The sequence below is a fragment of the uncultured Veillonella sp. genome (assembly GCF_900545795.1).
Classification (GTDB): domain Bacteria; phylum Bacillota; class Negativicutes; order Veillonellales; family Veillonellaceae; genus Veillonella_A.
On the sequence record NZ_URAR01000016.1, the window covers coordinates 1 to 43,246 of the forward strand.

General features: G+C 37.2%; 36 protein-coding genes. 31 read left to right on the plus strand and 5 right to left on the minus strand.

Annotated features, from left to right (window positions below; genetic code table 11):
* From QZR90_RS07595 to QZR90_RS07630, 8 genes are all read left to right on the plus strand, one after another.
* The coding region (locus QZR90_RS07595; protein ID WP_295790423.1) for a WecB/TagA/CpsF family glycosyltransferase at positions 1 to 280 on the plus strand (280 nt) is incomplete at its 5' end.
* Positions 281 to 294: 14 nt separating this feature from the next.
* Positions 295 to 939: a phosphatidylserine decarboxylase family protein gene (locus QZR90_RS07600; protein WP_295790425.1), complete on the plus strand. Its 645-nt coding sequence runs from the start codon at positions 295 to 297 to the stop codon at positions 937 to 939.
* A complete protein-coding gene (pssA, locus tag QZR90_RS07605; RefSeq protein WP_295790426.1) occupies positions 932 to 1,603 on the plus strand; it encodes a CDP-diacylglycerol--serine O-phosphatidyltransferase in 672 nt (223 codons plus the stop codon). Before QZR90_RS07600 ends, pssA begins: the two co-directional genes overlap by 8 nt.
* A 16-nt stretch (positions 1,604 to 1,619) precedes the next feature.
* A complete protein-coding gene (locus QZR90_RS07610) occupies positions 1,620 to 2,906 on the plus strand; it encodes a glycosyltransferase family 2 protein (protein WP_295790429.1) in 1,287 nt (428 codons plus the stop codon).
* A 415-nt stretch (positions 2,907 to 3,321) separates the two neighbouring features.
* On the plus strand, positions 3,322 to 4,083 hold the full coding sequence (gene surE, locus QZR90_RS07615) for a 5'/3'-nucleotidase SurE (protein WP_295790430.1): 762 nt from the start codon (positions 3,322 to 3,324) through the stop codon (positions 4,081 to 4,083).
* A gap of 67 nt (positions 4,084 to 4,150) precedes the next feature.
* Positions 4,151 to 4,810, plus strand: a complete 660-nt coding sequence (locus tag QZR90_RS07620; protein ID WP_295790432.1) for an MmcQ/YjbR family DNA-binding protein — start codon at positions 4,151 to 4,153, stop codon at positions 4,808 to 4,810.
* Positions 4,811 to 5,634: 824 nt separating this feature from the next.
* A complete protein-coding gene (locus QZR90_RS07625) occupies positions 5,635 to 7,155 on the plus strand; it encodes a YadA-like family protein (protein ID WP_295790434.1) in 1,521 nt (506 codons plus the stop codon).
* Between the two features lie 352 nt (positions 7,156 to 7,507).
* Positions 7,508 to 9,109, plus strand: a complete 1,602-nt coding sequence (locus tag QZR90_RS07630) for a YadA-like family protein (protein WP_295790437.1) — start codon at positions 7,508 to 7,510, stop codon at positions 9,107 to 9,109.
* Between the two features lie 381 nt (positions 9,110 to 9,490).
* Here the strand turns inward: QZR90_RS07630 and QZR90_RS07635 are convergent, their stop codons facing one another.
* Positions 9,491 to 10,540 carry a low specificity L-threonine aldolase gene (locus QZR90_RS07635; RefSeq protein ID WP_295790439.1) on the minus strand — a complete coding sequence of 350 codons (1,050 nt, stop codon included), beginning with the start codon at positions 10,538 to 10,540 and terminating at the stop codon, positions 9,491 to 9,493.
* A 325-nt stretch (positions 10,541 to 10,865) separates the two neighbouring features.
* On the opposite strand from QZR90_RS07635, the gene QZR90_RS07640 reads away from it, so the two are divergent.
* A complete protein-coding gene (locus tag QZR90_RS07640) occupies positions 10,866 to 11,540 on the plus strand; it encodes a hypothetical protein (RefSeq protein ID WP_295790441.1) in 675 nt (224 codons plus the stop codon).
* An 83-nt stretch (positions 11,541 to 11,623) separates the two neighbouring features.
* Here the strand turns inward: QZR90_RS07640 and QZR90_RS07645 are convergent, their stop codons facing one another.
* On the minus strand, positions 11,624 to 12,973 hold the full coding sequence (locus QZR90_RS07645) for an MATE family efflux transporter (RefSeq protein ID WP_295790444.1): 1,350 nt from the start codon (positions 12,971 to 12,973) through the stop codon (positions 11,624 to 11,626).
* A gap of 305 nt (positions 12,974 to 13,278) precedes the next feature.
* Between QZR90_RS07645 and QZR90_RS07650 the strand changes: the two genes are divergently transcribed.
* From QZR90_RS07650 to QZR90_RS07720, 15 genes are all read left to right on the plus strand, one after another.
* Positions 13,279 to 13,950, plus strand: coding sequence for a TerC family protein (locus QZR90_RS07650; protein ID WP_295790446.1), 672 nt, complete (start codon positions 13,279 to 13,281; stop codon positions 13,948 to 13,950).
* 265 nt (positions 13,951 to 14,215) lie between these two features.
* Complete coding sequence (locus QZR90_RS07655) at positions 14,216 to 14,788, plus strand: nitroreductase family protein (RefSeq protein WP_295790448.1); 573 nt, start codon at positions 14,216 to 14,218, stop codon at positions 14,786 to 14,788.
* Between the two features lie 198 nt (positions 14,789 to 14,986).
* Positions 14,987 to 15,373 (plus strand): SgcJ/EcaC family oxidoreductase, encoded by a 387-nt coding sequence (locus QZR90_RS07660; RefSeq protein WP_295790450.1) that lies wholly within the window; start codon positions 14,987 to 14,989, stop codon positions 15,371 to 15,373.
* Positions 15,374 to 15,425: 52 nt separating this feature from the next.
* Positions 15,426 to 16,406, plus strand: coding sequence for an aldo/keto reductase (locus QZR90_RS07665; RefSeq protein ID WP_295790451.1), 981 nt, complete (start codon positions 15,426 to 15,428; stop codon positions 16,404 to 16,406).
* 114 nt (positions 16,407 to 16,520) lie between these two features.
* Positions 16,521 to 17,525: an alpha/beta hydrolase gene (locus QZR90_RS07670; protein ID WP_295790455.1), complete on the plus strand. Its 1,005-nt coding sequence runs from the start codon at positions 16,521 to 16,523 to the stop codon at positions 17,523 to 17,525.
* 71 nt (positions 17,526 to 17,596) lie between these two features.
* Positions 17,597 to 18,112: an NAD(P)H-dependent oxidoreductase gene (locus tag QZR90_RS07675; protein WP_295790457.1), complete on the plus strand. Its 516-nt coding sequence runs from the start codon at positions 17,597 to 17,599 to the stop codon at positions 18,110 to 18,112.
* A 379-nt stretch (positions 18,113 to 18,491) separates the two neighbouring features.
* On the plus strand, positions 18,492 to 20,675 hold the full coding sequence (speC, locus tag QZR90_RS07680; protein WP_295790459.1) for an ornithine decarboxylase: 2,184 nt from the start codon (positions 18,492 to 18,494) through the stop codon (positions 20,673 to 20,675).
* A gap of 24 nt (positions 20,676 to 20,699) precedes the next feature.
* Positions 20,700 to 21,602 (plus strand): LysR family transcriptional regulator, encoded by a 903-nt coding sequence (locus QZR90_RS07685; RefSeq protein ID WP_295790461.1) that lies wholly within the window; start codon positions 20,700 to 20,702, stop codon positions 21,600 to 21,602.
* A gap of 77 nt (positions 21,603 to 21,679) precedes the next feature.
* A complete protein-coding gene (lysS, locus tag QZR90_RS07690; RefSeq protein ID WP_295790488.1) occupies positions 21,680 to 23,149 on the plus strand; it encodes a lysine--tRNA ligase in 1,470 nt (489 codons plus the stop codon).
* Positions 23,150 to 23,504: 355 nt separating this feature from the next.
* Entirely contained in the window at positions 23,505 to 23,810 is a 306-nt protein-coding gene (locus tag QZR90_RS07695) for an NAD(P)-dependent oxidoreductase (RefSeq protein ID WP_295790462.1), read from the plus strand.
* 1 nt (position 23,811) lies between these two features.
* Complete coding sequence (locus QZR90_RS07700) at positions 23,812 to 24,135, plus strand: NAD(P)-dependent oxidoreductase (RefSeq protein ID WP_295790463.1); 324 nt, start codon at positions 23,812 to 23,814, stop codon at positions 24,133 to 24,135.
* Positions 24,136 to 24,311: 176 nt separating this feature from the next.
* Complete coding sequence (locus tag QZR90_RS07705; protein ID WP_295790465.1) at positions 24,312 to 24,725, plus strand: DoxX family protein; 414 nt, start codon at positions 24,312 to 24,314, stop codon at positions 24,723 to 24,725.
* A 233-nt stretch (positions 24,726 to 24,958) separates the two neighbouring features.
* A complete protein-coding gene (locus QZR90_RS07710; protein ID WP_295790466.1) occupies positions 24,959 to 25,573 on the plus strand; it encodes a thiamine diphosphokinase in 615 nt (204 codons plus the stop codon).
* Positions 25,574 to 25,598: 25 nt separating this feature from the next.
* Positions 25,599 to 26,783: a sodium:proton antiporter gene (locus QZR90_RS07715; RefSeq protein ID WP_295790467.1), complete on the plus strand. Its 1,185-nt coding sequence runs from the start codon at positions 25,599 to 25,601 to the stop codon at positions 26,781 to 26,783.
* A 166-nt stretch (positions 26,784 to 26,949) separates the two neighbouring features.
* Positions 26,950 to 27,510, plus strand: coding sequence for a phosphatase PAP2 family protein (locus QZR90_RS07720; RefSeq protein ID WP_295790470.1), 561 nt, complete (start codon positions 26,950 to 26,952; stop codon positions 27,508 to 27,510).
* A 249-nt stretch (positions 27,511 to 27,759) separates the two neighbouring features.
* On the opposite strand, the gene QZR90_RS07725 is transcribed toward QZR90_RS07720, so the two are convergent.
* The 3 genes from QZR90_RS07725 to QZR90_RS09410 are packed head-to-tail and all read right to left on the minus strand — an operon-like array spanning position 27,760 to position 29,932.
* Entirely contained in the window at positions 27,760 to 28,086 is a 327-nt protein-coding gene (locus tag QZR90_RS07725) for a DUF5960 family protein (RefSeq protein ID WP_295790472.1), read from the minus strand.
* The gene (locus tag QZR90_RS07730; RefSeq protein WP_295790473.1) at positions 28,076 to 28,489 is read right to left on the minus strand and encodes a hypothetical protein; all 414 of its coding nucleotides are present in this window, start codon (positions 28,487 to 28,489) and stop codon (positions 28,076 to 28,078) included. The genes QZR90_RS07725 and QZR90_RS07730 overlap by 11 nt, the downstream gene beginning before the upstream one ends.
* Positions 28,490 to 28,522: 33 nt before the next feature.
* Positions 28,523 to 29,932: a Y-family DNA polymerase gene (locus tag QZR90_RS09410; RefSeq protein WP_366208662.1), complete on the minus strand. Its 1,410-nt coding sequence runs from the start codon at positions 29,930 to 29,932 to the stop codon at positions 28,523 to 28,525.
* 323 nt (positions 29,933 to 30,255) lie between these two features.
* Between QZR90_RS09410 and QZR90_RS07745 the strand changes: the two genes are divergently transcribed.
* From QZR90_RS07745 to QZR90_RS07775, 7 genes are all read left to right on the plus strand, one after another.
* Entirely contained in the window at positions 30,256 to 31,314 is a 1,059-nt protein-coding gene (locus tag QZR90_RS07745; protein WP_295790476.1) for a hypothetical protein, read from the plus strand.
* Between the two features lie 59 nt (positions 31,315 to 31,373).
* The gene (locus QZR90_RS07750; RefSeq protein WP_295790478.1) at positions 31,374 to 32,591 is read left to right on the plus strand and encodes a hypothetical protein; all 1,218 of its coding nucleotides are present in this window, start codon (positions 31,374 to 31,376) and stop codon (positions 32,589 to 32,591) included.
* Between the two features lie 401 nt (positions 32,592 to 32,992).
* Positions 32,993 to 34,933 (plus strand): site-specific DNA-methyltransferase, encoded by a 1,941-nt coding sequence (locus tag QZR90_RS07755; protein WP_295790480.1) that lies wholly within the window; start codon positions 32,993 to 32,995, stop codon positions 34,931 to 34,933.
* Positions 34,934 to 34,957: 24 nt separating this feature from the next.
* Positions 34,958 to 36,901 (plus strand): site-specific DNA-methyltransferase, encoded by a 1,944-nt coding sequence (locus QZR90_RS07760; protein WP_295790481.1) that lies wholly within the window; start codon positions 34,958 to 34,960, stop codon positions 36,899 to 36,901.
* A gap of 41 nt (positions 36,902 to 36,942) precedes the next feature.
* Positions 36,943 to 38,943 carry a site-specific DNA-methyltransferase gene (locus QZR90_RS07765; RefSeq protein WP_295790483.1) on the plus strand — a complete coding sequence of 667 codons (2,001 nt, stop codon included), beginning with the start codon at positions 36,943 to 36,945 and terminating at the stop codon, positions 38,941 to 38,943.
* Between the two features lie 12 nt (positions 38,944 to 38,955).
* Positions 38,956 to 41,886 (plus strand): type III restriction-modification system endonuclease, encoded by a 2,931-nt coding sequence (locus QZR90_RS07770; RefSeq protein WP_295790485.1) that lies wholly within the window; start codon positions 38,956 to 38,958, stop codon positions 41,884 to 41,886.
* 70 nt (positions 41,887 to 41,956) lie between these two features.
* Positions 41,957 to 42,796 (plus strand): MerR family transcriptional regulator, encoded by an 840-nt coding sequence (locus QZR90_RS07775; protein ID WP_295790486.1) that lies wholly within the window; start codon positions 41,957 to 41,959, stop codon positions 42,794 to 42,796.
* The last annotated feature ends 450 nt before the right edge of the window (positions 42,797 to 43,246 follow it).

Genomic DNA, 43,246 nt, shown 5'->3' on the forward strand with positions numbered 1-43,246 from the left:
GACCATTGAAGAGGGGGGCGCTAAGTTAGTATTAGTCGCCTTAGGTGTGCCTAAGCAGGAGAAGTGGATTACGACTAAGCTCAATCATTTGAGTGGCGTGGTAGCTATTGGCTTAGGTGGATCGTTTGACGTCATGGCAGGTACAGTAAAACGCGCGCCTGCGTGGATGCAACGGAATCGATTGGAATGGCTGTATCGCTTAGCCAATCAACCGCAGCGCATTGGGCGTATGATGGCCTTACCGAAGTTTATGTGGGCCGTTAAGAAGGCAAAAAAATAGAGAGGTGGTGCGAAATGCCCACAGGGATTATCGTAAAAGATGGGTACCCTTTGATCATTGGTACCTTTCTATTGGCTATTATTGTAGGATATTTTGTGTCGCCCTACATAGCCATCATTCCTCTTATACTCGCTTGCTTTTTCTTGTTCTTTTTTAGAAATCCAGAACGTAAAATCAACACAGATCCTAATTTATTAGTATCTCCAGCGGATGGTACGGTTATGGATGTAAGCGAAGTATATGAAGATTTATTTTTAAATACTGAATGTAAAAAGGTAACAATTTTTCTATCCGTTTTTGATGTGCATGTAAATCGTGCACCAATGGAAGGGAAAATTACGTTCCGACAATATACATGTGGCGGTTTCTTGCCAGCTTATAAAAAAAGTGTAGGCTATGAAAATGAACGCCACTCCATTGGCATTGACAATGGTAAAATTGAAATTTTAGTGACTCAAATCGCAGGACTATTAGCCCGCCGTATTATATCGTGGACTGACCTTGGCAATACCTTAACGAAGGGCCAATTATATGGCATGATTAAATTCGGATCTTGCACAGAATTATTTGTTCCTAAATCAGTAGAAATTACTGTTAAAAAAGGTGACAAAGTGCGAGGCGGAGAAACTATCGTTGGGAGGATTCAAGCTAATGGATAAATCAATATTTCCTAATCTGTTCACAGCAGCTAATTTGTCATTCGGTGTTATTGGCATAACCTTAGCTGCACAGGGGGAATTTACTGGTGCTGCGCTTTGCGTGTTATTTTCTTTAATTGCTGATGGCTTTGATGGCCGTGTGGCTCGTGCCTTAGGTGTATCAGGCCCAATGGGTCGCGAATTGGACTCCTTGGCCGATGTGGTTGGCTTTGGGGTGGCACCGGCATATATGCTATTTATGTATCAATTACAAAATATGGGCTGGGTTGCTTATATTCCATTATTAGCTTTTTCAGTGCTTGGTGCTTTTCGCTTAGCTCGTTTTAATATTATGACTGAAGAAGTACATGGCTATTTTTTAGGTTTACCGATTCCAGCAGCAGGCTGTATGGCAGCTACTTATGTACTATCTGGCATTCAATTGCCACAATGGTTACTTATGGTGCTAATGGTAGTGGTGGGCTATTTAATGGTAAGCCGTGTGCATCATCCAGACTTTAAAGGCAAAGGTGCAGATCGTACCAATGCAGTAGCCCTAGTGATTACTGCTGTACTAGGTGTAGCCGTATTGGTTTGGGATTGGCATGCTTGGCCAGTGTTAGTTTTTGCTTTATACGCCGTATTTGGCATTTGCAATACAATTATTAATACAGTAAGACAGTGAGAGGTGAAGGACGTAAATGGATTATATTCTTGACCTGATCATGATTCCCCTACAGGTAATCATCGTGTTTTACACTTTGTACTACTTTGTACTCGCTGTAGCGGGAATGTGGCGAAGGAAAGAAAAAAAGAATTATACGCCTAAGAACTCATTTGCCATTATTGTTTGTGCTCATAATGAAGAAGCTGTTGTTGGTCAGTTGGTGGAGAATTTAAAGATTTTAGATTATCCAGACGAACTCTATGATATCTTTGTCGTAGCCGATAATTGCACGGATAATACAAAAGCTGTTGCCGAACGGGCAGGAGCCACTGTATATGAGCGAGAGAATCATGAGGAAGTGGGCAAGGGCTATGCCATGGGATGGATGTTTAATCGCATTTATGAGATGGATCGCACTTACGATGCTTTCGTTATTTTTGATGCGGACAATTTAGTACATCCTAACTTTTTGCTTGAAATGAACCACCATTTAGAGCTAGGTGAACCGGTAATTCAGGGCTATTTAAATGCGAAGAACCCAACTGATACTTGGGTAGCAGGCACATTTGCTATTGCTTTCTGGATGGTAAATCACTTGTGGCATTTGGCTAAATATAATATTGGTTTATCCACTGCTTTAGGTGGCACGGGCATGTGCATCCGCACAGATATTATTAAAACTTATGGTTGGGACTGTAATTGCTTGACCGAAGATATGGAATTCTCCATGAAGCTCCTCATTCATGGTGTGCGCACCACTTGGGCGCATGATGCCATTGTGTATGATGAGAAACCATTGGGCTTTATGCAGTCTTGGCGCCAGCGCAAACGTTGGGCGCAAGGCCATTTTGATTGTGGTGAACGCTATATTCCTAAATTGTTTGTTGAAGGAATTAAGCAAGGGAATATCCGCATTTTAGACGGGATTATTCAAATTAGCCAGCCTTACTTCTTACTAGTATCGACGGCGTATTTGATTATGACTTATATCAACGCGTATGTGCCTATTTATACGAATATTATTTATCAAATATTGCCAGTAACGGTGTGGACTATTATTGGTATTGGTCAATACTTGTTCCCATTTATCGTATTAGGCAGTATTAAAGTGCCGAAAAAAGTGTGGCTCTACTACTTGGTGTATCCAATCTTTATGTATAGTTGGGTACCGGTGACTTTCTTGGGTTACCTAAATCGCCATGATAAAGTATGGGCTCATACAGAGCATACCCGTGGCGTTGCCTTAGGTGAAGTGAGTTTAACGCGTATGGGCAATGTGAAAACTGATAAAGTTAAGAAAACAGAGCAAGATGCTGAGTAATTAGTGACAGAAAATATCATATACGATTAACTTAGAAAGTGCCTTTTAAGGCACTTTCTGTGTTTATATAGGATTATATAGGATTTATAGGATTATATAAGCTTATATAAGCTTATATAATCTTTTAGTGCTTGAATATAGGAGTTCTATAGAGAGTGATAGTAATTGAATATAAGGGCTCTATAGGGAGCGCTAGTACCTGAGTATAGGGCTCTTTGCTCGAAGAGTGTAGGAGGTTTTATTCATTAAATATAAGGTGTTTTACTAAAAATTTACGTATAGATTTTCTTCTTAGTATTGCGAAGAAAGCATAGAGTTTGTTATAGTTATAGATATTTAATGTTATTATAGAAGTAGTCTGCTTATATAAATTTTTATTATGTATAGACATGTTCCAAAGAAAGGAAGTTTTGCCATGCATATTTTATTAACTAATGATGATGGATTTCGCGCTAAAGGTCTTCGTGAGCTAGCAGCGGAGTTGGCTAAGCACCACCGCGTTACTATTGTAGCTCCTGATAGAGAGCAAAGCGCAAAATCGCATGCTATTACTATACAGGATCCAGTTCGTACTTGTAAGGTGACGCGCGACCCAGAGGCAAATCCTCAATGTATTGCTGTATCAGGAACGCCTACAGATTGTATGAAATTGGCACTTTATCATTTATTAAAAGATGATATGCCAGATTTAGTTGTATCTGGTGTAAATGATGGATTCAATTTAGGCTCTGATGCTTTATATTCTGGTACTGTGAGTGCAGCTATGGAGGCTATGTTTTATAAAGTGCCAGCCCTCGCTGTATCTATGGAACGCTATAGTTCAGAGCGCAGTGCTGAAATCATGCCGTTCATTGCGGAATTTGTAGACCGCGTATATGGTGAGGAACAATATAAAGGCTTGCTTAATATGAATTTCTCTAAAGAAGGCCCTATCGGCTGGGACCAAGTGGAAATTTTAGATCAAGGCATGCAGCATTATTCTGATATTATTGATGAACGAGAAGACCGTAAAGGTCGTAAATACTACTGGATTGGTGGTCGCTTAGTATTTATTCCGGAAGAAACACGCACTGACGTAATGGCTATTAAAGACCAAAAGATTACAGTGGTAGCGCTAACCTGGAAACAACAAGACGATGCAGGCACGCAGCAGATGCGCGAGTTCTTAGGGAAGTAATAAAATTAGCTAGATAATCGCATAGTTTTGGTAGTTATATGCTTATAGTTAGATTGAAGGCGAGATTGTGTTTTTTAATGAGCAATTAGCAAATTATGAGTTAAATGAAAAGAAAGCCATAGCGCTTGGTTGTGAAGTGCAAACTAGTGGTGCGTTTGCATATTCTCAGCTCATCGCTTCAGGTGCGTTTAGAGCTATTGTGGAGTTTACTTATGCCACAATGGAAGTTCAACTCATAGATACGAGTACTGAGGAAGCTTATACTTTACTGGATATACCGAGCAGTGATGGGCCATTTGTTACAGCTGTACGCCATGAAGTAGAAGTGTTAGTTCAGCATATATTAGACCAGTGCTTTGATTTTAAAAATACAAAGAAATATATCTTAGATTATATGGTGGCGCAGTATGGCACGGAGCCTGAAGCGCCGTGGCAGAAATATCCTCAGTATTTAACATTTAAGACTGAGAAAAGTAAAAAATGGTATGCTGTGTATATGAATATTCCGTTTGCCTCGTTAGGCCTTGAAGGGCGTGGTGAAGCTAATATTATCAATGTAAAGGTCAGTCCTGAGGATGTAGAGGCTTATGTAGATGGGAAGAACTTTTTTCCGGCTTATCATATGAATAAGAAACATTGGTTGACTATTTTACTACATAAAGAGAGTCTCTTAGATATAGTTAAAGCCTTGATCGATAAAAGCTATTCTCTAGTTGAAGATAGTTAAGGCTAGTTAAGGCTAGTTAAGGCTAGTTAAAGATAGTTGAAGCTAGATGAGTTAGCTGAAGATAGTTGACATAATACTATAAGATGAATAGAAGACAGGTTCTTGAAGAGCCTGTCTTTTTTTGTATAGATGAGAGTGCTTTTTTATAGAGTGGAGTCTGTTTTATATAAGTTTATTCTCTGGGAGTTATTATGGAGGGGCTGGAGCCATAGAGTTTGTTGTTGAATAATGTTTTGTGATTGAGGTGTTGAAGAATAAAAATATTTTATGAATATCATCAAACTTGATAAAAACATTCTATTTCATGTTGAACTCATATTTTTAAAAAAATTTTGATGAATTGGTTAGGAAGTGAATTCATTTTGTAGTATAAAAATATATTTAAATTTTAGATGATATACAGCTTATTTTTATTTGTTTAAACTGCTTGGACATAAAACAAAAGGTATATAATCGTTTGTTCATGAATAGTTTTTAACGTATTAATTAAAAACTCATTAAGGCGATTAACGAAGAGTTAAATTTCTTGTTTACGTTATAAAACCTCATTAAAAACTTTGATAAAAATACTTGACGAGATTACGTATGATTCATATAATTTTAAATCATGCATGAAGTTTATTTTATAAAACATATCGGAATTATTGATATCAACAATTTTGAAATAGTGACGAGAAAAATTAAAAGCTAGAGTTTATGGTACTTTATTGATTGTGTTTAGGATTGGAGCTTCATAGGGTGTAAATGGTGTGACTATGAAGCAGTGATAAAGTGTTATGTACTCTTGGTGTAAAAGTAGCATTGTGTTAATGAAGGTGTGACGTATGAAACAGAGTGAGAAGAGACTGTTAAAATCTTTAGTATTGTCGGCTTTGATGGTAGCGAGTGTGGCTACAGGGGTGCAGGCCGAAGACGTTCAATTAGGGTCTACCGCTAATGCCAGCGATAATGGTATTGCTATTGGTAATGATGTATATAATGGAACTCAAAATGACGGAAATAATGTAAGTGCTCATACAGAGAATGTATCCATTGGTAATCGTGTATGGGCTATTTCGCCGGCCAATAAGTATTCCGTTGGTATTGGCAGTGATGTAACATATGGTTCCTATGCCGTAGCTATTGGCAAAGACACTACAGCTGCTAGTATTTATAGTGTAGCAATTGGTTATAATGCGAAAGCTAATGCCACTGCTGGGGATAGCGGTGTAGCAGTGGGTGCTAATTCTGAGAGTGGTTTATTAGGTACATCCTTGGGGACTAATGCAAAAACTACACGTTATGGTGTAGCCTTAGGTTATAATGCAATAGCAAATAATGACTATTCCGTTGCTTTAGGTACTAATTCCATAGTTTCTCGTGGCACCATGTCCACTTCGGTGACTACTGCAAGTACTACTACAGCCTCGACTAAAGTGGTGTATGCAGATGATGCGGCTAGTGATGCTGATAAAAAAGCGATTACAAGCACTGTAAAAGGTTCATTAGGCGCGGTTTCCGTTGGTAACTCTAATGCAACTCGACAAATTACGAATGTAGCCGCTGGTTCAGCGGCTTCTGATGCGGTCAATGTGGCGCAGTTAAAATCGGTGGATAATCGTTTGACTGCTGTTAATACTGAATTATCTGGCCGAATTGATTCCCTAGGAGATCGCGTTGATTCCGTAGAAAATCAAATTCAAGCTATTCAAGTGTCAGGCTCCGGTAATGCAGCTGATATTAGCGACCTTAAAGAGACTGTTGCAAGTCAAGGTGAAACTATAGATGAACATACTGATCAAATCAAAGACTTAGATGATCGCGTAACAGACAATACTAATTCCATCAACGATTTGGATGGTCGTGTAACCAATAATACCAATGATATTATTGACTTAAATGATCGTATGAATAATCAAAATACGGCTATTTCTGGTTTAAATACAAGAGTGGACCATTTAGGAAAACAAATCAATAAAGTTGGTGCTGGTGCAGCGGCCTTAGCTGGCTTACATCCATTGGACTTTGAAGATGATTCTAAACTTACTTTTGCCGCTGGTTTTGGTGCTTATAAAAATGAGCAAGCAGCTGCATTGGGGGCTTTCTATCGTCCAAATGAAAACTTAATGTTTAGCTTCGCTACGGCAGTAGGCAATTCTGATAACATGTACAATGCAGGCTTATCCTTCCGCTTTGGGGATTCCTCTCCTTATCAGGGATTAAGTAAAGCGCAGCTTGTATCAGAACTAGAAAAACAAGGCGAACAGCTTAAAACACAGGCTGCTGAAGTAGCATCTGTGAAGGCTGAAAATGCGGCGTTAAGTGCTCGTTTAGAAAAATTAGAAGCATTAATTTCCGCACGTTAATTAAATATTTAGTACATAGCACAAAAAGGTTTAAAACAATTTAGTTTTAAACCTTTTTTTTGTTCTATGGGACATATTGCTTATACTTGACATAGTTAGTCCTCATTAATATAATTATAAAAGTATAACAATTTTAATTTATAATTATCATCACTAAATGTGATAAAATGTGTTAGTTATCAAGTGAAAAAATTATGATACATCAGGGAAATACTATAACTACGGCTTTTAATGCGTAAATATTGTATGGGGGAAGTACAATAAATTTTTCTTGATTATATATTGATTAAGATAAATAATTTATAAATTAAAATTAGTGATGTTAGTTGTGTTGTGAAAAAGGTGGAAGATTATGAAACGTATTAAAGGTGATGTGTTAAAAAGTTTAGTATTGTCCAGTTTATTGGCAATTAGTGCTGTTACAGCAGTACAAGCAGAAGCTGTTCAATACGGTGAGGGGTCTACGGCTCAAGAGGATTCTGTAGCGGTTGGTAATAATGCTACGGCTCAAGAAGGTTCTGTAGCGATTGGTAATACAGCGGTTGCAGATGATCGTGGTATTGCTATTGGTAATGATGTGTATACAATGCCAAAAGATACTCGATATAGTAATATTCGACTTGAAAATATTTCCATTGGTAATCGCGTACAGGCTATTGAAGGGGCAACTAATCATGGTATTGGTCTTGGCAGTGATGTAACTCATGGCATGAATTCTGTAGGCATTGGCAACACTGTCGATGCAAGAACTATGGATAGTGTTGTTATTGGCCATAATGCGAAAGCAAGCCTTGGTAGAGAAGGTATCGCTATTGGTTTAAATACTAATACTGGTTTACAAAGTATTGCATTAGGTACTGATGCTACAGCTAACTCTAGATCCCTTGCTTTGGGTATGAGTACAGTGGCTAATGAAGTAGCTGATGGCGTGGCATTAGGTAGCTATTCTGTAGTAAAGCGCAATGGCTTAATTTTTGAAGGTACGCCAGCAGTTACTACAAGTGAAGCACCTACTTTAGGGGAATTTGTTGCGTATCATCCTAAAAAAGTCTCCACTCCTGTAACAACACAAGTATATGCATCAGATAAAGCAACTGATGGTGACAAAACTAAGGTAGTAGCAACTGTAAAAGGCTCTTTAAGTGCTATTTCTGTTGGTAATGATGACCAAACTCGTCAAATTGTTAATGTAGCAGCCGGTAGTGTTGATACTGACGCAGTAAACGTAGCACAGCTTAAATCTGTAGACAATCGTTTGACTTTAGTTGATGGGAAAGTAGAGGCATTAGATGGCCGTGTGACTACTATTGAATCAACTATTGGTGGCTTAGTAACTAATGGCAATACTAATACTACAGAAATTAGCAATATTAAAACTGATGTAGAAAATCAAGGTAAAATCATTGAAGAGCATACTAATCAAATTAATGACCTTGACGGCCGCGTAACTGAAAATGCAAATAATATTTCTGACCTAACTGATCGTGTGAATAATCAAGGTTCTGCTATTTCTGGCTTGAGTAATCGCGTGGACAAATTAGGTACTCGTGTAAATAAAATTGGTGCTGGTGCCGCTGCGTTAGCAGGCTTACACCCATTAGATTTTGATGATGATTCCAAATTGACATTCGCTGCTGGCTTTGGTGCGTACAAAAACCAACAAGCGGCTGCTCTTGGTGCATTCTATCGTCCAAATGAAAACTTAATGTTCAGCTTTGCTACGGCAGTAGGCAATTCTGAAAACATGTACAATGCAGGTTTATCCTTCCGCTTTGGCGACTCTTCTCCATATCAAGGCTTATCTAAAGCTGAATTAGTATCTGCTTTAGAAAAACAAGGTGCAGACATTGATGCATTAAAAGCTAAAGCTAACGAAGTAGATGCTGTTAAAGCAGAAAATGTTGCGTTAAACGAACGTTTAGCTAAATTAGAAGCTTTATTAGCAACTCGCTAAGATTAAGAATAAGGCTAAGAGGCCAGGCATACTTTAAAAGTATGTGCAGCGTTAAACGTATACTTTGCGTTGCATGTAAGCTGTGCTATGAGAATGACTTGAGCCAATGTGTGAATTGTGCTAAAAGTACAGGGAAACGCTACTTTAAGATACTCATGAAGCGTAGCCTTATATAACTTCATATAATAAAGAAAACTGCTGTGAAACAAAAGTTTCACAGCAGTTTTTTTATTAGGTCTATTTTATTCTATAACAACATTGTATTAGGTGTAGTTTATTTTAGTGCTCTATTGTATTGTTTATTTTAAGAGTAGATTGGTTTTGTTCTATTTTATTTTAGAATTCTATTGTATTAGATGTATTTTATTCTAAAACTTTATTTTATAAAAGGGCAATTAACTTATCTACATCCTCTATTCTTGTAGCCCAACTAGTGGCAAGGCGGATTATGAGGTGATTTTCATCGACACGCTCCCAGCAGCTTAGAGCACATTGAGCTGATAGGGTTTCGTATTGCTCATTAGTGAGGGTAACAAAAATCTGATTAGTAGGGGATGGAAAGGCTAAGGTGTATCCTTTGGCTTTTAGGGCTGCTTTGATTTTTTCAGCCATAGCAATACCATGGTCACCGATAATTTGATACAAATGATTGGTAAATAAAGTATCAAATTGTAAGCCTAAGAGGCGGCCTTTAGCAAGAAGGGCCCCATTCTGTTTAATAATAGTAAAGAAATGTGGCACCATATTAGGCTTAGTGAAAACGAGGGCTTCCCCAAAGAGCGTGCCACATTTTGTGCCACCAATATAAAAGGCATCACAGAGGCGACCTAAATCTTCTAAACTTACATCATTTTCAGCACAGCCTAAGGCATAGGCTAAGCGAGCTCCATCTATGTAGAGCTTAAGTTTATATGCTTGGCATACTTCGTGGATGGCAGTCAACTCTTCTAAAGAATATAATGTGCCATATTCAGTGGGTTGTGAAATATAAACTAGGCCGGGCTTAACTACATGGTCATGATTCTCGTCTGCCATATATTCGTCCATAGTCTTTTTAATCTGGGCGGAAGAGATTTTACCATATTCGTGAGGTAAAGTTAATACTTTGTGGCCACCTAGCTCAATGGCACCCGCTTCATGGGTGCTAATATGTCCAGTGGTGGCAGCTAGAACACCTTCATAACTGGCTAATAGGCTTTTGATAACTAAGGCATTTGTTTGTGTGCCACCGACGAGGAAAAATACGGCCCCATCAGGCACATTGCAGGCCATTTTAATTTTTTCTTTAGCCGCATCAGAATAAGCATCTAAGCCATAACCAGGGCTTTGCTCAAGATTCGTTGTTACAAGTCTTTCTAAAATAGCAGGATGTGCGCCTTCCATATAATCGGAGGCAAAAGGCAGTTTGCGGGTTGGTTGAGTTGTTGTCATAGCGTCTCCTTATAGGGAAAAATAATTAGCTTGTAGGCAAAAAAGTTGAATTATAGGGGAAATAATTGATTTACAAGGAAAATAATTGGGTTATAAGGAAAAAATTGAATTATAAGAAAGATAATTAGCTAGTAAAGATATATTGTGTATTATTATATACTATCATAGGGAAATGCATAAATATATAGCTTAGATCATAGAAAATAATTATAGAAAACAATCATAGAAAACAAATCATGATTATTTAATTAAAGCTGTAGATTTGTTATATAATATAAAGGTAGAGATATAATTTATTTTTTATTCACCATATAAGGAGTATTCTATGGCTTCATTAGTTACACAACAAGAGTTAGCTAACTATGTAGAAAATTTAAGTTATGATGAGATAAGTGCACAGGAATTTTATAGACATATATTTCCTGAAGGCGTGTTAGGTACTTTAGATGGTACTGATGGAAAGCCTTTGGGGATTTTAGTATTTAAAGATGCCAATGGTAAGGCTGTCAATCATGTAGCTATTGCGGATGACTTAGAGGCGCTGACGAGTCAAGTGGGACAGGCACATAGAGTATTGGCACCGATTGCTTATTTTGGTGACAGTGAATTAGGTGGTAAGGCTAGTTTTTTACGAGCCTTAACTGTTGATATTGAAATCACTAGTATAGATGAATTAAAGAGAGTCCTACTTTTACTTGTTGACACTGTTCCGTTGAATTCTACTTTTTTCGTTTTAACTGGCAATCATATACAGATTTACTACCTGTATAAAGAGGGGCGAGAATTAACAGGTTCAGCTCAAAAAGACCTATTAGAACAGAAAAAGCAATTAATCAATAAATACAATGAATCTCTGCAATTGACTCAGCCTATTAAAGTAACGCCATTGGCGCAGACCTTGCCTATGGTAGGTTCTTTACAGGAATCTGCCCAAGATGAGGTGAAGGCGTATCGATTAGACATTAAGTTTGATCAGCCATTAATACCTGATAAAGGCTAAAAATCCAATAAAAAGCCCCTCATGCTAGTATATACTAGCATGAGGGGCTTTAAGTATAGTAAGATATTAATTGTATTTGGGCATTATATTTTATAGCGGCGGTATTGAATGTACCAAGTGCGCCAGGTGTAGAGAACGCCTGCTGCCGCTACGCTACTTAAGAGGCCCACCCAAATACCATAAGGTCCATAATTAAATACATAGGTGAAGAGGGCCACTACAGGAATGCTCACACCCCAATAGCAGGAGATGGCAATAGCTGATACGATTTTAACGTCCTTATAGCCACGCAATACGCCTTGTAGAGGAGTTCCAAAGGCATCGATAACGGAGAAGAATACCGCATAGGAGAGGAAGCTACCAATCAGCTGAATCATAGATGGGTCCGTTGTGTAGTAACCGGAAATTTCACGCAAATGCGTAAAGGTGTAGGAGCAGATGAGCATGGCAATCATGATTGCCATAATACGTGCTATATAAGCATAGGTTCGCGCATCTTTATAGCGTTTAGCACCTACCTCGTAGGATACGGCAATGGTGCAGGCAATGCTAATGCTTAAAGGAAAACCGTAAAAGAGATTTGTAAAGCTAATAGCCGCTTGGTGGGCAGCAATGATATTGGTTCCATAATAGGCCATCAGTAGTGCTGCTAAGCTAAAAATACTCATTTCACAGAAAATAGCAAAGCCAATAGGTACGCCTAGTTTTATTTGATCTAAAATATAGACGCGAATAGGGCGACCTAGGTTTTTGAAAAATTGATAGCCCTTAAAGGCTTTGGCATTAGTTAAAATAACTGTATAGGCCAGTACATTGTACCAGGAGCAAATAGCTGTAGCGATACCCGCACCGACGCCACCCATGGCAGGGAAGCCGAAGTGGCCGAGAATTAAACCATAGTTTAAGAACACATTGAGCAAGAAGCTAGTGAAGATAACTGTCATGGAATAATGCGTATAGCCATGAGAATCTACGGTATTACGCAAAATACAGCTCCACATGAGAGGCACGATAGCCACGCCGATGAAGGACATGTATTTTATAGATATGTCATAGGCTGCTGGCTCTAAATCTAAGAGACTAAGCACAGGTTTTAAGCCAATTATGCCTAAGGCAACGAGGCCTAGACCTAAGACCGTAGCCAAGTAGAGCCCATTGCCCACGATGGCGGGAATGGTATCCTTCTTTTTAGCGCCTAGCAATTGTCCTAGAATCGGGGAAATACCTAGTAAAACGCCCATGGTACCGTAGAACATGGAAATCCAAATATTATAGCCTACGGAAATACCGGCTAGATGAACGGTGCTATATTGCCCTGTTAATAATATAGAAATAAAGGCCCCTGCCATTAAGGAAAACTGCGTAATGATAATGGGAATACTGAGCCTAATAAAGCGAATAATTTTGCTTGTTAATGTAAATGTAGGTTCCATATACACTCCTTTTTGAACAAACTCTTTATTTATTATACTTAAAATCTGCTTATATTGTTAGTGTCATATTGAATTTAAACGCTATAGTAAAGAATATCACAGAAACTTCATTATACTTGATAGGGCGAAATTTTTCTAATGATAAAGCAAAATATTTTACAAATAATTAATTGATTAGTTAGAAACTTTTAGATATAATAAGTAAGTAGCATAAATTCTCTTCTTCGATAGAGGTTTTGTGCATTTAAGTTAGTTTTTAATAAGTTTATGTGGTTTTTAGTTAAACTTTTGGAGGTTATGCATAATTGGAACTGTTTACAGTAGCAGGTTTGCTTGCATTATTTAAAATCATTGTTATTGACATTTTATTAGCCGGTGATAATGCGATTGTAATTGGTATGGCTGCTAAGAATTTAGAGCCAAATCATAGAAAGCAAGCTATTTTCTGGGGGACTGCTGGGGCCATTGGCTTACGCCTTATCTTGGCATTTTTATTCGTGGAAGCGATTAACAATATACCGGGTCTTCACCTAGTGGGTGGTATATTATTACTCTGGATTGGCTTTAAGCTTATGGCTGATTCTGGTGGAGAGCACAATATCGAGGCTAAGAGTAATCTAAGTGGTGCCATTATGACAATTATCATTGCTGACGGCATCATGAGTATCGATAATGTTATTGGTGTTGTAGGCGCGGCACAAGGTCATATGGGCTTGGTGCTCGTTGGTATTTTAGTAACAGTACCCCTTATTATTTGGGGTAGCCGTATTTTCGTTAGTCTAATCGACAAATATCCTGTTATCCTTTACTTTGGTGGCGGTATTTTAGGTTGGATTGGCGGCGAAATGATTCACGCTGACCATTATGTTAGAGATTACTTTACTGATACAACAACTTTGATCTTTAAGGTTGTATGTGTTGTATTAGTAGTGGGCTTAGCATTATTAAAGAAGAGCTTTAGCAAAAAAGATGCGTAATGCATAGGCTATAAAATAATACAATGAATGAAGAGCTATAGAGAGCGAAGGTGTATACTTCTGGCCCTATAGCTCTTTTTTGTAGCTTACATTTTATAAAAATAGTCTTTAGCTTTACTAGATTGTATTAATTAGATTTTTATATTGAAATATTTCGAAATAGGGCGTATAATATAACTTGTAATAACAATAAAGACAAGTTTAAAGTGATTAAAGATAATCAAATTGATTAAACATAGTATCAGATGTTTTAGGAGGATATAGTATGAAAACTTTAGAAACTTTACAAGCACGCCGCACATATTACAATATTAATAAAGAAATTCCTGTAAGTGTGGAAGACATCGTGAAATTTGTAGAACAAGCAACAGAATTAGTGCCTGATTCTTTTAATATGAAGAGCTCACGCGTAGTTGTTGCATTAGGTGAACAACATGATGCTCTTTGGGATACGATTTATGATGTATTTGAAGGCAAGGTAGCACGTGAAAAAATTGACAGCTTCAAAGCTGGCTATGGTACAGTGCTTTACTTTGTAGATCAACCAACGGTAGAAAAACTACAAGGTCAATTCCCTATTTATGCAGACCGTTTCCCTCATTGGGCAGCGCAATCAGCCGCTATGCTTCAAATCTCCGTATGGGAAGGACTTCGTGAAATGGGTGTAGGCGCTTCATTACAGCATTACAATCCAGTAATTAATGAAGCAGTACAAAAGCTATTTAACCTCCCAAGCAATTGGGTGCTTGATGCACAAATGCCATTTGGTGGTATTGTAGCTGAGCCAGAAGCCAAAGAAAAAGAAGATATTAGCCAACGCGTGGTAGTGAAAAAATAAGAATAGTGTCCGGCCGTGGATTCTGTTTTAAAGTAAATATAAAAGCTGTAGCCTTAGGAGTTGCCTAAGGCTACAGCTTTTTATTTTGATACATTTAGGGATACATATGGTAGAATAAAAATAAGAGTGAAAAAATAAATAAACACTAGAAACGATAATAGGTATTATTCTTTATATGAACTGAAATGAGGTTAAACAATGAATGAAGAAATCAAGCAATTAATTGCCGCCGCAGATGCAGCTATAAAAGAAGAACGTTTTGATGATTTGATGGAGTTTTATACAGATGATGCTGTGTTAGTAGTAAAGCCTGGTTTAGAGGTAAAAGGTAAGGAAGCAATTAAAGCCGCCTTTATTAAAATCGCAGCGTATTTCAATAATAGTATTGTCCCTACACAAGGCAAGATGCAAATGATTGAAGCAGGCGATACTGTGCTCGTTTTATCCCAAACCTTACTAGCAGCGGATAAAAAATCTGATTCGGAATTCTCCATGGATCGAAGAGCTACTTATGTGTATCGAAAGATCGATGGCAAGTGGCTCTGTGCGATAGATAACTCCTATGGCACAAGCTTATTAGATTAATTAGAAATTTCGACTCATAAGAATATCTATATTTTTGTAAAGGAGTCTCAATATGGAATACGTTAAATTAGGTCGCACTGGTCTTGATGTGTCAAAACTAGCCTTAGGCTGCATGAGTTATGGCGACCCATCATTTGAGCAGTTTAAATGGGTATTAGAAGAAGCCGATGCGCGAAAGGTAATGAAGCATGCTATTGACTTAGGCATTAATTTCTTTGACACTGCTAATACATATAGTAATGGCGCCAGTGAGGAGATTGTAGGGCGTGCATTAAAGGATTTTGCTCGTCGTGAAGATATAGTATTGGCTACAAAGGTATTTTTTCAAATGCGTCCTGACCGCCCTAATAGCAGTGGTTTATCGCGCAAGGAAATCATGTATGAAGTGGAGCAAAGTTTGCGTCGTTTAGGTACGGACTATATTGACTTACTGTATATCCATCGCTGGGATTATAATACGCCAATTGAAGAAACTATGCGTGCTTTAAATGATTTAGTAACTGCTGGTAAGGTGCGCTATATTGGAGCTAGCGCTATGTATGCTTGGCAATTCCAGAAAGCGCAATATGTAGCGGAGAAACATGGTTGGGTTCAATTTGTGGCTATGCAAAATCATTACAATCTTTTATACCGAGAAGAAGAGCGTGAAATGATTCCTCTTTGTAAGGACATGGGCGTAGGTTTAACACCATATAGTCCACTTGCAGCAGGGCGCTTAAGCCGTGATTGGACGGCGACGACTAAACGGGCTGAAGTAGATAAAATTGCGAAGGCTAAATATGATTCGACTGTAGCTAGTGATAAGATTATAGTTGATCTCGTAGGTGAATTAGCGGAGAAGTATAATACAACGCGCACGGGTATTGCCTTGGCGTGGCAGTGGCATAAGGGTGTGGTGGCACCGATTATTGGGCCTACCAAGGAAGCCTATTTAGATGATGCGGTGAATGCTCTTACAGTGCATCTCACTGAGGAAGATGTGCAGTATCTAGAAGAGCCATATATTCCGCATAAAGTAATGGGCGCTAGGTAGTGGTTTCAAAACTGTAATCACAATTGGAACTAAAGAGGTTATAAGGGACAGCTTTTGAGCTGTAATATAAATTTTAATAATTTTAAGATTAAGTTAATTATAAGGAGAGAGACGATGAAACGTAACAAAATTTGGTTTAAAACGGTAGCGATAACAGCTTTTACTGCCTTGTGTCTAGTATCTTCATCGCTAGCTGCATCATTTACTTTGCCCTCACAGGGATTAATTCTACAAGGCGAGCCAAAGCAGACTTACATTAGTACCGAAATGGAGCAATTCTTTACGAATCCAAGTGCACAGGTCAGCAAATTTAAAGGCCTAGATAATTGGGAGCAAAGCGTTGAATATTTAAATGGCGTTAAAGTGGAGCATTATTCTTTGAAACTTGGCGAACTCACCGAAGGTGAATCCGATCGAGTTATCCTACAGCTTCATGGTGGTGGCTATGTGGCTGGCATGTCTCAGGCTCATCGCGTATTGGCTATGAAAGTAGGCTCTTTGGTAAAAGCTAATTATGTGTATAGTGTAGATTATCGCTTAGCACCAGACTATGTATATCCTGCGGCCTTAGAAGATGCAGTAGGCGCTTATAAAGGCTTATTGGCTAAGGGCATTAATCCTAATCACTTAATTGTCATGGGGGATTCCGCTGGTGGCAATTTGGCATTAGAATTGTCCTTGTATTTAAAAGAGCATAATTTACCACAACCAGGTGTGTTATTATTGGCTTCTCCATGGGCTGATTTTGAGCATAAGGACAATACATCTCGCACTTATAATGACAGCAAGGACCAAGTGTTGGGGCTTGGCACACCGCTAAATGGGGCCGTTAAAGAGCCAGTATACGCAGGTAAGTTAGATTTAAAAGACGCTCGTTTATCCCCTATTTATGCTGATTTAACGGGCTTGCCACCAATGCTCATTCAAACTGGTGGAAATGAACTCTTTGTGACAGAAAATGAAGCGTTAGCTGCTAAAGCGACTAGCGATGGTGTATTAGTAAGCTTAACCGTATATCCTGGCATGCCTCATGACTTTGCCCTTTTATTGCCAGACATGGATGATTCAGTTCAATCCTTGGCTGAAATGAGAGATTTTGTGAATCGCAACTTAAAATAATTGTGGGGCAATTATTTTATAGCGAGTAGAACTAGGTAGAGCATTTTATCTTAAAGGAAGAAGAGTTTATTATGAAAACAACAGTATTTTTATTTCACCCTAATTTTAATGATTCTATTGTAAATAAAGCACTTGCAGAAGCGGCTAAAGGGGCTTCTATTGAAGTACGCAAGGTATATGAATTATACCCAGATGGTGTAATTGATGTAGGGGCTGAGCAAAAGGCTTTAGAAGCAACTGACCGTATCGTACTACAATTTCCTATGTATTGGTATTCTAGTCCCTCCTTATTAAAGCAATGGGAAGATGATGTATTACAATATGGCTGGGCCTATGGCTCCACAGGTACAGCATTACATGGTAAAGAATTGCTCATTGCCACATCTACAGGGGCGCAAGAACAGGAGTATTTGGCTACTGGTAAATATAAAATGACTGTAGAGGAATTGTTGGCACCATTTAAAGCGACTTGCCATATGGTAGGTCTTACTTGGCTCGCACCTTTTGTAACGTATGGTACTTTGGGGATTGAAGCTAATCGATTAAATGAAGCAGCTAAGGGGTATGTAGGGCGCTTGCAAGGCTAAGCCGAGAAAAGGATATATGTACAGACATAATGTCTGTACGCCTATACGATATATCAGTGAGCAGTGAATTTAATATATGAGAAAGACCTCAAGCCCGTATAAGGCTTGAGGTCTTTTTGGCGTCTATAAGATGTTAGGCTTTGGTACTTCTAGAGATACTGAGGACCTTTGTACTTTTATAAGTCTTGGTTGTTTATAGGTATTGAGTTTTTTATGTCTAGGCGCGGTAAGATATTTCGTACTTCCTAGAATTTTTTATAATTTATGGACAACTTTAGTGGAATTACATATGTTTTATACGTCTCTAATTGGTTATACTTGTATGTAGAGAATAAAATACTTATTTAGTACACCAGGTAAGGACGAGGAGGTTATATATATGAATTCATTAAGCATAGCTTGCAGTACTGAAGCTGTACAATATTTTACTATAGAAAGTCATCGACCACAGGAAAATTTAGATACAATTTTAAATCAAGTGGAGCCAGATTTTACAGCCGTTGGCGCGGTAGTAGTAACTGACCAGGAATTAGAAAAATTACCACTCCTATTTGACACTTTATTGGGAATACCTACTTTTATTGTGCGCACACAGGCGGAAGTAGAGATTCCGCTACACCTATTAACACAAGGTGTACATATTATTGATGTGAATCAATTTGAGCGCTTAACTTTTAGTCGTCAAATTGAAGATGCCATTGTAGCCTATGAAGCGCGGATTTTACCACCATTTTTTAAGGAATTAGTAAAATATGTAGAATCTGGTCACATGTCCTTGGCTACACCAGGTCATCATGGGGGCAGTTTCTTTAGAAAGCATCCAGCAGGTCGCTATTTCTATGATTGGTTTGGAGAGCCTTTATTCCGCTCAGATATGAGCTCGTCTGATGTAAAAATGGGGGATATGCTCATCCATGAGGGGTTTCCTTATGATGCGGAAAAGCATGCAGCGGAAGTATTTAATGCAGACTTTACCTATTTTGTGTTAAATGGTACGTCTTCGGCTAATAAAGTGGTATGTAATGCCCTAATCAAGCCTGGCGATGTAGTGCTATTTGACCGAAACAATCATAAATCTTTGTACCATGGCGCTTTAGTACAATCAGGGGCGACTCCCGTGTATGTAGAAACATCACGCAATCCGTTTGGCTTTATTGGTGGCGTAGATTATCATTGCTTCGAAGAATCCTATTTGCGGGAGCGCATTGCTAAGGTGGCACCTCATAAAGCCGAGGCAGAGCGCCCATTTAGAGTGGCCTTAATTCAGCTAGGCACCTATGATGGTACGATTTACAATGCCCGCCAAGTAGTGGACCGCATTGGCCATTTATGTGACTATATCTTATTTGACTCTGCGTGGGTAGGGTATGAGCAATTCATTCCTATGATGCGCGATTGCAGCCCTATGTTATTGGAATTAGGCCCTAATGACCCAGGGATTTTTGTGACACAGTCTGTACATAAGCAATTGGCTGGTTTTTCTCAGACCTCTCAAATACATAAAAAAGATAGCCATATTAAGGGACAGGCGCGCTATTGTAACGATGATTGCTTTAATAATGCCTTTATGCTTCAAGCGTCTACTTCGCCTTGCTATCCTTTATTTGCCTCCCTTGATGTGAATGCTAAAATTCACGAAGGTCCTTTAGGCCGTAAAATGTGGGCAGATACAGTGAAGCTCGGCATTTATGCGAGAAAGGCGATTAAGCAACATTGTCATTATTTGAAATCCTTTGTGCCAGACATTGTAAATGGTCGCGAATGGGATACGTATACGACAGAGGAAATTGCAGAGAACAAAGAGTTCTTTTCAATTGACCCAGAGGCGTCTTGGCATCAATTTAAAGGCTATGAAAAGAATCAATACTTAGTCGATCCATGTAAACTCTTAGTGTACACTCCAGGTATTGATGGTCAAACGGGAGACTATGAGGACTTTGGCATCCCTGCATCAGTATTATCTCATTATTTACAAGACCATGGCCTTACGCCAGAAAAATGCGATTTAAATTCCATTTTATTCTTGTTAACACCAGCTGATTCAGAGACTATGATGAATAATCTCGTGTCCTTAATGGTTCGCTTTGAACGCTGCATTGATGAAGATGTGCCAATGAAGGATGTATTGCCTAAGATTTACTATCAATATGAAGAGCACTATCGCGGATATACGATTCGCCAACTTTGTCAAGAAATGCATGATTTTTATAAAAAACATAAAGTAAATACGTTGCAAAAACGTTTATTTAGAGAAGAGTATTTCCCTGAAGTAGCCATTACGGCACAGGCTGCGACACAGGCGTTCATTGGAGGCAATTATGAAATGGTGACCCTCGATGAAGTGAAAGGGCGCATTGCCTTAGAAGGGGCCTTACCATATCCTCCAGGAATTATTACTATTGGTCCTGGGGAACGCTGGAATGACAATGTTATTGCTTATTTTAAAGTCCTAGAAGATACGTTTAATGAATTGCCAGGCTTTACTGGAGAAATTCAGGGTGTTCATTTTAAAGAAATTGATGGTAAAATAAGAGCATTAGCCTATGTTATGAAGGACGAATAATATATATTGGAAAGGACGATTTCTATGGATTTTGAAGTTTGTAGAAATTATGTATGTGTTGCTGAGTCGTATACTATTAGTGAAGCAGCGCGTCAACTAAATATTGCACAGCCTGCCTTAAGTTTGCAGATTAAAAATCTAGAGGCGTATTATGGTGTGCAATTAATTAAGACGCGACAAGGGAGTCGCCATATTGAGCTCACTAAGGCAGGCGATTTGCTATATCGACGAATTAAGCATTTATTGAACCAAGAAGAATTATTGCGCAAGGAAGTGCGCAAGAGTGCTTCCGAAGAAGCAGATACGGTTATTGTTGGTGCCACCCCTGAATTGGCGTGCATTGTGAATGATTACATTAACGATTTTAAAAAAGAAAATCCGAAGGGCCGTTGGAAAGTTATTTTTAATGATATGAAATTTCTTACGGAATCGTTGGAGCGAGGCCTTATTAATGTCATCATAACGCCAACAGTGCCGCCACATAAGCATTTATATACCTTTGAAGGAACTGGCATGCGCAAGCTTGCGGTGATTGGGCCAAAGAATCACGCCTTGCTTCAAAATCGCAAGGAAATGCAATTGGCTCAGTTGAATGGACAAAAAGTAGCCGTCATGGCTGATTTAGAAAATCCATTGTTGCGCTCTTGCCGTGAAAGAGAGTTAGATATTTCTTGTGTGTTAAGTAGTAATTCTCTCATGTTTGTTCTTGATACAGTGATGCAAAGTGGAGAATTGGCGATTATATCAGGCTCCATCCCGGAGTGGGTGAAGGGCCTTGTACAATATGTGCCACTGCGGAGTAGTGAGCTGATGAAGTCACAGCAAGTGTACACCCATAAAGGTGGCCAAAAGACGAAATTAGTAAAAGCATTTTTAGCCCATCTTAAAGACCAACAGTACATTAGTGATGCAGATGCTGGTAATTAGTGAGGAGGCCTTTCTATGGATTTATTTGATGATTTAGATACATTTCCATCCTTAGGAGATATAGGAGATAGTAATTTATCGCCTACCTTGGGGCGCATGGAAAAGTACAACGCTTATATGAGCTAGATATATATCCTTATGGCGATAAGTTTAATTGGACTCATTATGCCAAGGATATAATGGCTAATTACGATAGTTTAAAAGACTCTAATGTGGCTGTAGCGGGTCGTATTATGGCTAAGCGTGACCATGGTAAAACTATATTTTTAACTTTGCGCGACACAACGGGCGATATTCAGATTTTTGCGCGCATTGATGAGGTGTCTGAGCTAGAGAACAGCTTGCTAGACTTATTAGATGTGGGCGATATTATCGGTGTAAATGGCACTGTATTTAAAACGGACAAAGGGGAAATTAGTGTTCGCACTACTCATGTGGAAATGCTCACTAAATCATTGCGCCCCTTGCCAGATAAGTGGCATGGCCTTAAAAATGCAGAGTTTAAATATCGTCATCGCTATGTGGATATTATTATGAATCCGCAAGTGCGTGAAGTGTTTAAAAAGCGTGCCCAAATTATTGCTACTATTCGCGAATGGCTATTGCAGCGCAATTTTATGGAAGTGGAAACGCCTATGATGCAAAATTTATATGGTGGTGCTGTAGCGCGGCCTTTTATTACGCATCATAATGCACATGACATGGATGTGTATTTGCGCATTTCTCCTGAATTATATTTAAAACGCCTTGTAGTAGGGGGCTTTGATAGGGTCTTTGAAATTAACCGCAATTTTCGCAATGAGGGCATCGACAAAAGTCACTATCCAGAATTTACTATGGTAGAAACGTATCAGGCCTATGCTGATTATAATGATATGATTCAGCAATTAGAGGATTTAGTAGGTCATTGTGCGAAGGTTATTACTGGCGGCACTAAGATTATGTATCAGGGCGTGCCGATTGAGTTCAATAAACCTTGGCAGCGTATGACCATGGTAGAGGCGATTAAAACCTATTCTGGTGAAGATTTTGATGAGGTGGAAACCTTAGATGATGCACGTGCTTTAGCAGATCGTTTACATGCAGAATACGCCGAGCATGATGGCATCGGCAAAATTATGAATGCTTGTTTTGAAACCGTAGCCGAGGGGAATTTGATTCAGCCAACGATTATTACAGGCCTTCCTATGGAAATTTCACCATTAGCTAAACAAAGTCGTGAAAAACCTTGGTTGACTGATCGTTTTGAAGCCTATATTTTTGGTCGCGAATTAGCTAATGGCTTTTCGGAACTCAATGATCCCTTTGATCAAAGACGGCGATTTGAACAACAAATGCGCGAGCGTGAGCTAGGCGATGAGGCAGCCCATCAAATGGACGAGGACTTTGTGAATGCCTTGGAATATGGTTTGCCCCCAACTGCAGGTTTGGGTATTGGCATTGACCGCTTAGTCATGTTCTTGACAGATAGTGCATCAATTCGCGATGTTATCTTCTTCCCATTGATGAAGCCTGAAGAGGGCCGTGAGCGAGATCTAGACGAATAAGTGTAATACATATGAGGCTTAATATGTATAAGCAAATGCTTATACATATCTAGACGTAAACGTGTATATGTAAATAGCTAAAAGTAAATATGTATAAAGAAATAGTCATTAATACATATATACAAACAGATATCTAAACATAACTATATGATAATTAAATATTTATTATAGGACGCTAGCTAAGCTAGCGTCTTTTTTTACAAAATTTAAAATGTAACTATTGACATTACATGTAGAAGTGTGTAAAATACAAAATGTAATTACTAGAGTTACAAGTTGAGGATCGATAGGGCGTGTATACATAGGTAACTAGATAAAAGATAAAACTTTGATATTGAATGATGGAGGAATTAAAATGAAAATTGCAGTAGTAAGTTCAAATGGTAAAGTAGGTAAATTAGTTGTAGCAGAGGCACTTAGCCGTGGTCACGAAGTAGTTGGCTTTGCACGCAGTGCCAACCAATCAGAGGCAAAGAATTTTGTGCAAAAAGATATTTTTGAATTGACTAAGGACGATGTAAAAGGCTTTGATGTAGTTGTTGATGCTTTTGGTACTTTTGCACCAGACACATTAGATCTTCATACAAAATCTTTGATGCACCTAGCAGATCTTGTATCTGGTAGTGAGACGCGTTTACTTGTAGTAGGTGGGGGCTGGTAGCTTGTATGTAAATAAAGAACATACTATGCAATTACTCAATACACCAGATTTTCCTGAAGCCTATTACCCATTGGCAAAAGCACAAGCAGATGAACTCGTAGCATTGCGCAAACGTGAGGATGTAAAATGGACTTTTGTGAGCCCCACTGCAGATTTTCAAGCTGATGGTGCTCGCACTGGAGAATATATCTTAAGTGGCGAAGAATTTACCCTCAATGATAAAGGGGAGAGCGTGGTAAGTTATGCTGACTATGCCATTGCTATGGTGGATGAAGCTGAGGCTGGTAAACATGTGCAAATGCGCATTAGTGTAGTTGGGAAATAATATATCTAAAAAAATAGATTTAGTTCTTGACGAATGAGAAGATTCTCGATATAATACAACATGTAATAAATGGGGTTACTAGTTATAAAGTATAGAGAACCTTAGTAAAAGTATGAAGTAAACTATTACAAATAAAACTACGCTGTTTGTAATAGAATTAGAAGGAGTGGTGTAGTATGAAACAATTATTATTTAATTTTAACTTTAAAGATTCTGGTTTATTGTTCTACCGTATTGTATTAGGCTTATCTATGATGGCGCATGGCTATTTTAAATTTGCTGGTGGCGAACAAATGCTATATGGTGTAGGTTCTATGTTAGGTCAATTTGGCATTACTGGAGGATATTTATTCCTTGGTACGATGGCAGCTAGTGCTGAACTCATTGGCGGTTTACTAATTATTCTTGGTTTATTTACGCGTCTTGGCACTTTGCTTGTAGCGGGCACATTATTGGTAGCGACTATGGTTGATTTAGGCCATGGATTCTTTAAATGGGACTATCCTTCACAAATGATGTTTGGTGCTATTATGCTCTTCTTAGTAGGGCCTGGTCGTTTTAGTTTTGATAATCGTTGGATTCAAAAATAAAGTAAATATAAACAAAAGAAACTGAATAAGATCCTTGCTGAGTCGCACTGTTAAAATGGTTGCATTTTAATAGTGCGATTTTTTTATAATGCGGCACAGGGCATTTATAATTTTACAAATGGGGCAAAACCTTTATACTATATAGATAGTAGCATGTATACTATATGTATGAATTAACCATGAGTTCATAAACAGAAAGTATAATTGAACATTGTTTGTAAAGGGGTTCTCGTATGGAAAAGATTTGTGCCATCATTTTAGGCGGTACTAAAGATTGTTTTGATTATATAGATGAGGCGGATTTTGTTATCGCCTGTGATAAAGGCTATGCATATGCCCAAGAGGCAGGGATTACACCGGATTTATTGGTGGGGGATTTTGACTCTTATGAAGGGGTTATTCCGGAGCATATAAAGGTGTTGCAATTGCCTGTTGAAAAAGATGATACGGATACTTTGGCAGCATTGCGTTATGTGATAAATGAAGGCTTTACACAGATTTATATGTATTGCGCCTTTGGCGGTCGCTTTGATCATTTGTGGGGCAATATACAAGCAGCCAGCTTTGCTGCCAGTGAAGGGGCTATAGTCACTTTGCATAGTACAGCACAGACTGTGTATATTTTTAAGAATCACACTGTAGTGCTACCTCCTAAAGCGAATCGTGCTTTATCAGTTTTGGCCCTTAGCGATCATTGTGAAGGGGTTACCATAGAGGGCACAAAATATGAAGTGGAACAAGCAAGTTTAACGAATATATTCCCTCTAGGCGTCAGTAATGAATGGCAGGGAACAGCTACTATTTCAGTGGAGCAAGGGCTCTTGATGGTAGTGGAATCGGTTAAATAATCAAGGGCTTGTTGGGAGGCATTGTATGTTACTTTCATTGACATATATTTTCTTAGGTGGTATGCTTTTTTCTTATACTGCCAATTTGTTACGCATACCGCGTATTATAGGAATGATTGTGGCAGGGATTTTATTAGGGCCTATGGGCTTTCAGCTCTTAAGCGATGAATTACTGAGCGTAAGTGGCGAGTTTCGCACCTTAGCTTTGCTAGTCATTTTACTCAAAGCTGGTTTATCGCTACGCATTACAGATATTAAAAGCTTAGGGCGCCCCGTAGTTGGTATGGCATTCTTGCCATCCGCTTTAGAGATTGTTACGCTAGCCAGTTTGAGTCATTGGCTCTTTCAGCTATCTTGGGTGGAAGGATTTCTCTTTGGTGCTGTTGTATGTGCCGTATCACCAGCCGTGGTGGTTTATCGCATGACTGAGCTAATCAAAGAAAAATATGGCGTTAAAAAAGGTGTGCCGCAGCTTCTGTTAGCAGGCTCTGCCTTAGATGATATTATTGTAGTTACCATATTTGGTGTATTGCTTGATTTTATCAATGGAAACATGACATTATGGCAAGTCGTAGAGGAATTTCCTATTGCCATAGCTATGGGACTGTTGCTAGGGGCTGTAGCCGGCTATATGGGTTGGCGTTTATTCACCATATGGAAGCCTACTAATATTATGAGCGCCGGTATTGTTTTAGTGGGGCTATCGGTAGGCCTCATGAATTTGGGGACCTATTTAGGTCATTGGGTGCCTACATCGGGGTTATTAGCCGTTATGGTGATGGCAACTTTGGTGCGAACCTTGAGTCAGGTAGATGTGGGTGAGCATATTTCAAAGAGTATTTCTGTTTTATGGGGACCTACAGAAATTTTGCTCTTCGTACTTGTTGGGGCTGCTATTAATATTCCGTATATTGCGATGGCAGGGGCTACATTAGTCTTGCTCTTAGCCTTAGGCTTAGGAGCACGCTCTCTCGGTGTACTGCTCAGCGTGAGTGGCTCGCAATTGAATAAAAAGGAACGTTTATATACGATTGTGTCCTACTGGCCTAAAGCCTCTGTACAGGCGGCCATTGGCGGTATTCCCCTTACTATGGGCTTAAGCAGCGGACATCTTATTTTAACTGCTGCTGTATTGGCCATTGTTATTACTACCCCAATAGGGGCGGTATTAATGGAGAAAAGTTATAAACGATTATTGGAAAAGAATTAAATAGTGCTAAGGCTTGAAGCTTTTTCAAAAGGTAAAAGTTTAAACGATGTAAAAGTTTTCAAGAGGTAAAAGGTTCTTAGAGTATAAAAGCTTTCAAAAAGTAAAAGTTTTTCAAGATGTAAAAATGTTAACATAATGTTTAGAGTTAAGAATGAGAGGTAGATTAATGGATTGGATTACACAAATGGACTTATCTATATTGCATATGATTGTTCAATATTTACATGCGCCTTGGTTAGATTTAGGTATGGCGTGGTTTACTAAATTAGGGAATAGCGGAGCTATATGGTTAGCCTTAGGTATTGGCTTGTCCCTTACTAAGGAATATAGAACAGTAGGTATGGCAATGCTTCTGGCATTGATTATGGGAATGGTAATTTGCCATTTTGCTATAAAACCAATGGTAGGTCGTTTGCGTCCATTCTTAGTAGATCCATCCTTTCATTTAGTGATTAAGCCACCAACGGGATATTCATTTCCGTCAGGACATACTTGGTCATCCTTTGCCGCTGTAGCCGTAGCTATGATGCATCGATTGAAAGGCCGTTATATTATTTTGTTGGCCGCTGTTGTTATGGCCTTCTCTAGATTGTATTTAACAGTGCATTATCCAACAGATATTTTAGGTGGCATTATTATAGGCCTATTCCTAGGATATATAAGTGTAAAATTAGTAGAATATTATTGGCTCAATGACCAGGACGTTGTGTCAGAGTCTATGAGTTAGTTTATGGAGATTATTTATAGAGATCGTTTATAGAGTTAGTTTATGGAGTTAGTATTAAGTCGCAAAGAAAGCTAAATTAAACTAAAATATTAGACTAAACTTGATTAAACTTGATTAAACTAAATTAAGATAAATTGAAGTAAATTAAGACAAATTAAACTGAATTAAGCCAAATTAAAGTAAATTAAAGGAGATGCTCCCTAGGAGGCATCTCCTTTTTTATGCTTGATTTCATTTCTTGTTTGAGGATTATGGTCTAGAGGGTATGGGCCAAGTATCATTAAAGGAATGTCCTACATAGATATACTGACGAATTAGCGGTGTTGATTTCACACTTTGTAAGGTAAAAAAGAAGTAATGGGCGCGATGGTCCTTAGCATTTTCTTTGTTCAATTTAAAATAATTTGATTGAGCTTCCGCCATGCTGTGTAAAATATCATCGGTAAGGAAGGTCAAGGGGATATGCAAGGCGGAATATTGATAAAAATCGGCTTCAAATTGTAGATAATTATCTGTAAAATAGGCAAATTGTAGTTCATTTTGTTGAAATGGCTTGGAATGCGAATTAGAACGCATCGTCATCACCTCCTTTGCATAATTTGATAATGTGATTGATTTCGATTCGTTCATAGGTAGATTTAGTCGCGGCTATAGATGATGAATCCGCTCCTTGGCTTGAATCAGTTAATTCAACTTCTAACAACATATACTCTAACGTAAGTTCTCGGATACGACCTTTTAGTATATATATCCCTTTTTTACTTTTTACATGATAGGTCATAGTAAGTTGCTGAATATAAATCTGGCTGAGCCATTTGAGGATTTCATCAGTGCTTGTTTCCTCAGCAAATTCAATAGTTACATCGTTTTCTTGGAGGGCTGAGACATGGTCAGAGATAAAAAAGCCCATCCACTTGGCCATGCCGCGGTCGCGATAGGTACGCGCCGAATGATAGGGCAGATAGAGACGTTTAAGCATATAGAGACTCCTAAGACTATGATTTTAGACGAATTATGTTAGGCCATCCAGGCCGCCTGCGGAGTGACCACCAATAAGACGACTCCTCTTAATCGCACGGGAATAGGAGAGCAAGGAGCTTCCTTTTTGAATGGAAACAAAGCCATATTGCTCGCGAATGCGATCAATAGCGCGTTGGAGTTGGTAAGTCTTTTCTACTGCTTCGGCATCTTCGAATAAGGAGGTAATGCGATATTCATCGCTACTTAGCTTAGAATAGCGCACCGCAATTTGACGGACGGCACCGCCTTTATAATGTTTGCGAAATAAGGTCTTCACATAAGTGACTAGCTCATCGGTTAGTTGTGAGGGCGGAATTTTCATTTGCGCCTGAATGGGCGATTGTAATACATTTTTAGAAAAGCCAATATAAATAGAAACACATTGCGCTAGTTGATGCGTTTTTCTAAGGCGTATGGCTACTTGCTCGGCCATTTCCGCGAGGAGTAGCTCGATTTCATGTTGCGCCTCATAATTGCGCGGTAAAATCTGCGAATTGCCAATGCCTTTTGACTGCGGCCGATAGGGCGCATGTACATTGCTCTCATCTACGCCATGCGCATGAAACCAAAGCTGAACGCCTATAATGCCCATCTCGCGCTGTAAGATATCAGGATTGCTATGGGCTAACTCCTTAATTGAGTAAATGTGAAGACGATTTAAATGGTCTGCTGTGCGACGGCCAATGCCCCAAAAGTCAGTGAGTTTAGGCAGAGCCCACAATTTTGTTGGCACATCTTCATATGACCAGTTGGCGCGCATGGTCTCCGTAGTCTTTGCTTCATTGTCGAGGGCCAGTTTAGCTAAGAGAGGATTGGCATTGGACATGCCTACAGTAGAATAAATCCCTGTAGTTTGCCAAATATCATGCTGAATTTTAGCAGACAGAATATCGAGTTTTTCCTTGCGGCTCATTTGCGGTTTAGGGAGAAAATAATTTAGTGATTGAGTCAAATCGATGAAGCCCTCATCAATGGAATAGGGGCAAATATCTTCAGGCGCTGCGTATTTGTGAAAAATGCGTTGCACTTCAAGATTTTTTAAAATATATACACTCATGCGTGGAGGTACAAAGAGAGTGCGCTTGGCCCAGTCTTCAATGTATTTTACATATTGCGGCGTTAAGGGTAATTTTTGCTGTAAGGCGCGCTTGTAATTGAATTTGCGCGTAGTTACATCAAATGGCAGATCATAGGCACGGCTTACATTTTGCCGTCCAAAAACCTTTTTAAAGGTGGGCGAGGAGGCCAAAATGAGACCGCTAGCATTATCGGCACGACTCATGACACAGAGAGACGTGGTCAGGGGATGAAGACCGCGCTCAATACATTCTACACTGGCGTAGAAGGACTTCATGTCGATAAACGCAATATCTGATTTGGGCTCTAGGTCATAATTAATCATGGTACATTCCTCAATTGGCTAGGGCTTAGACGGCGAGTAAAACTAAAGATAAATATAAATATGAAAATAGATAAAAAATAAATAAAAAATAAATAGAAAATAAACATGAATATATTCTAATAAATAAAAAATATTTCAAAATAAATCGAACAAATAAACGGAATAACTTTGTAATAAAATAATATTACAAACAAATGTTTGTGTCAATAGGTGTGAGACGATGAAAAATGCAAACTATTTTGTATGATTAGTATGTATTTTACAGAGACATAACTTAAAGGTATAATGAAATAAAACATGCACATTAGGCAGGAGGTTTAGGGATGGGACAGAAGCGAAACACGATGCTTGCTATAGTGGCTATTCTCATCGTAGTTATTATTGGTGGTGCTGCTGGTGGTTATTGGTACTATAAGCGGACGCCGACGTATTCGTTGAAATTGTTGGGGCAATCGATTAAGGAGCATGATTGGCATAGTTTTGATGCTCATGTCGATGTGGAGCAAGTATCAGAGGATATTGTGACTATGGTAGCCATGATAGGCTATTCAGATAGATTTACATACCTTGATCACATCGATAAGCACAGAATTTATCTTAGTCCAGGGTTTAGAGAAACGTCTAAGAATGTGGAGCTAGCAATAGAAGATACACTTCGCAATAAGAAAATTCCTTCCGATGACACTAGCACTCCTTTTGAAGAGGCCCTTGTAGGGCGGATATATAAAGCCTTTGATTTTGTAGAAGTGCTCGATGTAAGTAGACATGGCGACGAGGCAATAGCGCAAATTTTGTTAAAGCAAAATAAATTAAATTTAAATGTTATCGTCATGCTTGAAATGGTTCAGTTAGAGAATGGTACCTGGGAAGTTATGTCTATTTCTAATGCGGAGAAAATCGGGGAAGAGTTTTATGAGGCAGCGCAGGAGAAATTGGCTGATATGAATAAACCGACCCAAGAGGCCATTGATGAGGCTGTAAAAATTGGCGATGTAAAGGCTACCTTGCGCCGTATGGGACAAACTGCATATGCTCCTATTTATCCGTATTTACAAGTGAATATACCGGTGACTATTGGCGAACAATCTATCAGCACGATTGATGGGGATATTATGTTTGAAGGACTTGGACCAAACAAGAACGAAGTCTTGCGTGTGCCAGCGGTGCTTCAAAATACGAATATTGCTATGACCAATAGTACACGGACATATTATTATTCTGATCGATTAAGCGAATCCTCTGATGAGTATGAAAAGCTTAAGGAAGCGAATATGAATAATTTTAATGATGTTAAGGTGTCATTTAAAATTAGGCGCGTCGTGTTTGGTGACGGTACTGAATTAGAAGTAGCAACAAAATTAAGTGAGGCCGATATTTTTTAATTGTTAGTGTGTAGTTGTGTGTATGAACTATGTTTGTAATGATGTGAGAGTTGTAATGTGTGAGTAATGATGTGTTAGTACGAGGTGAAATGATGAACGAACAAACTAATGTAAATGGTGCAGGAGCTCCTATGAATCAAGGTGGACCAGTCAATCCTAATGGGGCGCCTATGAATCCTAATGTCGGTCCTATGGCCCCTAATGAAGGGCCAATACAGCCTAATGGAGGGATGGGGCAGCCAGGTCCAATGATGCCACCACCTCAAGGGAATAATAAGAAAACAGGCTTAATTATAGCTATTATTGCTATTGTTGTGCTTATTGTGGGTGCCGTTGGCGGATATTTATATTATAAGCAAACGCCTACATATTCTTTGAAACAAGTTGGGGCAGCGATTGAGAAGCATGATTGGGATGCGTTTGAAAAATACGTTGATGTGGATCAAGTCGCAGATGATATGTATATGGGAGTTATTAGAGGGACTTTACGCTATCAATTTGAAGATGGTAATAGCAAAGCGGTAGATGCTTTATTTAGAGAACATAAAGATGAGATTAAAGCTGATACAGCCAATGTAAGCAAGAATATAGAGAATCTTGTGCGTGGCAAGAAAACAGAAGCAGATAAAAAGGGTAAACAGGACAGCTTTAATTTTAATACGAACTTCTTTGAAAATTTCAAATATAAAGAAATAAAATCTATTGAAAAGTCTGGCAAACATGCAGAAGCGACTGTTGTGTATAATTTAGAAAGCTTTGGCAAGGAAGTAGAAGTTGTTTTTGAAATGAGCAAAATGGCCGATGGTTATTGGACGATTGACTCTATTGCCAATGTAGAAGAGGTATGGAATACATATTATGATGCGTATCAAGCGAAATTAGATGAAGTGAATGCGCCAATTAAAGCGGAAATTAATAAATATGTATCCATGGATAGATTGAGACTATTTTTAAACCGGACGGCAATGTATCCATACTTGTACTATAGTGCCCAAATTACGACTATGGAAAAGCCAGTAAAAGATATTGAAATAGCGGTGACGATTAAAGGTGTGGGCGAATATAAACGTATCATTGAAAAGACTGTAGTATTCCATAGCAATATTCAAAAAACTGGTGATAATGGCCCTTGGGGCAATTCCTATCGACTAAATAGCAGCGATGAAGATGATCGCTTATTATACTTTGACTTTAAAGACAATACACCAATGGACTTTGAAATTAGAAAAATTACCTTCTTTGATGGAAGTAGCATTGAGTTGAAGGATACGCTGTAGACTTGAAAACTTGAAAGTTATATAGGGTAAAAATAAAACGCTTAGTATGTGAATACTAGGCGTTTTGTTGTAGCGGGAGGAGGTATGAAGATGAAAAGTAAGTAGGATATTAAAACTAATAAGTTAGACAATATTATTAACAATACCTCTAAAAATATAACCGAAGACAGTATTGATGAATGGCTACTCGAAGAAGCTTTGCAACGATTAGAGAATTTTGATGAGAGTAAATTAGTTAGTCAATAAGAAGTGGATGAAATATTTGGATTTACACAGGATGATATTGAGGGGGATGTGGAGTGACAGAGTATCCAATAGTATCTATGATTAATTGTTTTATTAATGATATAATTATATGTTAAAATAAGAACAAATAACGTGTTGAATAGTGGGGCAAAACAATGATTAAAGATAATATTTTGTACAATAAGGGTGTAAGACCTAATACAGCATTTTCTGAAGAATTGAGGAAACTTTTACCAGCGTTTTATGTAGGCTATGAAGAAGATGAAAATGGCAATGTGATTAATAAAGGATATTTTGATACTCAAAAATTTCTAGATGCTCTTAGAGAACAAAATGTAGATGAAATAAAAAATGGTTATCATTTAGATTTTGTAGGCAAGAATTACGCTAAGCGGCAGGCTGGCGAACAATCACTTACAGTGATTACTCCTGACAAAAATCATAATGAAGTAATAGAGAATAAAAAAAGTAAAAACTTATTATTTTCAGGTGATAATCTTGACGTATTACGTCATTTGCAAAATAACTATGAGAACAGTATCGATATTATATATATTGATCCGCCTTATAATACAGGCAGTGATGGATTTATATATCCTGATGAGTTTGAATATACTGATGTCCAATTACAAACTATGTTTAATCTAACTGAGGGTGAGTTAGCACGGTTAAAATCGATTCAGGGAAAAGCAACTCATAGTGCATGGTTAACATTTATGTATCCACGATTGTACTTAGCTAAGAAACTACTTAAAGATACCGGAGTTATTTTTGTATCTATTGATGACCATGAAGATGGTAATTTGCGCCTACTAATGGATGAAATATTTGGTGAAGATGGATTTTTGTCGCAAATTATATGGGAGCGAGCATATTCACCGGTAAATCTGAAGAAACATTTTTCGACTAGTCATGATTATATCCTCTGTTATGCTAAAAATATTAATTTAGCAGTATGTAATGGATTACCAAGAAGTGAAGAGGCTAATGATAGATATAGTAATCCTGATAATGATTCTAGAGGTGTGTGGCAATCAAGTGATCTTTCCGTTGGCCCTGCGAATGAAGCTAATATTTATGAAATTATTACACCCAGTGGAAGAGTCGTCTTACCACCGAGTGGCTATTCATGGCGGTTAGATGAAAAAACATTTGAAAAATATGTAGTGGATAACAGAATTTGGTTTGGTAAAGATGGAAATGGCGTGCCACGTATAAAGCGTTTTTTAAGCGAGGTTAAGGAAGGTATTACGCCGATGACTATCTGGAAACATAGTGAAGTTGGTCATTCTCAAGATGCTACAAAGTATTTGAAAGATTTGTTTGATGGAAAAGCATATTTTGATTATCCGAAACCAGTGCCGTTAATAAAGCGTTGTTTAGAGTTATATGGCGATTCTAATTCTGTTATAATGGACTTTTTTGCTGGTTCGGGAACAACGGCTGAAGCTGTGATGCAGTTAAATACAGAAGACAAAGGAAATCGCCAATATATTTTGGTACAATTTCCAGAAAAAATAAAAGAAAGTTCTGTAGCCTATAAAGATGGCTATCAGACTATTGATGAAATTACACAAGCTCGCTTAGATAAGACTAAATCGAAAATTATCGATGGGGGGGGGGCAACCGCAGTTGGCTGCCTAGATTTGGGCTATCAACATTATTATGTAATGCCGCTTAAAGATAATTTAATTGAAAAGATTGAATTTGAGTCTGCTGGAGATAAACTATTTGGCGATGATATGGTAACTCCTTTTTCTAGTAAGGCTTTGGGCATAAAGGGCGATGCTACAGGATGGGATACAATTTTAAGAACCTATTTAGTTAAAGATGGATATAAGTTTGATGTAGAGATAGAGTATAAGAATTTCGGTAGTGTTAAAGTGCCTTATGTAAATAAACAAAGGTTATATCTTTTGACGGAAGAATGGAATACCTTAGAAACAAAAGCTTTAGTTAATCAATTAGGTTGTAATAAAATTGCTGTTCAATCTATCGTGATATATGGTCATACATTAGCAGGGGAGACATTTAGAGAGTTAGAGGTAGCATTAAAACAGTTAGATTGTTCTATAAATCTTATTACTCGTTATTAACAAGAATTAAAAAAGGATTATTTTATGTTACGAGATGCAATTGAAAAAAATAAAAAGATTGAATCTAATACAGCTTTTTTAGAAGAATTAAGAAAGAAACTTCCAGCTTTTTTTAAGCCAGAGAAGATTGATGAACATGGAACTATTATTGAAGAAGCAAGCTTTGATTTAACTAAATTTCAAAATGAATTGCAAAGAAATAATATTCATGAATTTATAGACGGATATCAGCTTGATTTTATAGGTAAAAATTATGCTAAAAAGCAGGCTGGAGAGGCGTCTGTTACAGTTATTTGTCCTGATATGACTCATAACAATAAAAAGGAAAATCAGCATAGTAAAAATTTATTTTTTACAGGGGATAATCTTGAAGTATTGCGTCACTTACAAAATAACTATGAAAATAGTGTAGATGTTATATATATAGATCCTCCTTATAATACGGGGAGTGATGGTTTTATATATCCAGATACATTTGAGTATACTGATGAAAAGTTACAAGCCATGTTTGATTTGAATGAGAGTGAATTAGCACGATTAAAGTCAATTCAAGGTAAAGCGACGCATAGTGCATGGTTAACATTTATGTATCCTCGATTGTATTTAGCTAAAAAACTACTTAAAGATACAGGTGTTATTTTTGTTTCAATTGATGACCATGAAGATGGGAATTTACGACTATTAATGGATGAAATCTTTGGTGAAGATGGATTTTTGACTCAAATTATATGGGAGCGTGCATATGCTCCAGTAAATTTGAAGAAGCATTTTTCTACCAGTCATGATTACATCCTTTGTTATGCTAAAAATATTAATTTAGCAGTATGTAATGGTCTTCCAAGAAGTGAAGCTGCTAATGATAGATATAGTAATCCCGATAATGATCCGAGAGGTGTATGGAAGGCGGACAATTTATCTGTGGGGCCTGCAATTGAGTCTAATATTTATGAGATTGTTACACCAAGTGGAAGAAGAGTTATGCCGCCAAGTGGATATTCATGGAGATTGAATAAAGAAACATATAAAGAATATGTAAGCGACAATAGAATTTGGTTTGGTGTGCATGGTGGAAATGTTCCAGCACTAAAACGATTTCTAACAGAGGTTAAGCAAGGCATTACACCTATGACTGTTTGGAAGTATACTGATGTGGGGCATTCGCAAGATGCTACAAAGTATTTGAAAGATTTATTTGACGGAAAGGCATATTTTGATTACCCAAAACCAGTAGAGTTAATAAAACGTTGCTTGCAGTTATATGGAAATTCAAATTCTGTTATAATGGATTTCTTTGCTGGTTCTGGTACAACAGCTGAAGCTGTGATGCAGTTAAATGCAGAAGATGAAGGGAATCGCCAATATATTTTAGTTCAGTTGCCAGAAAAAACTAAAGTTGACTCTGCAGCTTATAAAGATGGATATAAAACGATTGATGAAATTACACAAGCCCGCTTAGATAAGAGTAAATCGAAAATTATTGATAGGTCGGAGGGGGCCGCGGTTGGTTGCGTAGACTTGAATTATCAACACTATTATGTTGTGCCGCCTAGGACTCAAATATTAGAGTCTTTAGAGCTTGATGAAATTAGCGAAAAGTTGTTTGGTGATGAAAATCTTGTAACACCTTTTTCTAGTTCTGAGTTAGGTGTTAAAGGGGAAGCAACTGGTTGGGATACAATATTATGGACTAATCTAGTTAAAGATGGATATTCTTTTGATACAAAAATTGAATATAAAGAATTTAATATGGTTAAAGTTCCTTATATTAATAAGCAAAGATTATATTTATTTACAGAAGATTGGGGAACAGAAGAAACTAAATCTTTAATTAATCAATTAGGATGTAATAACATTGTTGTTCAGTCTATTGTAGTGTATGGACATACATTGGCAGGAGAAGCATACAGAGAATTAGAAACTGCTTTGAAGCAATTAGACCTGTCTGTTAATTTGATAACGAGATATTAATACTGTATGGTATAAAAGGTTGACTTATGATACGAGATAATATGGAAAAAAATAAAGAGGTTAAATCGAATACAGCATTTTTAAAAGAGCTAAAAGAAAAATTACCTCAATTTTTCACAGCAGACAAATTAGATGAAGAAGGAAATATAGTAGAAGCAGGAACATTTGATTTAGAAAAATTGAAAAATGCTTTAAAAGAAAACAATATTAATGAGTTAACTAGCGGCTACCAACTTGATTTTATTGGTAAAAATTATGCAAGAAAGCAAGCCGGGGAATATTCGACGACAGTGATTGTTCCTGATAATGTACATAATCAGAAAGCGGAGAATAAAGATAGTAAAAATTTATTTTTTACTGGTGATAATTTAGAAGTACTTCGGCATTTACAAAATAACTATGAAAATAGTATAGACTGTATATATATAGATCCACCGTATAATACAGGATCAGATGGCTTTGTTTATCCGGATAAATTTGAATATAGTGATGAACAGTTACAAGCAATGTTCAATTTGAATGAGAATGAATTAGCTAGATTAAAATCAATTCAAGGAAAAGCAACTCATAGTGCTTGGCTTACCTTTATGTATCCGAGATTATATTTAGCTAAAAAGCTACTCAAAGATACGGGGGTAATATTTGTTTCTATTGATGATAATGAGCAAGCAAATCTTAAATTATTGATGGATGAGATATTAGGAGAATCAAATTTTGTTGCTAAGTTTGATTGGCGTAAAAAAACGGGTGCTAATGATGCAAAAGATATAGCTGTAATTACGGAATCGATATATTTATATACTAAAAATTATGAAATAGCTTTTACTAATAAAATTTGGGGGAGAAATGAAGCAGCTATAAAAACATCAAGGTATAATCAAGTTGATGAGTTTACAGAAACCCGGGGCAAATTTTATTATGATACATTAGATCGAGGAGGATTAAATTATTCTGACTCTATGAATTATCCTATAGAGGCTCCAGATGGTGGTATTATTTATCCAAATGGAAGATCAGAGTTTGAAAATGATGGTTGGATTTGGAAGTGGGGAAAAGAAAAGGTCAATTGGGGACTAAAAAATAAATTTTTAGAATTTGTTGAGTCGAATAAGAGTAAAGGGTCTAAATATACTATTAAATATAAAGTTTATCAAAATGTTGATAATGATGGAAATATACGAGAACGTAGAGGGCAAGCATACTCTAATTTAATTCTAGACCCTATTAATCAAAGTGGAAGTCAAGATATTTTTTCTTTATTTAAGATTAGTGGATTATTTTCTAATCCTAAACCTGTTAAGTTGATTAAGTATTTACTAAATATTATAGATAGAAAAGATTTGGTAGTTTTAGATTTTTTTGCAGGTTCTGCTTCAACTGCAGATGCAGTATTGCAATTAAATGATAAAGACAATGGTGATAGACAATTTATTTTAGTACAAATACCAGAATTAACCAGGATTGACTCCATTGCATATAAAGAAGGATATAAGTCAATTGATAAAATTGCTTATGAGCGAATTAAGAAAAGCATATCGAAAATAATCGATTCGGGGGGGGGTACCACCAACAATGTCGATATGGACTTAGGGTTTAAGCATTATCGAGTGGTATCAGTAAATCAAAATGTTCTCGATAAAATAGAATTTAATGAAGCAGAGTCAAGCTTGTTTGCTACTGATTTTGTAACGCCATTTTCTAGTGAAAAGTTAGGTGTTGAGGGGAATGCAACTGGTCTTGATACGATTTTATGGACATATCTAGTAAGGGATGGCTATAAATTTGATGTAGAAGTAAAATGGATAGATATATCTGATATAAAAATTCCATATGTAAATAATCAAAGGATATACATTTTAACGAATAGTGATGCGTGGAAATCAGAACATACAAAAGAATTAGTAAATTTAATTGGAACTAATCAGATAGCAGTACAAACAATCGTAGTTTATGGACATTCTTTTACATTAGAAAGTCAAACAGAGTTACAAGTAGCATTAAAGCAACTTGATAATAAAATAAATTTGGATATTAGATATTAAAAGGGGCTTGTTATGAGAATATTGTTAGAAGAGTTGGATCATCAAAAACAAGCATTAAAAGCAATAATAGATAATTTTGTAGGCTTGGAAGAAAATCAGAGTAAATCAAATTCATTAATGTATAGTAATCCATTAATAAAAAAGTCTAGAGAATTAGAAGCTAATATTGACATAAAAATGGAAACGGGCACAGGAAAAACTTATGTAGGTGTTCGTGCTATGTACGAATTACACAAACAGTATGGCTTGTTTAAATTTATTGTTGTGGTGCCTAGTCCTGCAATTAAAGAAGGCTGGAAAAATTTTATTCAAGCTGATTATGCTAAGCAGCATTTTAGTCAGTATTATGAAAATACTAGAATTAATTTATCAGTCATTAACTCTGGTGACTTTAATAGTAAGAAGGGCTATATGCCTGCTCATTTAGTTGATTTTTTAGAAGGCTCAAAATTAAATAGTAATACAATACATGTACTTCTTATTAATGATAAAATGCTTTTATCAAAAAATATAAAAGGTGTTAGTACGAGCGGAAAAAATAAAGGTCAAGGCTTGTTTAATCAAACGGTATTGTCTGGATATGACAAGCCTATAGAAGCTTTGCAGGCAATAAAACCAGTTGTAATAATTGATGAACCACATCGTTTTTCAAGTGGGAATGAAAATTATAAAGCTATATTAGGATTAAATCCGCAAATGATTATTCGGTTTGGTGCGACGTTTCCTGAAAAAACTGAAGGTAAAGGACGTAATAAAATAGTTACAAAAGATTATTATAGAGCTATGCCGCAATATGATTTGAATGCAATTTGCTCTTTTAATCAGGGATTGGTAAAAGGGATTGATATTTATTATCCTAAAGTTACAGAAGAGGCTGCTAAGCATAAATATATTGTTGACTCTTGTTCAGCCAAAAAATTAGTTCTTAAGTTTAGCAATACTTTATTTGAATATGGAGTAGGTGATGAATTACCTTTTGATGGGAATGTTACATATGAAGGTGCAAAATTATTATCGACTGGTCTAGAGATAGAAAAGGGAATGGCTTTTATACCAGCGACAATGAGTAGCTCGTATCAAGAGTTGATTTTAAGAGATGCAATAGAGAAGCATTTTATTGCAGAAATTAAGAATTTTATGCGAGATAATACCACTAAGCCTAAGGTAAAAACATTGTCATTGATTTTTATTGACTCTATAAAATCATATCGTGATGAAGATGGTTGGTTAAAAACTATCTTTGAAAAACTATTAACTGAGAAAGTGGAAACGCTTATAGCGGAATATTCAAAAAAGACATCTGTTCGTGAACAAGAATATTTAAGCTTTTTAAGAGCTACATTAGCACAATTAAAAGAAAATGTTCATGCAGGATATTTTAGCGAAGATCGTGGTAGTGGTGATGAAGCGATTCAAGCTGAAGTAGATGATATTTTACGTAATAAAGAGAAGCTTTTATCCTTTAAGGATGAAAAGGGAAATTGGGAAACACGTCGTTTCCTATTCTCTAAATGGACATTACGTGAAGGCTGGGATAACCCTAATGTATTTGTGATTGCCAAATTAAGGACATCTGGCAGTGAAAATTCTAAAATACAAGAAGTTGGTCGTGGCTTAAGACTTCCTGTTGATGAAAATGGTCATCGTTTATTACAAACTGAATTAGATAGTCGATTAAGTTTCCTAATTGGCTATGATGAAAAGGATTTTGTACAGAAATTAATATCTCAAGTTAATAGTGATGTTAATGTACAACTTAATGAAATTACATTAACAGAAGACTTGATTAATCATATATTATCTGTAGATACGTCATTAACGAAGGATAGTTTGTTAGAAAAATTGGATGATGCTAATATTATTAATCGAAGTAATGATTTTAAAGAAGGTGGCTTTGATAAATTAGTTTCAATGTTTCCAGCTGTTTTTAAAGACTCTAGAGTTGGGAAAGAACATATTACGGACGGTGGTTTAAAAACAAAGGATAGGGTTAAATTAAGAAAGTCTAACTGGAATCAGATGCGAGATTTATGGCAAGCGTTTTCTAATCGATATATGATTAAGTTTGATCGTTTGAATGAAACAGAATTAAAAGAATTAATTGACGCTTGCATGAATAATGATGATAATTTTACTTTGAAAAAGGTAGAATTCAATAAGGAGAGCGTTGTTTATACAAAAAAAGAACAGAAAATGGGGGTCCAAGAATCTAATTACTCTTTAGAATATGGACAAACAATTTTGCCAGGAATGGTGTATGGTGAATTTGTTATAAAATTGGCTCGATTAACGAGATTAAAACCAGTACAGATTCATAGAAGTTTATATAGTACCATTAAAAATAAGTATAAGAGTGATACTCGATACTTAAATGAAGATACATTAAACAATTTGAGTCGAGACTTTAAATCTAAATTTGAAGAAAAATATGAACAATATTATCATTATGAAAAATTAGATTTTCAAGCTAATACGTCTATTTATGATACATCTAAGCAAGATTTTAAAGAAGATATTCTCGCTACAGCATTGGGGGTATATGAAGATGATAGTGTTGGTGAAAACAGCAGATATTTATATGAAACACCACCAATTAGATATGACTCTTCAGATCCAGAACAAATTTTGTTGAAGAGGGATTATGAGTCTAATGTAATTACTTTTGGTAAATTGCCTAAACGTGCTATTCAAGTTCCTAAATATATGGGGGGAACAACAACACCAGATTTTATATATGTGGTAGAAAATGCAAATAAACAAAAGGTATATTTACTTGTTGAAACAAAGGCCGAAGGTAGTGGAAAGCGAGAGTCTGATGCTCAGATTTTAAAAATTCAACGTAAATTTTTTGAGAAGTTAAAAAATCAAGGAATTGAATATAAAGAAGCAACTTCGGCGCAAGAAGTATATTCACTTTTAAATAAAATTGCATCAAGTAAATAGTGAAAAAAACTAAAATTTGACGTAAGAGTTAAATTGTATTAGTAGTTTATAATTTTATGGAGGTCCCCCAATGCGCGAAGATTTAATCAGCATCAGCGAGATGGCGAAGCTTCATAGTTTAACGCGTCCCACATTGCTTTATTATGATTCGATTGGCCTGTTTTCGCCCATTGTGGTGGACGAGTCCAATGGCTATCGCTATTATGGTCGGCATCAGATTCCGGTGCTCCGCGAGATTTGCTTCTTAAAGTCTCTCGGCGTTAGTTTGAAGGAAATTGAGGCCCATTTAAATGGGCGCGATTTGTATTCAGAGGTGGTGCTTCTTCAGGAGCAAGCCGCTAAGCTAGCTAAGGAGAAAGAGCAATTAGAGCGCAAGCAATTGGCTTTGCAGCAGCGCCTATATTTGTATCGTGAAGCTGTAGTCGCTACGAATCACCCCCAAGAAGAGCCTTTTTTACGTCATTATCAAGAGCGTCAAATTATCTTTTGGCCTTGGGGCAATGGCACGGATGAGGTAGATTGCGATGATATTCACTTTGCGTCCATGGAATTGTGGCGTGAATTGTATGAGCATGAATTTTTGCCTGCTTATAGTTATGGTATGCTGTTCAAGAAGGACAGTGTTTTAGCTGGCGACCCTTTGCATGGTGGTGGCAGCTATATTCGCATTCCACCGGAGAGCGGTCATTTTGATGCGGAGGAGATTATTCTTCCTGAGGGCAATTATATTTGTATGTATAAAACGGGGCGCCCTAATGATATGACGCAACTTGAAGAGCTTTTACAGTGGATTCAAGACCATGGTTATACTGTATGTGGTGATGTGGTAGATGCATGTTTCTTAGATACCACTTTTGATGATGTGGAGCATGATGTATTATTTTCTATGCTCCAGGTGCCGATTGAATAAAATAAAGGTAAAACTTGTTCGCACTTTTATGTCTCTTATAGTTTCTTTGATTTTTTATAGAATTAGTTTCGTAGAAATATTTTCTATAGAAACTTCATCTAAATTTAATCTAAAATGCCTTGACTGTAAAGTAACTTTATAGTTTAGAATAACATCGTACTAAGAAATACAACAGCAGAAATTAAGTTGTATAGTACGGGTAGTTATTTGAGACAAAGGAGTGTTGATTCATGGTAGCATTTTTGATTTTAATTCAACAAGCACTTGAAGGTTTAGTTAAAGGTTTATAATAGGCATTCCTATTGACTCAATATGATGTTTGATTATAAATACAAACATACCTAACGAATCTTTGCAAAAGCATAACAACAAACAGAAAACCAAAAACAAACAAAAACACACACAAACATAAAAAAGGCATGATCTGATATATCAGATCATGCCTTTTTT

Bases quoted from the DNA above. Each gene is read 5' to 3' on its own strand.
- QZR90_RS07600 (WP_295790425.1), top strand. From the start codon at position 295: ATGCCCACAGGGATTATCGTAAAAGATGGGTACCCTTTGATCATTGGT.
- pssA (WP_295790426.1), top strand. From the start codon at position 932: ATGGATAAATCAATATTTCCTAATCTGTTCACAGCAGCTAATTTGTCA.
- QZR90_RS07610 (WP_295790429.1), top strand. From the start codon at position 1,620: ATGGATTATATTCTTGACCTGATCATGATTCCCCTACAGGTAATCATC.
- surE (WP_295790430.1), top strand. From the start codon at position 3,322: ATGCATATTTTATTAACTAATGATGATGGATTTCGCGCTAAAGGTCTT.
- QZR90_RS07625 (WP_295790434.1), top strand. From the start codon at position 5,635: ATGAAACAGAGTGAGAAGAGACTGTTAAAATCTTTAGTATTGTCGGCT.
- QZR90_RS07630 (WP_295790437.1), top strand. From the start codon at position 7,508: ATGAAACGTATTAAAGGTGATGTGTTAAAAAGTTTAGTATTGTCCAGT.
- QZR90_RS07635 (WP_295790439.1), bottom strand. From the start codon at position 10,540: ATGACAACAACTCAACCAACCCGCAAACTGCCTTTTGCCTCCGATTAT.
- QZR90_RS07640 (WP_295790441.1), top strand. From the start codon at position 10,866: ATGGCTTCATTAGTTACACAACAAGAGTTAGCTAACTATGTAGAAAAT.
- QZR90_RS07645 (WP_295790444.1), bottom strand. From the start codon at position 12,973: ATGGAACCTACATTTACATTAACAAGCAAAATTATTCGCTTTATTAGG.
- QZR90_RS07655 (WP_295790448.1), top strand. From the start codon at position 14,216: ATGAAAACTTTAGAAACTTTACAAGCACGCCGCACATATTACAATATT.
- QZR90_RS07660 (WP_295790450.1), top strand. From the start codon at position 14,987: ATGAATGAAGAAATCAAGCAATTAATTGCCGCCGCAGATGCAGCTATA.
- QZR90_RS07665 (WP_295790451.1), top strand. From the start codon at position 15,426: ATGGAATACGTTAAATTAGGTCGCACTGGTCTTGATGTGTCAAAACTA.
- QZR90_RS07670 (WP_295790455.1), top strand. From the start codon at position 16,521: ATGAAACGTAACAAAATTTGGTTTAAAACGGTAGCGATAACAGCTTTT.
- QZR90_RS07675 (WP_295790457.1), top strand. From the start codon at position 17,597: ATGAAAACAACAGTATTTTTATTTCACCCTAATTTTAATGATTCTATT.
- speC (WP_295790459.1), top strand. From the start codon at position 18,492: ATGAATTCATTAAGCATAGCTTGCAGTACTGAAGCTGTACAATATTTT.
- QZR90_RS07685 (WP_295790461.1), top strand. From the start codon at position 20,700: ATGGATTTTGAAGTTTGTAGAAATTATGTATGTGTTGCTGAGTCGTAT.
- QZR90_RS07695 (WP_295790462.1), top strand. From the start codon at position 23,505: ATGAAAATTGCAGTAGTAAGTTCAAATGGTAAAGTAGGTAAATTAGTT.
- QZR90_RS07705 (WP_295790465.1), top strand. From the start codon at position 24,312: ATGAAACAATTATTATTTAATTTTAACTTTAAAGATTCTGGTTTATTG.
- QZR90_RS07710 (WP_295790466.1), top strand. From the start codon at position 24,959: ATGGAAAAGATTTGTGCCATCATTTTAGGCGGTACTAAAGATTGTTTT.
- QZR90_RS07715 (WP_295790467.1), top strand. From the start codon at position 25,599: ATGTTACTTTCATTGACATATATTTTCTTAGGTGGTATGCTTTTTTCT.
- QZR90_RS07720 (WP_295790470.1), top strand. From the start codon at position 26,950: ATGGATTGGATTACACAAATGGACTTATCTATATTGCATATGATTGTT.
- QZR90_RS07725 (WP_295790472.1), bottom strand. From the start codon at position 28,086: ATGCGTTCTAATTCGCATTCCAAGCCATTTCAACAAAATGAACTACAA.
- QZR90_RS07730 (WP_295790473.1), bottom strand. From the start codon at position 28,489: ATGCTTAAACGTCTCTATCTGCCCTATCATTCGGCGCGTACCTATCGC.
- QZR90_RS09410 (WP_366208662.1), bottom strand. From the start codon at position 29,932: ATGATTAATTATGACCTAGAGCCCAAATCAGATATTGCGTTTATCGAC.
- QZR90_RS07745 (WP_295790476.1), top strand. From the start codon at position 30,256: ATGGGACAGAAGCGAAACACGATGCTTGCTATAGTGGCTATTCTCATC.
- QZR90_RS07755 (WP_295790480.1), top strand. From the start codon at position 32,993: ATGATTAAAGATAATATTTTGTACAATAAGGGTGTAAGACCTAATACA.
- QZR90_RS07760 (WP_295790481.1), top strand. From the start codon at position 34,958: ATGTTACGAGATGCAATTGAAAAAAATAAAAAGATTGAATCTAATACA.
- QZR90_RS07765 (WP_295790483.1), top strand. From the start codon at position 36,943: ATGGAAAAAAATAAAGAGGTTAAATCGAATACAGCATTTTTAAAAGAG.
- QZR90_RS07770 (WP_295790485.1), top strand. From the start codon at position 38,956: ATGAGAATATTGTTAGAAGAGTTGGATCATCAAAAACAAGCATTAAAA.
- QZR90_RS07775 (WP_295790486.1), top strand. From the start codon at position 41,957: ATGCGCGAAGATTTAATCAGCATCAGCGAGATGGCGAAGCTTCATAGT.